The sequence below is a fragment of the Microcystis sp. M049S2 genome, assembly GCF_020245625.1.
In the GTDB taxonomy this organism is placed as follows: domain Bacteria; phylum Cyanobacteriota; class Cyanobacteriia; order Cyanobacteriales; family Microcystaceae; genus Microcystis; species Microcystis ichthyoblabe_A.
Window position 1 is genome coordinate 1 of sequence record NZ_JADBUN010000020.1, and the last position, 53,121, is coordinate 53,121.

A 53,121-nucleotide genomic window follows, 5' to 3' on the forward strand; every position below is an offset into this window, starting at 1 on the left:
AAGGGCGAACGCAATTCGCCCCTACAATGGCATTTTTTTCGGTTCCGTCGGGGTGCATTGCACGCACCCAAGACATTACATGGTGATATTTTGTTCATTAATATTAATGTCCCTTTGAGAAAAATTAACAATTTTTTCAATGGTTTTGATATGGGTTTTTTGTCCAGAGGATTGAGATTGCAAACCCTTAGCAATATTGTTAAGAATATCCTTTAAATTAGGTAAAGGTTCGGATTCTACAATGTCAACCAACTCGGTTATAATTTGGCTTAATTCGGGACGGGTTTTAGCAACAGATTCCACCTCTAGAATTGCCTGTCCATAATCTAAAGGTTGTTCGGGTGCTTTTTCAATTGCGGTGACAGTATCTGGAGAAACTTGTTTCAGGGAAGTGAGAAATTTTTCTGTTTGTTGCCAAACTTTCTCTCCCACTTTTTCACCAGTTTTCTCTAACGCTTTAGTGGCAATAATCGAACCAACTGCGATCGCTGCTCCTGTAAGGGGGTCCATAGATAAAATCGGGGTGATGAGGGTTGAGTTTATTATATTATTGGGTTTTGATTTTTTGCCACAATATAGGGATTTTAGAGATTGCTTCAGTGGTAAATTCCTGTACTGCTAAAGTAAACTTGTGGTTAAGGTATCATTCATGATTCAGTCCTCATTTTAGCTTTCATAATTTTATTCTCCCTTATTTTTCTCGATCAGTCACAGTCCATGACACAATCACAGCAATCACAGTCAAGACGGCATGGGAGAGGAAAGATCCGTGTTATCGTAAAAATGGGGATAGATGGGGGGGTTGGTCTTGCAAAATCGGCAAATAGGGATAAAATCAAAACAAGTTAATTTTTTCCTTACCATATCATGTTAACCCCATCGGATAGTAAATTATCTAAGCAGCAGCAGATTCTCTCGGCTGTTTCCGAAGAGGAACAGCTTAAACAGCAACGGATTCAGGAAGTGCTATTGTTAATAGATAGTTTATTCCAAAGAGAGGAAACGACTTTTAGAATTATCATCGACTGTCTTTACGATGTGGGTTCGTTAAATTTAATTAATAAAAAGTTTCATCGTCGTTACTTAAATTTTATTATGAAAGCGATCGCTCGTTTTTCTAAGCCTATATTCAGAATTTATGCTCTCTATTGGGTGAAAAAAAATAGCCCCAAATTAATTACTAATTGGTTGGCTAGTAAGGTTAAATTCTAGATCGATCCCCCCTTAATCCCCCCTTGATAAGGGGGGGAACTGACGAGTTAACACCTAACCACTTATAAACCCCAGAGACAGTAAACAGTGGTCAGTAAACAGTAAACAGTGACCAATCAATAACCACTGATAACTGATATAGCGTTTCTCATTAAGATGAAGTATAGGCTAATCTGATCCTGTCTCCTGACTCCCCAAAACGAAGACTTCGTCCCTCACTATTAAGATATAGGGACTAAATTTGCACCTGTCTGAGATGACGACGGGGATCGGTGGTACGCTGAGATTTAATTTTCTCGTATAATTCCCGTTCGATCGCGGTTAATTCTTTGGGAGTATCGATGACAATTTTGACTAATTGATCGCCGCGTTGTCCTTTATTATCTATCCAACCTTTGCCGCGTAAGCGCAGGGATTGACCGGAACGAATACCGGCGGGAACTTTTACCGTCACCAGGCCATCGGGGGTAGGAACTTCGATCGCTGTGCCTAAAACTGCTTCATCGGGAGTAATCGGCACTTCACAGGTTAAATTATCGCCTTCAAAAGTAAAGAAAGGATGGGGTTCTAATTCCACATCGAGAAATAGATCTCCCCGTTGTTTACTCAAGGGATCGATTAGTCCTTTACCCCGTACCCGGAGACGATTACCGGTTTTGGTTCCTGGGGGGATTTTGATATCGATCATTTCTCCGGCTAAATTAACCCGTTTTTGTACTCCTCGTAAAGCTTCCCCAAAACTCAGACGCAGTTTAGCGGTGGAGACACCAGAAGTGACGGATTGCGGTGGAGTACGAGCGCCGGCAAAGTCGTTAAAATTGCTAAAATCGCCAAATCCTCCCCTCGGAGTACCGTAGGAATGGGAACCGGGGCGAGTACCGCCGGAGCGCCCCATGCGACCGAGTAGTTCGTTGATAAAATCATCAAAGGTACTGTACTGGCTAAAGTCAAAACCGTCCGAACCAAAGTCAACCCCCGGATTACCACCCGGCCAATTTGATCGCCCGGCCTGTTGCCAATATTGTCCAAATTGATCGTATTTTTGGCGTTTTTCGCTATCGGAGAGGACTTCGTAAGCTTCGCTAATTTCTTTAAAACGTTCTTCCGCGCTTTTATTGTTAGGATTGCGATCGGGGTGATATTTGACGGCTAATTTGCGAAAAGCTTTTTTAATTTCTTCGGCGCTGGCAGTTTTACCTACTCCCAGAACGGCATAATAATCTTTATAATCTGCGGCAGGCATCGATACGCTATCTCCTTAGCAATGGGGATTCAGTCGGGATACTCCTAATCTAACTTAATTTTATCGTTGTCAGGCTTGAATCAGTGATCAGTGATCGGTGAACAGTAACCAGTAACCGGTGATCAGTGAAAATAAAGTGCCAAAGTTTTCACTTAACACTATCTACTTAAAACTCCAATCTGATAACTGATAACTGATAACTGATCACTGAAAGGGAAATTGCCGACGACGACGATACCAAGTTCCCACACCTACTAACAGAGCAATGAGGGTAAAAGCCACCATTAGGGGCAATATATCGCCTTTTCCTAAAGATTTTAAACCCGCACCCATCATGACAAAGGGTAAAATTCCGGGGACAGTGCCTAATAAAGTGCCGATGAGATAATCGCGAAAACGGATGGAAGTTAATCCCGCAACAAAGTTAACGATACCGTAGGGAATAATCGGTAATAGACGGATAGCAAACATATAAAATAGCCCGTCTTGCTGCATTTCTGCATCGATCGCTTGCCATTTTCCCTGAAATTTTTTGGCGGTATATTCCCGGCCGATAGTACGGGTAAAAGCAAAGGCAACTATAGCGGCCACCAAAGCGGCGATCGTTGTCCAAACTGTTCCCATAACTACCCCAAAGATCGCCCCACCACTGAGGTTTAAGGGGGTAGAAGGCAGGATTAAAATTGTCCCAATCGTATAGAGAATAATATACAAAATGGGGGCTATAATTCCCATTTGTTTTAACCAGATCTGTAATTGTTGGGAGTCGATACCACCGAGCAGATAAACTCCGATCGCCGTGGCGATAATACAAATTATGGTTAGGATAATAACACTACTTTTAGTTTTAGACATTTAACGGTAATTTTGGGCTAAGTGCGGGTTATAAAACATAAGATGCAGCCGGGGTCAATATTTCCCTATTGCCAAAAATATAGCAGAAATCGGCTAAGAATCGCTCTCGATCTCAATATTAGCGGGCTGCCCTATCTGTCCCCAAATTACCCCCGATATCGCTGTGGGTAGTTCAGTTAATCTCCTCGCAAACCACGATCGAAAAACCATTGACTTTATAGTTATCGGCAATTACTGTCCCTTGATCCACAGACCAACAATTATAATCGGTTTCTGCCCAAGCTGCCGTGTCAATAATTCTTAGCCAACGATAATTATTCGATGACGGGGGAAGACGAAAATCCACTGGCAGATAATACATATTAATTAACACCAAAAAATCGTGATCGCCGACGGCACTACCATCAATTAAAAACCAAATACAGCGATCATCGGCAGTTAAATCGCTAACCCCATCGGTTTTTTTAAATAAATAGGTGACATCATTGCCTGCATCGAGAACCATATCGCCATAGCGGCGCTGTTTTAGTGCTATATGATTGTTTCTTAAGTGAGCAATATAAGCGACAAAAATAAATAAAGGATTGCGTTCTTCTTGATTAGTTCCCGTGCCAAAATTATTGTGATAAGCTTCCCGATAACCCGTGGGCAGTAGATGGGGTGAACGGGTGGCAATCATATCATAATTATTCCAAGTGGCCACACTATCAATATTGTAGGGATTATTATTACCATTTTGGCTGCGGCCAAATTCATCGCCCCAGACAGTCATGGGAACACCGCGAGACAAAAATTGAATCGTCCAAAAGTTGCGTAATCTTTGGCGACGTAGGGCATGATCACCCCCAGAATCCCAAGAATCGTTATTATTATTGCCGCCATCGGAAGGACCAAAGGGCCAGGGAGTGAGGTTATTTTTATGGTTATAACTGACCAAATCCATCAGGGTAAAACCATCGTGGGCAACAATAAAATCGATCGATTTTTGTGGTCCGCCTTGGTCGTTAAAATTGCAATAATCTCCGTTCACCTGTTCGATGAATTTAAAAGTATTACCATCTCCCTTTAAAAAACGCCGAATTGCATCGCGATAACGACCATTCCACTCGCCCCAACCCGATGGAAAATTACCCACTTCGTAACCCCAGATATCCCAAGCTTCGGCGATCATTTCCGCATCGTATTTCTTGCCTAATTTCTCGATCTTTTCTAACAAAGTATGTTTAGGGAAGAATTGTTTTTGTTTGCCCCGATCTTCTCGTTGATGACTAGAAGGAGTTCGGCCGAGGACGGGGGCCAGATCAAAACGAAAACCATCAACTCCCATGGTTTCTAACCAATAGGTGAGGGAATCAAGAACCAGATTACAGGTGACAATATGGGAAAAGTTTAATTGATTTCCGCAGCCTGTCGCCCCATCGACTAGATAATGTTCATCGGTGAGTTGATAGTATTCCACCACATCAAAACCACCAAAACTAACAAATCCGGTGACATCGTTGCTGCCCCAATTGCCCCCTTCTCCGGTGTGATTATAGACCACATCGAGATAAACTTCCATACCTTGGTCGTGGAAAGCTTTGACCATGGCCTTAAATTCTCTGGTCGGTCCCCCGGGGGAGCGATCATAAGCATAACGGCGATCGGGGGCGAAATAACCAAAGGTCATGTAACCCCAATAGTTACCGCTGGGGCGATCGTCGGGGTTATTATCGTTAGCGGTTTCTTGGACTGGTAAGAGTTCGATCGTGGTAAATCCTAGCGCTTTCAGGTATTTGGCCATATAGCCGGCTCCTGCATAAGTTCCTCTGTACTGGTCGGGAACGTTGGCCACTTCCTCAAAACCCCTAATTCCCTTGAGAATATCTTCTAAACGACTAGCAGAGGGGTGATTGCTTAAACCGCGCACATGGGCCTCATAAATGATCGCTTTTTCGGCACCCAGACGGGGACGAATCCCGGTGGAAGTTCCATCCGGTGCGATCACAATACCTTTGGGCGACCATTTACCCGTATCGTATTGCCGCTGGATCACTCCTTTGTAGTTCCCCCCTCCCGTGGCATACATTCCCGCATTTTCTCCGGCCGCGATCATGGCCGGGGTTTCCAAGTCGTGGGAAAGTTCTCGCGCGTAGGGATCGAAGAGGACTTTATTGGGGTTAAAACGATGGCCAAAATCGTCCACATCTGCCCGAAAACCAGCGTTACTGTGGCCTCTTTGCCATTTTTGATCAAATTGCCAATTGGGACCCCAACAGCGAAAAGCGTAGTAACTGCCGTGGGGAATACTGGCGATTTTTGCCCGCCACGTATCATCATTTGGGTTTTTTGTCAACCAGTAATCATACTTAGCGTTTTCTCCCGTCGGGCGATCGTAGATTTCCAGAAGAATCTGACTGGCATTTTTAGAATAGACGGCAAAGGTGACACTATCGCTCCGATAATGCGCCCCGAGGGGATAGGTGGCATCGGCCCAGAGATGGCTATCTAGGGGGGCATAATTACCAGATTGGGGATGATTTTGACCGAGCGCTGGTAACATAAACTGCGGGATAATATCGCCTTTGATGATAGACATTTTTCGCTCAAAGAAACAAGAAAAAAATCTAAAGCTTGCTCCCCCCAAAAAACCAGCTATGCAATTTCTACTAACTACTTACATGATTTTCCTCTCTAAAGCCAGAATTGACAATCATCTTCTAATAAACTAGGATAAATTCCTTGTAAGCGTCGATAAGCAATAATGTCCGCTCCATACAAAGGGATAGGTAAACGGGGGTCTTTGAGAGAACCATAGTGAAGTAAAGTTAATTTTAACGTAGTGTCAACTAACTGTTTTAAATGTACTTGCTCTCCTAATTCATGAACTTTTAAACGCAAGGGACGAGGAACACCAATTTGTTCAGAAACTTGGGACGTTATCAGGATAACTTCCCGATTTGATAAAGCTAAAGCTAATCCTTTGGAGGGAGCATTTATCTGTTTTTGCTGAAGATTATAAAGTCTAGGAATGCCAGTCTTATAACATTCTACGAGAATAAATTTAGCATTAATTGCTCTCGCTCTTGCCAGTAAATTGTCAACCTCCTTTCCTTGAAATTTACCATCTCTATAAATGAGAACTGTCTGATTTTTTAGTTCAGCTTGCGGTAAAAAATTTTCCAGCATACGTTGAGGAATTTCTTCTCCCTCGGTTAAACTATCTTCTACCCGACAGCGAACAAATTCTCCCTGTTTTCCATATAGTCGCACACTTGCACAAATATTGAGACTCCCCGGAAGATTTTTTTTAGGCATCCTTCCCACATCTAAACCAATAAAATAATCGGCAATTTCTAGAGGTTCAGCAAGGACATAGGGTAAATTTCCTAATTTGGCTAGGATCCCTGGGACAACTTGATTGAGAATATTATTATAGTTGCTCTTATTATTTAAAGTTTTCTCATAAATCATTTGAGTCATAACTCCACGATCCAAGAACTTTTTTTTAATCCACGAATATAAACTTCCTTCTTCAGTATTATCAGCATTGCGATCCTCTTGAGGAAGAAATACTAAAGCAATATCTACAGGAATTTCTCCTCGAATTAATTGATCAACTGCTTCTTCCAGTCTGGCTCTTTTTTCAAATCCTACACCTTCAACAGAGAAATTTATTTGATTCTCTGGTGGCAAAATAGTTTCAAATTTATAAAGTTTTAATCGCTTTTCTAATTGTTCTCTAAAATCTCCCACTTTCAAATTAGCTGGTTTCAGAATAGCTAAACGAATTTTACGAGCAGTATCCTGATAGTCTTGATGACGTTTATATACACCACCCTTCGATAATCCTTTGAGAGTTTCTCTTTTTTCTCCCCTTTCTCCCTTACCAAATAAGATAGGAGTTTGCTCAAGAGAAATAGAAGGAGTCCAAAAGACTTCGGGGTATTCTTGGCTGTTAATACTTCTTTCTCTTAACTGAAATCCAAAGTTATTTAAAGTCTTTTGTGCTTCCTGTTTATATAACTTTAATAGTTCTTGTCGTTTAGCATAGGAAATTTTTGTTTCCTTTAATAACTCTCCGTAATTGACTTGAAATAAACTCTCATCTTTATCTGTCATACAGGGTTTTAAAGCTGCCAATGGATAAATATACTCCTGGGGATTTTTGCCAAATTGTACCGCCACCACTGGTTGCGCCAGATGAGCTTCTTCTAATTTTCTTCGACTAATTGAACCCGTAGCTTTTGTTAATAGTTCCTCTCTTTTTTCCCCAATTGTACCCGCTATTTTAATAATTTTAGCTGTCCCATTAGTTTCTATAGTTTTAACCTTTAAACCTACTAATAATTTAGCGGCATCTTGTCTATAGGGATGATTTTCATAAAACTGTTCTAAATCTCCACTATAGACAATACTACTTTCAACAGTTAAACAAATAGCTGGATCGGTGTCATTGATGATTTCTGCCCAAAAGTTAACTTCTCTCCTTACCTGTACTTGGTTTTCACTTATCTGACTATCTTTGGGAAAAACTATTGGATAGGAAAATTTACCAAATATTTTCAGAATTCTAACTGCTAATTGTGCTGTAACTAAAGCTGTTATCTGCCAGTCTTTTAGCCAATGAATAGAATAATAGTGATCGCCAATATCTTCTCGTAAAACCTCTTGAATATCTGATAAAGCTTCTTTCCACTGTTGTGGAGAGGGAAGAGATTTTTCATCTTTAGCTAATAACCAAAAACAATTATCTTCAAAAATAACCACCACATCGGGAAACTTCCGACTGAATTGCCAACTAAAACGATGCCCTATTTTTCTAGTAACTTGATGATTAAGCTTAAAACAATTTAAACAATTATTCTTGAGAGTTAAGGAACTAATTTCACTCAAAAATGTTGGGGAATTGGCTGTGTTAGCTGCTGTGTAATTCATAATCTAAACCTCCTTATTTGCATAATCACAAATCGATGTAAAAGGACAATAACTACAGGCATAGCCACTTTGGGGCGGGAAAATATGATAAAAATCTTCGGGATGATCTTTATATTTTTGTAGTTGTTGCTGATGTTTTCTGGACAGGAAAGCTAGTTCGATTTTAACTGCTTCCATTGCCTCGGAAGACAGGGAGATGTTTTCTGAGCTTGTTTGGGTTTCTAAATTGTAAAAAGAAGCGACAATTTTTTTATGAGGATAACGGTAACTAGCCGCCAGTAAATAAATATGAGCCTGACGACGATCAAAATTAGATTGACCAGTTTTCAAATCTAAAATATGTATAGTGTCATCAGCTTCTCTGAAAATACAATCAAAGGCAGCGGACAAATTAAACCGATAGTTACCTTGCTCGATAACAATAGGTTCTGGATAACCTTCATCGCCTCTAGATAAATTAATAATCTCTTTATTCAATAAAATTGGTTGTTGATAGTAATTGTTTAAAATTACTAAAACCCTGGCTTTAATTTCTGGAGATTCTTGATTTAATTGCAGGATTTCTGCCACTTGTTCCACCCCATCAGAACTGGATAATCTCACCGGCTCTTGATGAAACTCAAAAACTCCTCGTTGTGCCAACTTACCAATTTTTTGCGGTTGATTATCTTCTGATAATAATCTTTGGACTTCTGGTTCTTTGTTTCGCGCTTTTTCAAACCCCCGTTTTGTCTGACAATGCCAATTCTCATAGCCAATCGCTGGTTTTAGCGATCGCCAAAGACTATAGCTCATCGGAGGATACCAAGGCTTTTTGGGAAACTGACAGGACACAATTTTTCCCCTCGGTCAGGATAATGCTAGGATGATACGGCAGTGTTTGCTCTGGTGTTGACTAAAATAATCAACGCCAATGAACTAACTTTAGCCTATGTTGACTGAAATAGTCAACCCTTGATATAATTTTTTTGAGCGATTGAGAGAAAAGCAGTGTCAGAAACATTTGGACAGGTTATCCGCAAAGCTCGTCGAGAGGAGGAATATAGTCAGAGAGAACTAGCTAAGTTGATTGGGGTGGACTATACCTATCTATCGAAGCTAGAAAATGATCATGCGGGTTATCCTCCTAGTCAGCAGGTTATTGAGTCCTTAGCGACTCATTTAAAATTAAATGCTCAAACATTAGGGGAATTGGCAGGACGAATTAGTTCAGATGATCAAAAAGTCTTCAAAGAGTTAGTTCAAAAATACCAACAAATGCCAATTTTATTGCGTCGCATGAAAGACAATCCTAATTTTGCCAAAAAAATTATTTCTGAGGCGACAGAATTAGAACCAGAGGAGTAAATATCTTGGATATTATTAAACCCTATAGTTTTATTCCCAAAACAGAGATTGAAGCTCAGGCAGACAATATTCTGAAGAAAGTAAAAGCTCATCGTCGTCGTCCCTTAAAAAATTGCGATATTGCGGAAGCAGCGGCTGATTATTTTGATTTAGCTATTGAATGGACGGATATAAAGCCAGATCAAGAGGGAGAAATCGCCGCAATGATTATTCCCACAGAAAAGAAAATTATTCTTAATGAAGATGTAAAATTCTTAAAAGATTCTCAAAATTCATCCCTGGCAAAAGAAGGTTTTAAAAATTCGAGTTTAGCTCATGAAATTGGTCATTTTGTCCTTCATATTAATCAAACAGCCGTCTCTAACTTTTTGGATCGAATCAATCAGGGAGATTCCCTAGAGACAATTCAACCTTTTCTATGTCGGACAGTTGATTCTAGCCAAAGAATTGAATGGCAAGCCCAATATTTTGCCAGTTGTTTACTAATGGCGATGAGTGAGTTAGAGAAAGCCATCAAGGGCCGTGACTTGACAAAATGGGGACATCTGTATGCGATCGCCGACGAGTTGGGAGTAACTATTACTAATCTTAGAAGTCGTTTAGAAAGTCTCCATTGGATTAAAGTCGATAAAAAAGTAATTTACCCCAGCAGTAATTTTCCCAAGAAATAGCTTCAATGTTCCGGGGGAGATTTTGCCTATCTCGATGGACTTATTTACTAATAATTTCCGTGGTTTGTGAGTTAGGAATCGGTTCAAAGTTGTGGTCGTCAGCCAGATATTCGGGATAGGTGGAGAATTGGGGTAGTATTTCTAGGGTAAAAGCTTCGGCAGCTTTCGAGCGATAACGATTCGGGTTAATAATTACCGATAAAGTGCGCCTCACTTCCACATCTTTAATTCTGGTCGCGTGGATAACTCCCATTTGTAGTTCTTTTTCGATCGCTGTCACCGAGACAAAGGCCGCCCCTAAACCGGATTGGACGGCATTTTTAATCGCCTCGATCGAGTTAAGTTCCATCTCCACTTTTAAGCGTTTGGTATCGATATCGCAACGAGTTAAAACCTTGTCAATGACTTTGCGAATCGTCGATTGGGAATCGAGGGTGATAAATTTTAGTCGATATAAATCCTCTTTTTGAATCATTTCTACCTTAGACAGAGGATGAAAAATCGGCAGGACTAAAGCCAGTTCATCTTCTGCGTAGGGGATAATCCGCAGGGTTTCTTGTAATTCGGCGGGAACTTCTCCCCCGATAATGGCTAAATCCACTTGACCGTTAGCAACGCTCCAAGAGGTGCGACGGGTGGAATGAACTTGTAGCTGTACGGATACTTCTGGGTATTTTTGGCGAAAAATCCCGATCATGCGCGGAAGAAGATAGGTTCCCGTGGTTTGGGAAGCACCGATGATTAGGGTTCCACCTTGCAGATTTTGTAGATCTTCGATCGCCCGACAGGTTTCTTGACAGAGAGTGATAATTTTTTCGCCGTAGCTTAAGAGTAGGTGTCCCGCTTCCGTTAATTGGGCTTTCCGACCGCCTCGGTCAAATAAAGGCACATTTAGCTGTTTTTCGAGGTTTTGTACCTGAAGACTGACCGCCGGTTGGGATACATACAGGGTATCTGCCGCCCGTTTAAAGCTTCCCTCAGCAGCGATCGCCTTGAGAATTCTCAGTTGGTCTAGGGTGAAAGGAATGTCGGTCATAGAAAGCCTCAAAAACAGCGACAGGAGAAGGGGATGACAACAGCGACAAATCTTAAGCCAGTGCGGATAAATAAATACACTGAATTGACAGTACCACACCACGGGGATCAATACTTCAGGTAGTTCGATTATCGGTTATTTTAGTCTTCAGTCGTCGATCGTCGGTCGTTAACAGTCAGGAAATTGCTTTTATTTATTCTCGCCACTCGCCACTCCCCTCTCCCCACACCCCACACCCCACACCCTGCCTCCACGAACAAACTTTTTGCCGCAAACCCTATCTATCGTTGCTAATTCAATTTCACTGAAAAAATATGAGGCAATTAAAATCATTTTTATTGTACTTGTCCGCGCAGAGCATAACGATCTTTTTCTAAACCGAAAGCGAAGAGAAAAGAATGGCGTATAGTGGGGTTAGAGAGAGTAAAAAAGAGAAAGAGAGCAATAACAGCCAATCCTGAGGATAAACTAAACATAGTTTCGTAGGAAATGGCTAAAACCCCCAGAATTGGACCGGCTAAGGCTGTTCCCACATCAAAACCGCCGATACAGATAGAATAGGCCCGGCCGCGTTCTTGGGGCCCAGAGCGATCGGAGATTAAAGCCAGTAACATAGGGAATAAAATCCCCCCTCCCGTACCTTCGAGGATAGCGGCTAAAATTAAAGCCGAAGGAGATCGGGCAGAAGATAGAACCAACATGGATAAACCATAGCAAAAAACGCTAATAGTGACGAATAAACCCCGTCCATAGCGATCGCTGGCTCCTCCCGACAAAATCCGTCCGATTACGCCCGATACTGCCGCATAACTGTAGAATACACCAGCACTGAAAGGTATCTGATTTTCGAGGAGAAACAGGGGTAAAAAAGCGACTAAACCGCCGAATAAAGTACCAACCAGCAGAAAAACTAAGGTAGGAACTAAAAAAGCTCGCTCTTGACATAATGCCCAGAAACTGCGCTCAATTGTCGGATTTTCTGCCTTCATTTCCGCTAATTTTTTCTTGAAGTCGGGTTCTTGAATGGAGAAACCCAAGAGAAAGGCGATCGCTCCTGAAGTGGCGGAAACTAGAAATAAACCGTCATAACCGATCGATTCGTAGAGATAACTGCCTAAAGCCGGACCGATTCCCATGCCTATAGGTGCAGTTAAACTCATATAACCAATTATCTCCCCCCGTTGACGAACGGGGGAAAAATCCACCACTAGGGTGCTGTAACCGGTGGTAAAAGCAGCGATACTGAGTCCATGGTAGGCGCGGACGGCGAATAAAGAGGAAAGATCGCGAAAAAATAGATAACCGAGGGGTGCGGTAGCGGCGACAATAGTTCCAAATAAAACCACTAATTTGCGACTGCGGCGATCAACTAGATTGCCTAACCAACTGCGCGATACAATTAAACCGATGGCAAAGGCCCCCATGACAAAACCGATATCCTGTTTGCTACCGCCTAGGGATTTAATATAGGTGGGGAGAGTGGGGACAAGAGTGGTGATACTTATCCAGAAAAACAGCGCCGTGACGAAGAGGATCAGTAGTTGACGACGAGTTTCGCCAGTAAGCGATCGAAAAGTTTTGAAAGCGTTCACAACAGCGACCGTCACAGGCAACAAAAAGACCCGGAGATCACGCCAGTCACAAGCATCCCGTATTGCTGCTACCTTCCGGTCCTGACAAGGTTAAGGCGTTGCGATCGCATGAGTCCGAGTCTTTTCTATCATAACATCTTTTTCGGGGATACCGGTATTTTTTTTCTGGAGAATTTCCTCTCAATCTAGACTGGGAAAAGAAATTTTCTCAACGAGGGGGTTTTTGCAATTGTTGTTGTAGAGAAGTTTCTGGTTCGATCGCCAATCCGCTAAACTGTCGGATTAAGACGGAAGGACTCTCCCTAGAATCGGCAGCTAGGAAAAATAACCAACGGCTGCCGGGGGTGAGTTGTTCAATGGAATTGAAGTTACTTGTCAACCAAATTAGCGGTAAATTAGGCAGATTAGCCTTTTTTTGACTAGCTTTTGCATCTATACTGGCTAAAGTTTCTAAAATGACCCTTTCCCCCTGAATTAAACCCGTTTCACCGGTCCAGAGTTTTACATTTAATTGCCGACGATGGGCATAAAAATAGAGGGAAGCAGCGGCAATAATCGCCCGTTCAAAACTGTCTTCTTGCCAATCACAGAGGGTATCGAGACAGATAATCACTTCCTGTCCCCCCGTTAACACTTCTAATTCCCGAATTTGCAATTCTCCCAAACGGGCGCTAGTTTTCCAGTGAATTAAACGGCTAGAATCACCCTGGCGATATTGTCTCAGGTTACGGGTAAGTCCTTGACTAGCCCTTTGATAATAGCGATTATTTTCTAATTTTTGTTCCATTTCTTGACCGAGGGAATCGATCAGGGGACATTGTTGCAAGGGTAAAACTTGCGGATAAACTAAGGCTTTAGCCGCTGCTTGCTGACAACGACGACACCAAAATAAACCGAGAGGGGCTGCTGTTCTTAATTGTACTTCTTGCCAGTGATAAATACCCCGTTTACTGGTGGGTAAATAATAGGTCCAACGATGGCAACTTTTGGGGGCAATCGTTTCTATTGGGGTTATTTTTGGCTGATCGAGAACTATAGGCAGCAGATCTGTCACTTCTAACAGATTTATCGGCTGATTGCTCGTATTTTCTATCTCTAGGCTAATACTAAGATCGTCTCCTGCACTCACGGGTACAATGGCAAGACGACGCACTTTCAGAGGAAGAAGGGAACGACGGGGTAAAATTATCGATAAAATTAAAACAGCGATCGTCGTGCCACAGATAGCATACAACCATCCCGCCATGGTATTAGTCGCCGCTCCGAAAAAACAGAGGGTAATGCCAATGATTACCCCACCACCGTAAGCGGGTAAAATACCGCGATCTTCTAACCAAGTTTTCATACTAAATCCGTTGAGTATAGGCTACATATCAGGACGGGCAAAAGGCAAGAGGCAAAAGGGGTAATAAATAATCAGTTTTTAATAACCAGATTTAGTATCATAGGGTTTAGTGGTTTTGTCATCTTTGCTAGAAAGCTAAAATTCAGGCCTACATCTCTATAATTCCCCCAAAAGCCCTCTGATCAGCGAAGGGAGTCTTATCCCTTGCCACTATTGTTATTTTTCTTAACAAAACTTAACAATTGATGGCAAAATTTTGCTTGCTTTTGTGGGCAGATTTTGGGATAATATTTTTAAAAGAGTTTATTCATAATTGGAATTTAAGCAGTCAAAGATAAACACAAACATCCCATTATGCAACAATCATAACCCAAGCCGCCGCTAAAGTCAAGCACTTACTCTAATTATTTTTCGCCTGAAACTTCTAATTCCGTGGTCGGTGGGGGGTTGGGGGTATGAATTAAAATAACAAAGGTTGAAACCCGTGTTTGCGGGAAGCTGCACCGATTTGTTCCATTTTAGGGACGGTAATTTGATTGCGTCCCCAGGAAAAATTAGTTTGCCAACCCTCCAACTCCAATAAAATCGCCTCAGCAAAACAGGCAAACATTTGACGAGAGGGAATATCCATATTAACGATTTTCATAATTTTCCAGTCAATATCGAGGGAATGCTCGACAATGCCGCCCTTAATCACCGAAATATCGGGGGCATTTAACACCGTGCCTAAATTTTTCGGATAACCACCATCAATAATAATGCAGGGGCGCTTGAGTTTATCTGGATCAATTTCCACCCCTTTAGGCATACTAGCCACCCAAACAATGATATCAGCCAGGGGTAAAGCCTCCTCTAGGGGGAGAATTTTACCGCGTCCTAACTCCTCTTGGAGAGATTGTAAACGCTCTTGATTGCGTGCCACATAGATTAGTTCTTTTGTATCGGTTTTTTCATTTAACCAACGACAAACGGCGCTGCCGATATCTCCGGTGGCCCCACAAACCACGACGGTAGATTGAGCTAAATCGATGCCCATTTTGTCAGCGAGGGTTTGCACCTGAGTGCAGATGACGTAAGCGGTGTGGGTGTTACCGGTGGTAAAACGGCCAAAATCTAGCTCGATATTGCGCACCTGTCGATTATCTTTGAGATTAAACTCCTCGAAAATAATTGAAGAAAAACCGCCGAGTGCGGTGATATTGATATCACTTTTTTGAGCGAGTGCCATGGCATTTAGCACCTTACGAATAGCAGACTTTACCCAACGATTCGACAACATCTCTGGTAAAAAACAGGATTCGATATATTTTCCTCTGATGGTTTGCCCCGTGATGCTGGTGACATGAAAATCATCGACAATTTGCGGGGGGGCAGCGCACCAAAAATCTAATCCTTGGTTAGCATATTCAGGATAACCTAGATCGTCGGCGACCGATTGGGCGTGTTCTAAACTGGTAAGATGACCTATAAGACCAAACATTGATTGTTCTTTCGTTAGACTAGATGGCACTAGATAAAAATTAGGATATTGCTAAGAAATCGTTAAGACTCTTAAATATAATACACAAAAGAGCCGCTCTGTGTTGAGCGGCAGCAGGGGAAAAAAAGAAATCTCGATGCTCAAGCTTTAGACAGCAGTTAATCCGTAGGCAGACATCCGCATAATATCACGGGTGCTGAAACCAATATTGCTTAACGCTTCCCCGTAGCTAATCATGAAGTCTTCCACGAGGGCCTCTTTTTCCATAGCGAGGACGCGAGCATCATCCTCGACTTGATTGAGCATTTTCCAGACAATGGGTAGATTAGCGCGATTTGCCGCTTCTAATTCCTCTTTAGCGGTTTCAAAGTTCGCTTTTAGCCATTCTTCGCCAAAATTGAGGTGTAAATATTCGTCTTTAACTACGCCTTCAGTAATTTTACGCGCAAAAGGATCAGCAACGGGAATATAAATATTATAGGCAGCGATCGCGAAAGCTTCGATAATCAAAGATTGGATTAATAAACAGGTGACAACTTTACCTTCTGCGTAGGCAATTTGGAAGTTATCGTGCAGAGAGGAAAAGAATTCTCTGGCATAATCCATATCAGGAGTGATTTTCAAATTTTGGCCGCAAGCTTGAAAACCTTTCATGTGACGGTTTTCCATTTTTGCCAGACGGTGTAATTCTTCTTTGTTATCGGTGAGGATGTCTGCTAATTGAATATAATTGCTATTGGCCTCGTATTCGCCTTCAATAACGATGGCATTAATGCGACTATAGGCTGATTTATAGGTTTCGCTGGTGAAATCAAGCTCTAATGGTACAGCAAGCTCTGGCATAAACTCGATTGACTCCTATTTCTGACGAGATTTTTCCGATGTTCTTTCCAGTCTAGGGTAAGCCTTCTAGATGGAGTGATCTTTTTACGAGTCTAGCTCGATCGGTCTTTTTTGTATAGCTTGGCCTGAGGGGCTGACTTGCCAAGTTAACTATAGCGGTTATCTTTTGCGAGTGAAAACAAATCTAGAGGCAATCCCTTCTTAAGGGAGGAGATTGCCTACTGTTTGCTCAAACCGTGGCTAAAGATTTCCGGCGCTCGGCCTGTTGTAGGATGGCCTTGGCTGCCTGTTTACCGGATAAAGTGGCTCCTTCCATGCTATCAATGTAATCCTGTTGGGTATAACTACCGGCAAGGAAAAAGTTAGCAATAGGAGTCGCTTGCGAGGGACGATAGACATCCATCCCCGGTGCTTCCCGATAAAGACTCTGGGCCAATTTCACCACACTAAACCAAGTCATCTTTAACTCCCGCGAGGAGGGAAATAACTTATGGACTTGCGCTAAAACGTGCTGGGCAATATCTTCATTTTTAGCTTTAATAAAAGGATCCCCAGGGGTTAAAACTAACTGTAATAAAGAACCTTCTCCGGGGCGATAATAATCCCTAGGACTGGTGAGAGCAAGATCTGCAAAACAGGAAAAATCCGCTTGGTGGGTGTACAAAAGATTGTCAATTCCCACCGCTTTTTGCAGTTGTCGCCGTTTTTCGGCATCATTTAACTCCGTCACCCAACCGTCAAAACGCAATTGTACCGTAGCGACGGGGACGGCTTCTAGTCGGAAAATATTGTCAAAAATCGGCATTTTTCGCCAATCTTGGGGAATAAGACGCTGAATACCGGGGACATCACCAGCGCAAACGTAGGCATCTGCGGTGATAGTTTCTGTGGTTTCTCCGTTAGCGACGATCAGGCCATTAACTTGCAGATTTTCGCCCTCTCCAGAATAGAGAATTTCCCGCACCTGACGACGGGTAGAGATTTTGGCACCCCGGGCCTCTAGATAGTTAATAATCGGTTTATGCAGGTATTCGTGGGGGGAACCTTCCAACATCCGCAGGACGGAAGCTTCGGTTTTAGCGGCAAAAAATTGGAAAATCGTCAGCATACAACGGGCCGAGATATTTTCCGTATCGATAAATCCTAAGGCATAGGCGATCGGATTCCACATTTTTTTTAAACTGCCGTCATTACCGCCATGGCTACGAAACCAATCGGCAAAACTAATCGAGTCCAGATCCCGAATCGTTTTCATCGCTCCTTGGAAGTCTATCAGACCGCGGACGATGGGACTGGTACCTAAGGCCAGAGAATTAAAGATTTTATCGGCTGCCGAGAGTTGGGAGGAGGTAAAAAAGGCTTTTAAACCGTTAAAAGGCGCACCTGCGGCGAAACGGAAGTCTAATTCGCCGATTTTTCCCCCTTCGTTGATAAAAGTGTGGGTGTGTTCTTTGAGCAGTAGGGATTGAAAAGCGCCCACTTTTTTCATTAACTCAAAAAGATTATAGTAACAGCCAAAAAAGACGTGCAAGCCCATCTCGATGTGATTACCGTCCGCATCTACCCAACTACCGACTTTTCCACCGACAAAGGGACGAGATTCTAAGATTTCTACTGTACAGCCCGCATCGACCAGATCGATAGCTGTTGCCATTCCCGCTAACCCTGCACCAACGATCACCACTCGCATTTGTCAAGTTCCTGTTACAATTTTTCACTAAATCTTTATTTTACCCCGATCGGTCTGGTGTTTCTTGCTGGCGATTTTTTCAGGGGCGCTTGAGCGCGTGGCAAAATAATTGAGAGTTGCACTGGGGAGAAGTCATTTTGAAGCGACCGCTAGATGGGAGACAGGGATTAATTATTGTCAGTATTATATGGATATTGGGGATATTAGTCGATAGATTCTGGTTTAGTCTCGATCATACCATTCCTGCTTGGGATCAGGCCGATTATCTCAACGGTGGGATTATCTATACCCAAGCTTTCCAAAATCCTCGCTGGTTTGACGGGGATTGGTGGCGCAGTTTATGGCTAATGTCGCCGAAAATTCCCCCTTTAACCTATCTTTTAACGATTCCCTTCTTTAATCTCTTTGGTATTAGCCTTGATGCGGGTATGTGGGTAATGGCTATCTATAGCGCCCTACTGCTCTTTTCTGTGTACGGATTGGGAATTATCCTCTTTAATGGGACTGTGGCTTTATGGGCGGTCTTAATCTGTCAATTTCTACCCGGTTTATACTATTATCGCCTCGAATATCTCTTAGATTTTCCCTTAGCGGCAATTGTAACGTTTTCTTACTTATGCTTGACATGGTGGCGATTTAGTGGACAAGGCTGGCCAAAAGCGATCGCTTTCGGTATTTCTTTCGGTTTAGGGATGTTAGTCAAACAAACCACCCTATTTTTCCTCTTTTTACCGATTTTGTGGGTATTGGGCGAAAATCTCCGGCGAAAACGTTGGGGCAATCTAGCGCAATTAATGCTGAGTTTTTTGACGGCAGCATTGTTAATGTTTCCCTGGTATCGGACGAATTGGTTATTAATGTTAACCGCGGGCAAACGTGCCACGGTAGATTCGGCGATTTTGGAGGGAGATCCGCCTCTTACCAGTCCTGATGCCTGGACATTTTACGCCCAAGTTTTACCCTATTTTCTTTCTTGGGTATTGTTATTAGTTCCCCTGGTGGGATTATTAATCTCCTTACGTCATAGAAAAACCGAAGATAAGGTTAATCGTCCTGTGTGGATTTGGTTAGGAGTTTTTCTGCTGGGGGGATACCTATTATCATCCCTAAATATCAATAAAGATGCTCGTTATATTTTGCCGCTTTTACCGACTTTATCCTTAATTTTATCCGTTGGTTTATTATCTTGGCGTGGTCGTTTTGCCCCTGGTATCCGTTGGGGAACGATAACTATTGCCGCTATCCTCACCAGCTTAAATTTATTCCCCTTGGGGGGAGAGCTAATTACTAACGTTTTCAGTCCCGAATTACAACACCATCCCTATTTAAAAACCGGCTGGCAGCACGAAGAAGTAGTTAAAGAGATTCTAGCCGATTCTCCCTATCTTCGCAGCACCCTAGGGGTTTTACCTTCCACCCCCGAATTAAATCAACATACTCTCTCTTTCTACGGTGGTAAACATAATTCCCAGGTTGCCGGCAGACAGGTGGGAGTTCGGGAAGAAGATATCGAAAAGGATGTCAATTCTTTAGATTGGTTTTTAACTAAAACTGGTGAACAGGGTTCCGTCCCCGATGTCCAGAAAAAAATTGTTAATCGAGTCGCCACCGGTCCAGATTTCCAAGTGGAGAAAACTTGGCAGCTACCGGATGATAGTACCCTATCCCTACACCGTAAAATAGACCCCTCCGTCACGGTTAAACCCCTTGAAACTGCGCCAAAACGGGTGGAATTAAGAGAGATTGCTATTGCCGAAAAAGCTTCTCCTAATCAACCCATTCCCGTGGTTTATAAATGGGCTGGAGACTGGCAACAATTAAAGTCAGGAATAGTAATTTTAACTTGGCAAGAAGTGGACGGTAAGGATTATTGGATGCACGATCACGGTATTGCTATGGGGGGATTAATGGCAAAAAAATTAACTCCAGAAGAGCAACAAAAGGGTTTTGAAGTCACTGAAAAAACTGCCATGCAGTCGGCAGCAACCCCCGGAGTTTATCGCTTATCTGCTGTCTATCTCAATCGGGAAACTGGCGAAACCTATCCGATTAAAACTAACGCTGAAATTACCATCGATCCTCAAGTTGCCAAGTTAGCAACCCCCCAATTAGATTTAGTGACCCAATTGCGCTTAAAGTCTGCTAATATTGGTCAAGGATTAACGGGGATTGAGCCAATTTTTGAGTTAACTAATCGTATCAATCAATACGATTCGATTCAGGATTATGTGCTGCAAGCAGACAAGGCTTTTTCCTATCGTTTACAGCAACAAAACCCCCCCGATAAATTATCTTTAGCCTACGGATTAGCAATTTCTAAGGTACTACAACAGGATGTGGCAGGGGCAATAAAAGCCACCGAGGAAATGATTAAAATTGACCCCCATAATCCCTATCATTATGCTTATCAAGGTTTTATTTATCTCTACGATTGGCAACCGCAAGCAGCCCAAAAAGTCTTAGATAAAGCTAGACAATTAAATCCCGATAGTGAGGAAATTAAGACTTTAAATGCAGTGGCTGCCCTGATGGGGGGAAATCTCGTTAAAGCTTGGCAATTATGGCAGTCAAATTAAAATAGAGTGGGAAGTGGGGTGTGGGGTGTGGGGTGTAGGGTGTGGGGTGTGGGGTGTGGGGTGTAGGGTGTGGGGTGTGGGAAGTGGGAGGTGGGGGAGTGGGGTGTGGGGAGTTTTCTCAGTGAACTGATAACTGATAACTGATAACTGATAACTGATAACTGATAACTGACTTCTAACCCAATGTTGGACAAAGATAAGTAAAAATTATTTATTGACTGCAAAAACTTAAGAATATTTAAATTAACATTCCGCAATATTTATAAATTCTTAAGAATTAATTGAGAAAGATTTTTATTTAACAACGATGTTATGATAGTTACAGCGATTTGATAGAATTTCATAATGGGTTATTCTGTGCTTTTTTGGGCAGCAATGGTTGAAACCCTTACCACACCTAGAAGGTGATCCTAATTAAAACGGGTAAATTAGTCAATTTCACCCACAACGATCATCTTTTTTTTGTGTAGTTTTATTGCAAAAAAAAAGTTTTTTTGACAAAAAGCACAAAGTATGATAGGAACCTAATGTATTTCTGGTTGCGAGTAATTATTGTAGAGAAGGGAGAGGGAAGTGGAGAAGTGGGGAAGCTGTCTCATCACCCTATCACCCCAAAACCCTATCACCCCAAAACCCTATCACCCTATCTCCTGCCTCCTGAATACCGACTCCTATCTCACCATTGAGATAACTACTGTAACAACTCCCTGGGATCGGTGACTTCCCCTTTAATCGCTGCCGCTACAACCATCGCCGGACTCATCAACAAAGTACGCCCGGAAGCGGAACCTTGACGACCTTTAAAATTACGATTGGAGGAGGAGGCGCTGATCTGATCTCCCTGCAATTTATCAGGATTCATGGCTAAACACATGGAACAGCCAGCCTCGCGCCATTCAAAGCCCGATGCTAGGAAAATTTGGTCTAATCCTTCCGCTTCCGCCTGTTTTTTGACTCTTTCGGAACCGGGGACGATAAAAGCTTTCACATGGGGGGCCACACGATGACCTTGGGCAAATTTGGCCGCTTCGCGCAGATCACTGATCCGGCCGTTAGTACAGCTACCGACGAAGCAGACATCGATTTTTGTGCCTTTAATCGGGGTGCCGGGGGTGAGTTTCATGTATTGATAGGCTTCCTCTGCGATCGCTCTTTCACTTTCTGGTAAACTTTCGGGAGTGGGAATGACTTCGTTAACCCCGATTCCTTGTCCCGGGGTGATACCCCAAGTAACGGTGGGTTCGATTTCGCCGGCATCGAAGACCACCACATCGTCATAAACCGCATCGGCATCGCTTTTAATGCTTTCCCACCAATTAACCGCACTTTCCCAGTCTTTGGGTGCAAAATCACGACCTTTGAGGTAATCGTAGGTGATTTGATCGGGGTTGATATAACCACATCGGGCTCCACCTTCGATCGCCATGTTACAAATCGTCATCCTTTCTTCCATGGACATCCGTTCAATTGTACTACCAGCATACTCGTAGGCATAACCAACACCGCCTTTAACGCCCAATTGACGGATAATATGGAGAATTACATCTTTAGCATAGACCCCGGGGTTTAAATCGCCGTTTACCTCCACTCGACGCACTTTTAATTTCGATAGGGATAGGGTTTGGGTAGCAAGAACATCGCGTACTTGGGAAGTGCCGATGCCAAAAGCGATCGCCCCAAAAGCGCCGTGGGTGGAGGTGTGGGAGTCACCGCAGGCGATCGTCATACCGGGTTGGGTTAGTCCCTGTTCGGGAGCGATCACATGAACTATGCCCTGATTGCCGGAACCTATGCCGTAGAAAGGAATATGATTGGTTTGAACATTAGTTTCGATCGCTCGGATCATTTCCTCGGCCAAATCGTCAAGGAAAGGACGTGCTTGATTTTCGGTGGGGACGATGTGATCGACGGTAGCAATAGTCCGTCTGGGAAATAATACTTTTAAACCCCTTTCTCTTAGCATCGAAAAAGCTTGCGGACTGGTGACTTCATGCACTAGATGCAGTCCGATAAATAATTGTGTCTGTCCACTGGGAAGAATCTTAACCGTGTGTGCGTCCCAGACTTTATCGAATAATGTTCTTGCGCTCATTGACTTTGGAATGATAGTCATCTCCCTGATCATATCAGCTAACCCCGGCCGATAAATATTAATTTTTTCTTTTCTCTTGGTTAGGAGGGATAATAGGTAAATAGCTCTGTTTTTGCTAGATTAAAACCATCAGTTCTTGAGTGAAAGAAACGACTTTCTTCAATAACTATTTGAGTAATTACTGATGCTCTTTACCCCCTGATCCCTATAATTTTTAATAGGATTTAGTCTAACATTCTCTAGGTTTGAATAACCCCTCAGTCCATAGCAAAAAAAATTATTCTTTTCTTGTCACTGATAAATTATGCTCGCTAACTCTCTTGTTCAGATAAATTTCTCCGAGAACAATTAATCCTAGAATCAGAGGTAAACTCAGCCATGCTACTAGGTTTCCTAAGGAGTTAATACTAATAGCAATCAGGAGAGTTACCCCCATATAAATAATCGCTACTTGTGAATGAGACAAGCCAGATTTTTGTAATCTTTGATAAAGGTGACTGCGGTGGGCTTGGAAGATATTTTCCTTTCTAAATAATCGACAAATAAGGGTATAAATAGCATCACCAATCAGAGGAAAAGTGATAGTTAAAGCTGACCAAGCTTGACTTTGATTGCCATGGTTATTAAGTAAAACCATAGCGACAATTGACCCCAGACTGGTGCTACCCACATCGCCCATAAAAATTTTCGCTGGCGACCAATTCCAGAGGAGAAAACCGCCTAAAGCTGCCACCAAAAGCCATAAAATTGGTTGCTGAAAATAGAGAGCGAGAAATCCTAATTGTACCGCAGTACAGCCAGCCACCAAACCATCAAGACCATCCATAAAATTATAAAAATTAATGATCGCGGTCAGGCCGATAATTGTGAGAATAATAGCCAAAATTTTGCCGCCAAAACCCAAATCTAATAGCCACGATTGGGGAAAAGCGCCGAAAAAAGTGACCGCAACACTAGCGGAGGATAACTGCACTAAATAGCGAATACTAGAGGGAATACCGCGACGATCATCGAGAAGGCCGATAATAATTAAAGGAGTCAGGGATAACCACAGGGGAATAAGAGGTAGGGAAGGGGGAAGGAGAAAATAACTGAGGCAGCCAGTCAGAGCAAAAGCAACGACAAAACTGAGTCCACCTCCTCTAGGTGTGGGTTGACTATGGCTGCTACGCTCATTGGGAATATCTAACAATTGTTGACTAAAACGTTGTTTAATCAGGGCAACCACCAGAAAACTGATCAGAAAACTGATGACTGAGAGTAGGGATAATAACATAGGGATTTTTGCGCTCAGATTAATTATCGATCCTACGTTGTTCGGTGACAAAAAGTGCAGATATTGCCCTCGTGGTTTTAGTCAGTGTCAGCATCGCACTTCAAAAGCTAAGGCGCTCCGGGGTTTGGGGAATATGATCAGCAATTTTAGGTTTAACCTACTCTCGATCGCTTTTTACCTGACTGATGCGACGAACGTTTAAAATATCGCTCATCAGCTTAATTTGAGTAACACAGCGTTCAAATTGTTGCAGGTCTTTTACTTCAATTTTCAGGGAAATTAAAGCGGGTTTGCCGAAATTAGTCTTAACTCCGGCATTGCGAACGTTAATATTTTGGTCACTTAAACGAGAGAGAATATCTTTTAAAACCCCGACGCGATCAATCACTTCAATCTGAATATTTACCGGATAAGTTGGATAACGTCCCTGGTCATCTATAGGATTCCAACTAACAGGAATTAAGCGTTCAGCTTCGGCTTTTTCCACATTCGAGCAGCCCTGACGGTGAATAACAATACCTTCCCCCGCATGGGCAACTATACCAGTAATATTTTCTCCGGGTAAAGGACAACAACAACCAGCCAAACGATAGACTAATCCCTCCACACCGGCGATCGGTGATTTACTGACGGGTAAAGCCCTTTGAACGGGAGAAGGTGGTAGAATCAATTGGGAATCAGTTAGGACATCGGGCGGATTTTTGACCGTTAAAATTTCCTGTTGATTTTTAACTGTTTCTTGCAGACGATTAACCACATTTTTTAGGGTAACTTCGCCGTAACCCAAAGCCGCCAATAAATCATCTACTGCCACATAATTGCACTGTTTAGCCACCGATTGCATTCGTTCTGATTTCAGCAGGGCATCGAAGCCAGTTTTACCTAATTCTTTCTCTAATAAATCACGACCTCGGCTAATATTTTCTTCTCGGCGCGATTTTTTGTACCATTGCCGGATGCGATTTCTGGCGCTAGGAGTAACGACAAAATTTAACCAATCTAAACTAGGGTGACTATTTTTGCTGGTGAGAATTTCCACCAGATCACCATTTTGCAAGGGAGCATCAAGAACTGACCATTTACCATTAATCCTTGCCCCTTTCATCTGATTACCTACTTCGCTATGAATATGATAGGCAAAATCTACCGGTGTCGCGCCTTGGGCTAGGGCCACCACATCACCTTTGGGGGTGAAAACATAGATATCTTCTTCAAAGAAATTATTTTTTAGGCCATCCATGTATTCTTGGCCATCTTTAAGGTCTTTTTGCCAGTCGAGCAGATTACGCAGCCAAGCAAATTTTTCATCCGCAGCGGTTAAAGTTGTCTGACTAGAACCGGTTTCTTTATACTTCCAATGGGCTGCAATACCGTATTCAGCAACATGGTGCATTTCTAGGGTGCGAATCTGCACTTCTAGGGGGCGGGCATTTAAACCAACAACGGTGGTATGGAGGGATTGATAACGGTTAGCTTTTGGTAAACCGATATAGTCTTTAAAACGGTTGGGAATCGGGGTAAATTGGTCGTGAACTACGGCTAAACAACGATAACATTCCTCTTTAGTTTCAACGATAATGCGGACGGCGGCGATATCATAAATCTGCTCGAATTCTTTGCCCTGATTGTGCATTTTATGATAGATGCCGTAGAGATGTTTGGGGCGACCCTGTAAATCAAGAACTTTTATGCCAATTTCTTGCAATTTTTCCCGCAATGTGTTAGTGACGGTTTCGATGCGGGCCTCTCGATCGATACGTTTTTCCGATACCAATAACTGTACTGTGCGATAAGCATCGGGTTCGAGGTATTTAAAGCATAAATCCTCTAATTCCCATTTAAATCGCCCAATCCCTAAACGGTTAGCCAGAGGAGCAAAAATTTCTCTAGTTTCGAGGGCGATGCGTTGCTGCTGTTGCGGGTTAAGGTGTTCGAGGGTTTGCATATTGTGCAGGCGATCAGCTAATTTGACCACGATGACGCGGATATCTTGAGCCATCGCCAGGAACATTCGGCGAAAATTCTCCGCTTGCCGTTCAGTTTTGCTAGAAAAGTTGAATTTGGAGAGTTTTGTCACCGCTTCCACCAAATTACGCACCTCGACACCGAATCTATCCTCGATTTCCTCGGGGGTGACTTCCGTATCTTCCACCACATCGTGAAGGAATCCCGCCGCGATCATTGCCCCATCACCCCCCAGATCTCGCAGTAATCCCGCCACGGCTATGGGATGGGCGATATAGGGTTCCCCGGATTTGCGATACTGCCCCTCGTGGAGTTTGTGAGCGAAATTAAAGGCCCGACAGATTAAACCGCTATCGGGATTCTGGGGGTCGTTTTCGTGGGTAATTAGGCATTCTTGCAGCCAATCGGGTAAAACTAACGCTTTTTTCGGTTCCGTGGCCCGGGGAAGGGCGGTGAGGGTTTCCGGTTGGGTGGCAGTGATGGCGTTCATGGTTAGATGGGGGAGATGGATAATAGGGGTGGTGGAGACGGATAACTAGAAAATTATTAGGCCGAAGGGATGCCAGATTGCTTAACTCTCTAACACTGGAATCGGATCGATCGGCGAAAAGGGCGGGATTCTTTTAAGTTTTTGTCTCTGGTTGGGAGGAGAGAGGACTTGCAACCGTGACGGCAAATCGTTAATCTTATGTAACAAATTCTAACGCGCTTTGTATTGGATGCTACCGACAAATTACCATCAAGCCTACAAATCTTTGTTAAGAAAACTGGAGGATTTCAGTCTTGCCCTTCTGGATGGGGATGCTTCCACGGGGTTACAATCTTTTCAAGCTTTACAAACCTGTCTAGAAGGGGAGATATTGTCACTAAATGATGACAATTTCAGCCCAGAGGTGGCTAATCGTTGGCGCACGGTCCAGACGGAACTATATCGATCGTGGCGATTGCTGGAGACGGACTGGTTATTTTTGGCCTCAGCGCGGCAAGGACGGGAGAAGCGTTTACGGATAATTAGCGAGCGAGTGGAGACTTTAAAGGGGTATTGTCGGGTTTTGTTAGGGGCAGTTGTCGATTAGTGATTAAATGCTCGATCGCCCTTTGTGTGGCATACTTGACCCTAAGTAGGTAGGCGTTAAAAATTATCAGATGCCCCCCCTTATCAAGCTATCCCTTATAGGGATCTTTCTTAACAATTTTTGCAGTAAGCACTCCAACCCTTATCCTGACTTGATTTCAGTTTTTTCTTTGTCAGTAAGGGTGTCAACAAGGAATATTAAAAATTGTTAACCGAGTCTTGAAAGCCTTGTGCTACAAAGGTTTGAAATGTTAAGAAAGATGTGACTAAAGGACAGCCTTATCAAGGGGGGCAGGGGGATCGGCACCCCCCTTATCAAGGGGGGACTAAGGGGGGATCAGACGCAAAATCTATCTTCGATTTAATTATAACTACTTACTTAAGTCCTAACTTTTATCGTTACTGATCGCGTTATGTTGGAAATCAAAGACCTAAAAATTGCCTACCCGACCGAATTAAGTTCTCCCTCTTGGGCGATCGATGGGGTATCTTTGAGTATAGGCAAAGGGGAAACTCTGGGATTAGTAGGTGAATCCGGTTGTGGAAAATCGACCATCGGTAAGGCTATTTTAAGGTTATTACCTAATCGCACTCACGTGGAAGGTGAGATTACCTTTGAAGGGCGATCGCTTTTATCTTTATCCAGCAAACAGTTAGAAAAGTTTCGTGGGGAAGCGGTGGGATTAGTGTTTCAAGATCCGATGACGCGACTGGATCCGCTGATGACTATTGGCGATCATTGTGTGGAAACTTTGCAAGCTCATCGAGGAAATTTAACCTATCGTCAAGCTAAAAATCAAGCTTGTACTGTCCTAGAAAAAGTGAAAATTCCCGCTAATCGTTGGTCCCAATATCCTCACGAATTTAGCGGGGGAATGCGGCAAAGAGTGGCCATTGCTTTAGCTTTATTATTAAACCCTAAATTAATTATTGCCGATGAACCTACCACCAGTTTAGATGTGACGGTTTCGGCGGAAATTCTACGGGAATTAAAGCGTTTATGTAGCGAGGAAGAGATGGGATTATTGTTAATTTCCCATGATTTAGCGATGGTGGGAGAATATTGCGATCAATTAGCGGTGATGAAGGGGGGCAAAATTGTCGAATCGGGAGCGGTAAAAACAGTTTTTAATACACCTCAACATCCCTACACTCGCTCTCTTTTGTCCGCCGCTTTACACCTACAGCTGCGGGAGGAAAAATTAACAGCAATTCCAGGCAAAGAAACGGTGTTAAAGGTGGATAATTTAAAACAGTATTATACCCTAGAAGGTAACTTTTTAGATAGTTTTTTCAAAAAAGAAAAGAAATTTATTAAAGCGGTGGATGAAGTGAATTTTGAACTGTATCGAGGGGAAATCTTCGGTTTAGTTGGGGAGTCGGGGTGTGGGAAAAGTACCCTATCGCGAACCCTATTACAGTTAATTAAACCCACCGGGGGAAAAGTGGAATTTTTAGGAGAAGATTTAACCCCTTTGTCGGGGGAAAAAATGCGTCCAAAACGGCGCTTAATGCAGATGATTTTTCAGGATCCCCTCGCTTGTCTCAATCCTCTAATGACGGTGGGGGAAAGTATCGCTGATCCGCTTTTGATCCATCAAAAAGTTAGTCTAGAAACGGCAAAAAAACAGGTTTTAGAAATGTTAGATCGAGTCGGTTTGACACCGGTAGAGGAATTTTATCGACGCTATCCTAGGGAGTTATCGGGGGGACAACAGCAAAGGGTAGCCATTGCTCGCGCTTTAATTACTCGTCCGGAATTAGTTATTTGTGATGAACCAGTTAGTATGCTCGATGCTAGTGTACAGACACAGGTTTTAGAGTTAATGTTAGAGTTACAAAAGTTATTTAATCTCACTTATTTATTTATAACTCATGATCTTTGGTTAGCCAGATTCCTCTGCGATCGAATTGCGGTGATGACTGCGGGTAAAATTGTTGAAATGGGTGACACTGAACAAATTTTTAGCCATCCCCAACACCCCTACACCCAAAAATTAATCGCCGCCGCCCCGAGAATTTATCCTGACAGCAACTAAAATCGCTCTAGGGGCTTATAATTGTTATTGTCTAGATATAGTTAGGAAAGAGAAAATGGCCAGACAACTTCAGATAACTCTCCCTGAAGATACCATGCAACTTCTTGATCGATGGTTGGCGAGTAGTGATTATCCTGAAAAAGAATATAATAATTTAATTAATGAAGCGATTAAATTATAAGTAGGGAGGCACAATTATTTGTAGGATGGGTTAGCGGTAGCGTAACCCATGCGGGCGTTGGGTTTCATGCTTCAACCCAACCTACGTTCATCTTATATTTAATTCCACCCATCTACTTATATTATGGAACCACAGAGAAACTACCTCAAGCAACAATTAAAGGAAGGAGCTATTGTTAGAGCAGAAAGAGATTTAAATTTAGCACAATATTGTTTTTCTCTAGAGGAAGAATTATGGTAATAATGATTATTTTTAAAGTTAAAAAACTGCTCAAAAAATTTGTCTTTAGTCTCCAGGAGGAAGGATGGAAACCAGCACTCAAAAAGACGAAACGAAAAATTATCAAAATTCTCACAGGAAAGAGTTCCTCTGAATTTGAAGAACAGGTGATCGAAAGTGCTAAATTAGCTGAACCCAGACCCCTAGAAATTGCCAGTAGTGACAATCCTTTAGTCTCGATTATTATTCCTGCTTATAACCAATTTGCCTACACCTTTAACTGTTTGGAATCCTTGTATGTTAACCTAAGTCCTGATTTAGCTTATGAAGTAATTATCGTTAATGATGCTTCTACTGATGACACCTTAGAACAATTAGCCACTTTAATTAAAGGAATTAAAGTATTAACTAATGCAGAAAACTCTGGTTTTATTCGTTCCTGTAATTATGGAGCTAGTCAAGCAAAAGGTCAATACCTATATTTTCTCAATAACGACACTCGTATTCTGGAAAATTGTCTAGAAAGTTTATTGAAATTAATCGTCAATAATCCCCAAGTTGGTGCGGTGGGTTCTAAGTTAATTTATGCTAATGGTAAACAACAAGAAGCGGGGGGAATTATCTGGAATTCTGCCGATGGTTGGAATTATGGACGCTTAGATAGTCCCGAGGAACCGGAATATAATTATGTGCGTCCCGTGGACTATTGTTCGGGGGCCAGTTTATTAGTTCCCACGGATTTATTTAAGCAATTAGGTGGTTTTTCTCAAGACTTTATCCCCGCATATTACGAAGATACAGACTTATGTTTTGCCCTCCGAGAATTGGGTTATCAAGTCCTCTATCAACCCCAATCTAACGTCATTCACTACGAAGGAATCACCTCGGGAACAGACCTTTCCAGTGGGATCAAACAATATCAAGTGATTAATCAAACTAAGTTTCGAGAAAAATGGTCAAAGGTATTAACTAAACACCTAGATAACGATCCTAATAATGTACCCAAAGCTGCTCGACGTTTACAAGGAAAACCGACAATTTTAGTCATTGATTCCTACGTGCCACTATACGATCGAGAATCCGGCTGTGTGCGTTTATTAAATATTCTTAAGCTACTGCTCAATTTAGGCTATTCAGTGATTTTCTTTCCCGATAATGGCTATCCTGAACAACCCTATACTTCCGTCCTGCAGCAGCTAGGAATTGAGGTTATTTATGGCACACCGCAAAGATATAATCTAGAAGAAAAATTAATCAAATATTTACCTCTGATAGATGGAGTTTGGTTGTGTCGTCCCGAATTGTGCGATAAGTATATGGATTTAATTCGCTTAAAAACAAAAGCACCAATTATTTATGATACAATTGACCTGCATTTTCTACGTTTAAAACGGCAAAAAGACTATCTCGATCCCAGTTATCAAAATACTAGCTGGAGTTGGGAAACCTATCAGAAATTAGAGTTAAACTATGCTAACCAAGCGGAAGCAACCGTGGTAGTAACGGAAGACGAAAAGCAGGTATTATCCTCTTTAGGAGTGAAAAATGTTTGGGTAATCCCCAATATTCATGAAGAAATTTCCCTGTCAGAAAAAGTTGCTTTTGACCAGCGATCGGGTTTAGTATTTATTGGTAGCTACAATCACCCTCCTAATATTGATGCAGTTAAGTGGTTATGTTTAGAGATTATGCCCTTAGTTTGGGCATCCCGTCCCGATATTACCGTTAATTTATTGGGAAGTAACCTCAAGGATGAAGTGAAGGAATTGGCCAGTGATAAAGTAGTTGTCACCGGTTATGTTCCCGAAGTAGAACCCTATTTCCAAAAGAGTCGTGTTTTTGTCGCTCCCCTGCGATTTGGTGCGGGAATGAAGGGTAAAATAGGTCAAAGTCTTTCCCTAGGATTACCGACTATTACCACAAAAATTGGTGCCGAAGGTATGGGATTAATTGACCACCAGGATGTTTTAATTGCCGATACTGCCGAGGAATTTGCCCAAGCAGTGATCGAACTCTATGATCATCGGGAATTGTGGCAAAAACTCGCTGATAATTCCCTAGAAACTATTAAGAGATATCAACCCGCTACCGTGCAAACTAACCTACAAGCTTTGTTATCAAATTTAGGAATTATTGCTAAGGATAGTTAATAAGAATACAGCAGTTATCTTAATGGTGAAGTACAAAGTTTTCGTTTTCGGGAGTCAGGATACAGTCTTCGGTCGTCGATACCAAATTAGGTCATACTTCATCTTTATTTGTGCTTCTTTTACTGTAGTAATTTTTAGACTTCTGCTAATTTTAATAACCTCTATAAAGCGTTCCCCGGTTTTACCTGGGAACGCTTTGTGCGAGATATTTCTCCTAACTCTTTCAATAATAATTAAGCAAAGAAACTACTTACTGGTGTAATATTTCCGAAACCGGGTAAAGTACCGCTAAATCCAGTGATATTAACTAATAAATCATTGGTCGATGACAATGCGGCAGTGCTATCATTGACCAATAGGTAAGTCCCAGCGATTGCGCCAGCGGTTACTTGCACTAATGCAGCACTATTGGCTCCTAAAGCTTGATTACCGGCCAATAATCCGTTTGCGTCAGTAAATACCTGAGTCGCTAAAGCCGTTCTGGTAGCAGCAATGCTATTAGCAGCGCGAGTAAAACTAAGTGGCGCACCCGTGGCGGCTCCATTGGAGAGTAATAAGTCGATTCTATCAGTACCGATGGCAAAATCGGTGATCTGATCGGGAAGAGTCAAATCAGATATGGTAGATTGTCCAAATTGAAAGACGAAGGTATCTGCATCTCCATTACCAGTTAAGGTGTCAACGCCCGAACCGCCATTCAAGGTATCATTACCGAGTCCGCCGCTGAGGCTGTCGTTATTTAAACCCCCATTAATACTGTCATTGCCACCGTTACCCGAAAGGATGTTAGCTTGGCCATCACCAGTAATCACGTCACTTTGATTAGTGCCAATAACATCATCAAAATTGGTTGCTGTAAAAGTTAATACGGGACCCCCCAATACCTGCAAATTGTTAGTCGCTGCGCCTAAATTGACATTAATAAACCCGGGAGATGCTGCACCGGAAGCATCAATTGTATTGTTGCTAAATCCGGCGTTGGCAATAATAGTTTCAACTTGGAACAGTTGGTCTGTGGCTCCACCGCCTTTGAGAATAGCTCCAGTCGGTAGCAGGGTAATGCTGCTGCCAAAACTGCTGTAATTGGCCACATCAGTCCCCGCACCACCATTAAAAAAATCACTGCCTAAACTGCCCACAAGGGTGTCGTTGCCAATTTCCCCTGAAATATAGTCATCGCCAATACCGCCGTCGAGGGAGTCATTACCATCACCACCATTGAGGACATCGTTACCGCCTAGTCCAAAGAGCCTGTCGTCGCCAGCGCCTCCCTCAATGATGTCTGCGAGAGCGTTACCTGTGAGCGTGTCATTGCCAGCCAAGCCCAGAATTTGCCAGTTATCCACAGTTGCTGCCGTGAAAGAGTTGAAGGCGAAGAAGTCGAAGTAGATTGAAGTCATATTACAAAAATTAATGTTGAAAACTGTTGACATGAAAATTGTAATACTTTTGTTAACATTTGTTAATTCTGTAACAAAACTTAACATTTAGCGATAGAAACACCCTATCTCGACGACTGGTGCATCTCACATTCATTGGCAAAAATACCGGCTCTTCTGGTTTCTGTGTGGAAACGAGGTCTATACTGATAGTTTCTTCCGCCGCTCGACGGCTCGACTGAGCGTTCCTGTTAGTGAGTGGATCGAGGGAGCCTCGCCGAACGTCAAAATAGTCAAAATAGTCAAAATAGTCAAAATAGTCCTAAAAGTCTTGCTCAGTAAGCATTTTACGATTCCATAAGCAAAAATTATCACACAAAGTCGAGAAAAGCCAAATACCGACAATCAGCAATTAATCAGTAACCTTTGTTCAATACATAAATACTAATAACACCAAATCCGTTTTTAATAGTGTGATTAACTCCCAAGTTATGAATTGTTTCTCCCCGCACCCCACTTCCCCCCGCAACGGCTCGACTGAGCTTCGCCGAACGTCCGAACGTCGCGCACGCAGTGACCACCCCACTATCCTATACTTTTTAAACAGGACTTAGTATAATATCATTTTTCAAAAGTAATGACAGACTTAGTTGATCATTTCAAAGCGCAATTGCTCTCGGAGAAGGGAATTGCGCTCTCAGATGTTAGTCACAATTATTGAAAATTGGTATAATTTAGGAGAAAATTTTGACTTTCTTATTCTATTAATATGCCAACTTATCCTGATATCTCCAGTCAAGCTTTTAAACATCCTCTAGATCAACAGGCTGAACAGGCATTAAGATCAGTTCCGGGGTTTGACTTATTAGCGAAAAGTTTTTCCGAATATCTCTATGAACGTCCCCAGCAAATTTTATTAATGGGCAATGATCTAAAAGTCGGCCCGCGTCAATACGCCACTTTATACGGCATCTATCGCCAATGTCTGCGGGATTTAGATATGTCCCCAGAACCGAATCTTTATGTCAGTCAAAACCCTTTAGCCAATGCCTATTCTTTGGGTTCAGAACATCCCTATATTGTCTTTAATACTGCCCTTTTAGACCTCTTAGATGAAGAAGAAATTCGAGTAATTCTTGCCCACGAATTAGGTCATTTAAAATGCGATCATAGTATTTTAATTCAAATGTCTTTTTGGGTGATGGGGGCGGCTAATTTACTTGGGGACATCACTTTAGGACTAGGAAAAGCCATTACTACCGGTCTAGTTTATGCCTTTTATGAATGGCGCAGAAAAGCCGAATTATCAGCAGACAGAGCCGCTTTATTAGTCACTGATGATTTAAATTTAGTCCTGAGAACTTTAATGAAATGTGCGGGAGGAAGCCAAAAATATCTGCATGAATGCAACTTAGAAGAATTTATTCGTCAAGGGGAAGCCTACCGACAATTAGACCAAGATAACTTAAACCAGATTTATAAATTTCTCATTTATAATGGCGGTAATGGTTCCTTTTTAACCCATCCTTTTTCCGTGGAAAGAGTCCAGTATCTACAGCAATGGTTTAACTCGGAATCCTATCGTCAAATTCGCCGGGGAAACTATGCCAAAACAGGGATAAAAAGCTCAATTAATGTTGATGCTAATGATAGCGAAAGCGAAAGATTGCAGCGACAAATAGCAGAACTACAAGCAGAAATTGAACGGGCAAAAAGACAAAGAAACCATGAATAATCTATACGAAGGCAAAAGGCAAAAGGCAAAAGGCAAAAGGCAAAAGGCAAAAGGCAAAAGGCAAAAGGCAGCTTTGTTCTCCCCACACCCCACACCCCACACCCTTTACTGATCACTGAAAATTCTCTTGTCTGTGTTTTGCCGATTTGGTGGGTACAATAGAGATAGGGGAAACCAAGAATAGCAATTCTCCCTAGGATTATCTATACAAACTTACCCCCACTCTCTCTTTTTTGTTCTACTGCCCATGCTCCAAGATACCCAATCCATTCGTTACTATCAAAGACTGACCGATGACATGGTGGATCTTTGGCACCGTGGCTCACGTTTTGATGAGATCCGGCTATATGTAGAAGGCTATTTAGCCTGTTTACGCCATTCTAATTCCATAGAACCCTATCTAATTCATCGTCTCGAAGAAGAAATATTTCGTTTTCTGCGAGATCCTTCTAATTTTGAATATCTCTCCCCCCAAACCCAAACCCAAACTGAGGCAGATTATGGCTATTATTAACCTTTACTCTTGCCTCATCTCCACAAGCAATTTAAATGCGCGGACAGCTGATCAGGACAATTGGGGATTTTTACGAGAGATTTACTGAGCTTGACAGGAACGAGATTCGGTCATCTGTAGAACAATAGTATCGATCGCTTTCACCAGGGCCTGTCCGGAAACCCGTTGATTATTAACGATAATGCTAAATAACATCGGTTCTTGGTTGGGGTTTTCTAGATAACCCGATAGGGCCCGCACACCGGTAAGAGTGCCGGTTTTAGCGTAAACTGTGCCAGTAGCGGCCGTCTGACGCATTCGGTTTCTCAGGGTGCCACTAATTCCCGCTACCGGTAAGGAAGCATAGAAAGTGTCTCGATTAGGAGAATAATACATCACCCGCAAAATTTCCACGATCGAGCGGGGAGTAGCGGTATTACGGCGGGATAATCCCGAACCATCGGCTAAACGAAAACCACTGGGATTGATGCCCAATTGTGCCAAGATGGCAGTAACATTTTTAGAACCGCCGATAAAGCGAAAAAGAGTGTCAGCGTAGAAATTATTACTTCTCTGATTAGTGATATTAACCCAATCGCGCAGGGATTTCTTCTGAATCGTCGTTTCCGGGTTCATCACTTGTAAAGCGGCAGCCGTGGTAAATAACTTTGTATTAGAAGCAGGGATAAAATAGCGATCGGCGTTATGACTATAAATAACTGTTTGGCGATCTATAGATTCGATTAATATACCCCACTGATTGGGAGCTTGACTGATAATTTTATCGATATTTGCCCCAATCAATTGAGTGCAGGTATTATCGATGTTATTGTTTTCCGGCGGGGGAACGTATAATTCGATGGATTCGTTCGACGAGGAAGGAGCGGGATAAACGGAGAGATTAACTTGAGCGATGCCAGGGTAGGCCAAGGCGATAGTGGCTACACTGGCCACTGTCAGGGAATTAAGGCAATTGAGGAGTTGTTTCATGCTGTGTTTGTGTAAGAGTCTGGTTTCCATAAGCGTTCGCCCTATTGTACCAGTTGCCGCTCAAGTGTCAAAGTTACCTGTCTAACAGATTTTAGCCGCTAATTCACACCAATGCCAGAGAAGAAAGCTGGCAATAGCCCGGAACTGCACTGATACCGCTTCTCAAGACCGGTGGGAATTTTTCTGGGTTCCAAAACCGGGCTATTTTGATACTGTTGACATTGCTGCTGACAATTGGGGAATAATAAAAGCAAAGTCTAGGAGAGATGATTCCAAAACAATGACGAATACCAGCCGTCAAACGGTGCTAGAGACGTTAAACTTACAAAAAACTTATCGGACGGGATTCTGGTTAAATAAGAAAATCGAATCCTTGAAAAACTGTACTTTAATTGTCCATGAGGGCGAAACCTTTGGATTATTAGGCCCGAACGGGGCCGGCAAAACCACGCTCTTAAAAACCCTTTTGGGGATTGTCCGACCCACTTCCGGACGGGCCTTGATTCTCGGTCAACCAATTGGCGATCGCTCGGTCAGACAACGCATCGGCTATCTTCCCGAAAATGCCTACTACTACGACTATCTTACCGGCTGGGAATTCCTACAATTAATCGGCGGCATTTTTAAGATCCCCTCTTTTCTGCAGAAAAAACGCATTCCTGAATTATTGGATTTAGTGGGATTAGACCGCAAAACTGCCCAGAAAAAACAATTGCGTCAGTATTCTAAGGGGATGATGCAACGGATCGGTATAGCTCAAGCATTAATCAATGATCCAGAATTAGTCTTTCTCGATGAACCGATGTCGGGACTGGACCCTATCGGTCGCTATCAGGTGCGAGAAATTATTCAATCCCTCAAACAAAGGGGGAAAACCATCTTTTTTAACTCTCATATTCTCTCCGATGTGGAACAAATTTGCGATCGCATTGCCCTGTTAGCTCGGGGAGAATTACTTTGTGTCGGTTCCCTCGACCAAATTCTCGGTCGTGCTGATGTCTATCAGGTGATTGTTCAAGGTGGTAGGGAGGAGCAACTACAGCAATGGCTCCTCGGTTTGCATTGGCGCGATAATTGTTGGCACGGACAATTACAGGGAGAACCCGATGCTTTTCTGGCTGCCCTGTCTAGTATAGATGCTCGCTTGATCAGTCTTAATTTAGCTCGTGCTTCCCTAGAAGAATTTTTTATCGACCAATTACGTCAGCGCGGTATTGCCTCTAGTCAATAGGCACTCTCAGAGCAAATCCGTTTTTAATAGTAGCCAAGAAACATCCTCTCAGATTTGGTCGGGATTAATGCCCAATTCCCGCAGTTTATTGGCTAATCTTTCCGCTCGTTGTTTTTCCTCGTTATAGCTGGTGAAAGCTTGTCCATCGGGATAAAAAAGCAACATTTCTGGTTCCCCCAACTGAAAACGAATACCTAAACGGGGACTAACCCAATTATCGAGAGTTTCCAGAATTTCTAGCTGATTTTCCCCTCTTATCCAACCACTGGCATCATTTTTATGGGGATCATAAAGATAATACTCCTCGACCCCATAACGGTCATAAAATAGCTGTTTTTTGGCCATTTCCGTGAGAGTGTTACCCGGAGAGAGGATTTCAAAAACCACCTGGGGACTAACGTTATTTTCTAGCCATTGTCGATAGGAACCTCTTTCCCCTTTTGGTCTTCCAAAAACCACCATGATATCCGGCGCTTGACGCAGTTTATTATCATTTTCCACGGGATACCAAAGTAAATCCCCCGCAACAAAGACATCAGACTGCTCGCGAAATAGCCAGTCTAAATTAGTTTTAATTGTTGTGATCCAACGAAATTGCAAGGTATTATCGGCCATAGGTTGACTATCGCTATCGGGGTAGATAATTTCAGTGACGTTAGTTTTATCTAGTTGTGAAACCATAAGACTAAGTTAAAAGTGAAAAATATAATTCTATAATAGCGGGCATTTGTATTATATAGCAATTCGTCGGCTGGGTTAGCAATGCGTAACCAACCGCCAGGATCCTAGACAGTGCCAAATTGCTGTGTTAGAGTGATAAATACTAGGAATAATCAGTCAATCTTCCTATACTAGCCCCTATGCAAGCATCGGTAGTTACTCTTCAAGAAATTATTCAAGGCAACACACAATATATAATTCCACTATTTCAGCGCACTTATAGTTGGAAAAAGAAAGATTGGGAAGATTTATGGGATGACATAAGCTATTTGTACGGTCAAGAAAACCCTCGTCCCCATTTTATGGGTTCGATAGTTAAAACTCAAGTTTCGCCTAACTCCGGCGTGGTCAATAAATATCTGCTAATTGATGGACAGCAACGTTTAACGACTATTTTTCTGCTCTTTGCTGCTTTGCGAGACGTAGCGAAAGACCAACAAGAACAGGATTTAAGCGCAGAAATTGACAAAACATTTCTTGTTAATCCCTTTAAAAAAGGTTCTGATTACTTTAAAATTCAACCTACTCAGTTAGACCTAGAATATTTTCAGTCTGTAATCCGTGGCAAAATCATCGACAAAGAAAATACCATATCCCAGTGTTATTTCTTTTTTAAAAGAAAGATTAATGAACAATCATATTCGTTAGCTAAACTAACAGAAGTTATCTGTAATCACTTATCTTTGGTCAATATAACTCTTGGTAATGACGACGATCCCTACCTAGTATTTGAAAGTTTGAACGCCACGGGGCAGCCTTTAACTGAGGCCGATTTAATTCGTAATCATTTATTTATGAACGTTCGTCAAGAGGAGCAACAGACACTATATGATAGATACTGGCTGCCGATGCAGGAAAAATTAGGAGATAATTTAACAGAATTTATCCGTCACTATTTGTCAAAAAGTGGGGCAGAAATTAGAAATAACGAAATTTATTCTGCCTTTAAAAATAAACTAGCTGATAATAATCCCGCTCTCTATATAGAGGACTTATATACATTTTCCATGTATTATGCCAAACTAATCACTCCCAAGCTGGAAAATAATTCTAGTATTCGTAAATATCTCGATTCTTTCCAAGGTCTAGAGGTCTCTACTATCTATCCATTTCTTTTAAATTGTTATGATGACTGGGGAAATAGCAAATTATCTGAAAAGGACTTTATAGAGGTTTTAAAAACCCTTGAAAACTTTCTTGTCCGTCGTTTTGTTTGTGGTATTCAGACCCGCGGACTTAATAAAACTTTTGCTTTACTATATTCCCAAGTTCAGAAAGATGCTGCTTTAAACTCTGAACCTTTTATTAAAAGATTAAAAATCTCTCTTCAAAAGAAAGACTACCCAAAAGATAATGATTTTAAAGAAAAGTTAATCACCATCAAACTATACGGAGGAAATCGCAGCGAAAAAGCGAAAATTATTCTCGGTGCGATCGAAGAATCTTTTGGTCATCGAGAAACTGTAGATTTAAGTGATTCTCGCCTGACTATTGAACATATTATGCCGCAAAAATTAAATGATAAGTGGAGGGATTATTTAGGAACAGATGCAGATATTACCCATCAACTTCTTGTGCATACTTTAGGTAATTTAACCCTGACGGCTTATAATGGAGAACTGGCGGATAAAGATTTTTCTCACAAGAAAGAAGAACTCCATAAAAGCCATCTCGAAATCAATAAATACTTTGATAGTATTAACTCATGGCAAAAAGAAGATATCGAACAACGTGCTGAATATTTGGCCGACCGTGTTATAAAAATTTGGAGTTATTTTGGCGATGATTCGCTGCCGGTCAATGAAACTGCATCTGTCAAGGATACAAAACCCAAAAAACTAATTATTCGTGGTAAACAACAAACAGTTAAAACTTGGAAAGATGTACTAATTTGTACTCTGAATACTCTCTACAATCTAGACCCTGAAAAGTTTCAAGAGATTGTGCTAGAGTTTCCTCGCTTTTTATCGAAAGATGATACAAAATTTCGCCGACCTCAAAAACTTGAAAATAATGTTTTTATAGTAGAAACTAATTTCTCGGCCAAAGATATCTACTATTTTTGTGTAAAAGTAGTAGAAACTATGGGATTATCCTCAGAGGATTGGTCAGTCGAGAGAGAACCTAAATAATCACTCCACCATCTCTTGACAAATAGGATAAATTGTGCATTACTATATCTCCCTCCATCCTGATATTTTTCTGAAGCTAGAAGGGTATAGTAAGAAAGATTCCGATCACCGCTTATTGAGATAAATCTATTATGCTGATTTACTTTATTCATGGAGTGGCCACAAGAGACGCTAGTTATGCCAATAAATTAATTAAACTAATTGAAGAAGAATGTAAACGCAAAAATCTGGCGATTCCCTACTGTTATGCAGGATTTTGGGGAAATGTTCTCAAAGGAACCGAAAAATTATGGCGAGATATAGACCAAGAATTACAGACACAAAAACAGAAAAATAGTAATTTTAACCCCGAGCAATCCTTTCGCTATCAAAACTTTAGAAAAGAGTATTTATCTTATTTTATCGGTGACGCATTTACCTATTTAGGAAGCGATCGAGGAAAACAAATTCGCCGCATTATTGCCGATCAATTAATCGATCTTATTCAAGCTTATCCCCGGGAAACCGAATTACATATAGTCGCCCATTCTTTGGGTACTGTAATCCTTTGGGATCTGTTATTTTCTGAGCGTTTTGACCCGAAGGATCCCGCTCATGAAATTCGTAATCTTATCGGTAAAGAACGGGGCAAACTTTCCCTATCTAGTGTAACAACAATGGGTTCACCGATCCCATTTTTAAATCTAACTCTAGGCATTGATGCTAATCAAATTGAAAAATTTATTACCCAGCATCAAGGCCAGCGTTTGCTCTGGAATAATCTGATCAATTCCTCCGATATTATCGCTTATCCAATTCGTCCTCTTTTTGATTCTATAACCGATGTATCCAAGATTTTAATGAGCGATTATTATCTAGAAGCGACTGGCAATATTTTTGATTCCGTAGAAATTGCTGCTGTTGTCTTAAATTCCCTTAATGCTCATACCTATTACCTAGCATCAGATAAAGTGGCTAAAAATATCGTAGAGACAATTTATTTTAATCAGCAGGATTATAATCATGGTCATAGTTACAGTAATAACACTTGTGTTGATCTTGCCATAGAAAGAATAGCTAAAATATCTGGGGTGACTAAAGATGTGGTAAAAATGAAACCTTTAAAAGAAAAAATATTACTAGAAGGTAAATTTAAAGATGCCAGTGGTTATATTTATTTAAGCTCAGATTTATATCGTGTGCATCATGTTTATATACAGGACAATCATCAAAATATTGTATATGCTGTATATGTAGGCTGGATTCATGTAGAGGGACTGAAAAATTCTGTCACCGAAATCATCAGACAGCTATGTTATATCAACGATGAAGCAAAGAATAGCTAATAGCTGCGCTATACTGCCATTATTGAGATTAAACCAGCATTTATGAATCAATTCCCCCGTATTCTAGCACTCGATTTTGATGGTGTTCTTTGTGATGGCATGATCGAGTATTTTCAGATTAGCAAACGCACCTATGAAACCCTTTGGCCGGAAACAATTCCCGAGGATTTTTTCCCGAGGTTTTCGCAACTTCGTCCAGTTATCGAAACCGGTTGGGAAATGCCTTTACTGTTGAGATCGCTCGTTCTCGATATTCCCGACGAGGAAGCTTTAAATAATTGGCCGTCAATTCGGCAAAATCTGCTAGAAAGGGAGAAAATAGCGAAAAAAGTTCTCTCAAATGCTCTCGATGGTCTTAGGGATCAATGGATTGAGTCGGATCTAGAGTCTTGGTTAGCCTTACATCAATTTTATCAACCCGCGATTGATCGCCTCGCCTCTCTTTTAGACTCGGATTTTTTAGTTTATATCATCACTACAAAAGAAAGTCGTTTTGTCAAGCAATTGTTACAAAAAGTAGCAATTAATTTTCCCGCAGCGAGATTAATTGGCAAGGAAATTAAACAGCCGAAATACCTGACTATTCAGCAAATACTGGCTGATTTACTGGAATCTCCCGCTAATTTGTGGTTTGTCGAGGATCGTCTCGATGCGTTGGAATTAGTGCAGCAACAAGCAGATTTAAACGATGTGGGCTTATATTTAGCCGATTGGGGATATAATACCGCCCAAATGCGCCAAAAAGTCGCTCAAGATACCCGTATTAAACTGTTATCCCTATCTCAATTTGCGGCAGACTTCACCCACTGGTAGAGTCAGTAACGACAAATATTAAAACTTCGTCCATTACCCGATGAGCATTGTTAAGCTTTCTTTATACACTTGTACTAATTGTCAATTTCTTCTACAATGGTCATAGGTCGATATTCCAAAAATTTTGTGGAGCTATGATTGACTGCCTGACTGTGGCTCGCTACTTTATTATCAGAGCTTACGAGGATGGTATAGACGCTGAAATGACTAATATGAAAGTCCAAAAGCTTTTATATTATGCACAGAGCTTGCATTTGGCCCTATACGATGAACCATTGTTTAAGGAGGAAATTCAAGCATGGCGTTACGGTCCGGTTTGTCCTGCTGCTTATAAGTTCTACAGTGATTTTGAGGCTAAACAATTACCAATTCCTCGCCAAGAATCCTTGTCTGGGCTGCCATCGGAGAAAAAAGAACTTTTAGAAGAAATTTGGCAATATTTCGGTAACTACCACGCCTATAGGTTGAGTGATATGACTCACGCAGAATTTCCCTGGAAAAAGGCTCGTAAAGGTCTGCTACCAGAAGAAAGTTCCACAGAGCCAATTCTCCTTGATGATATGAAAGCATTAGGTTATCAAAAGCTTGATTTGATAGAACAGGAACATCCGGCCTACAAAGCAGCCATGTCTGAAGTTTTGAAGGAGGCATTGGCGACGGAATCTTCTCATCGTATTGGGAAAGGAGAAGTGCATGACTGGCTCAATTCCTTTCTCGATTGAATCTTCTGACAACTTCGAGCGCTCTTTCAAAAAACTGGCAAAAGTTCACAAAAATAGCTTTGTTGAACTTATTACCAAAACTTTAGAGGATTTAATCGATGACCAATATCCCCATAACTCCCGCCAGGAACCTCTACCGGGGAAAATTCAGTTGCCGGAAGGCTGGACTTTTCACAAGCTCGATATCCGGGTTTCAAAAGGTGCTGCGGGGCAAATTAGATTAATGTATTTGGTGAGCGCGACTACCTACACAATTAAACTGGTTTGGATTTACAGCCATGAGCAGTTTGTCAAACGTCCTGCTGATGCCGATTTAAAAGCTATTATCCGAGATATTCTGGATTTTTAGGCAGAAATCTACTTCTTGCTGGGTTAGGACGCATATGACACAGATAACCAGTAACTGATTCTGTTATAATAAAAAGCGTAGTCGTTATGAGTTGCATTTACGGTTATGACTGTCGAGAATTTAGTCGTTATTGGTTCGGGACCGGCGGGATATACGGCGGCGATTTATGCGGCGCGTGCGAACTTAAAACCCTTGATGTTTGAGGGTTTCCAAGCGGGAGGCATTCCGGGGGGACAATTGATGACCACCACAGAAGTAGAAAATTTCCCCGGTTTTCCCGAAGGAATCACCGGTCCGAAGCTGATGGAAAGAATGAAGGAACAGGCCGAAAGATGGGGGACCCAATGCTATACCGAAGATGTTATCTCGGTGGATTTAAGTCAGCGTCCTTTTACCATTCGTTCCACGGACCGGGAAGTTAAGGCCAATAGTATTATTATCGCCACGGGAGCCACTGCCAAACGCTTAGGATTACCCAGCGAGGCCCAATTCTGGAGTAACGGCATTTCCGCTTGTGCTATCTGTGACGGTGCTACACCGATATTTAGAGAGGAAAACCTCGCTGTGATTGGTGGCGGTGACTCCGCAGCCGAAGAAGCCGTATATTTGACTAAATACGGCTCTCACGTCCATTTATTGATACGCGGGGAAGCGATGCGTGCCTCGAAAGCAATGCAGGACCGGGTGTTAAATAATCCGAAAGTTACCGTTCATTTTCACACCCAGGCGGTGGATGTGTTCGGTACAGACAGTAAAATGGCAGGACTACGCATTAAAAACTCGCAAACGGGAGAAATCAGGGAATTAGCCGTTAGAGGTTTATTTTATGCCGTCGGTCACACTCCCAATACTTCCCTATTCCAAGGACAACTAGAATTAGACGAGGTGGGTTATGTGAAAGTCAAACCGGGGACTGTTGCTACCAGCGTCGAGGGGGTTTTTGCCGCAGGAGACGTACAGGACCACGAATACCGTCAGGCAATTACTGCCGCAGGTACGGGGTGTATGGCGGCGTTATTGGCAGAAAGATGGTTATCGGAGCATAATTTAATCCAAGAATACCGTCAATCAGCCACTTCTGAACATTACGAGACGAAAACCGTTAGCGAAACCCCGGCCGATACGGAGGAGACTTTTGATATTCACAAAACCCGTCACGTTGGGGGTTATGCTTTGCGGAAATTATTCCACGACGGCGATCGCTTGTTAATGGTAAAATATGTTTCTCCCACCTGTGGCCCCTGTAAAACCCTGAAACCGATTTTAGATAAAGTGGTCGATGAGTACGATGGCAAAATTTATTTTGTGGAAATTGACATCGAAGCTGACCCGGAAATTGCCAAAATGGGTCAAGTAACTGGGACTCCCACGGTACAATTCTTTAAGGACCGGGAATTAGTCAAGGAAATGCGCGGAGTCAAACAAAAAAGCGATTTTCGTCAAGTAATTGAGAGTTATCAATAATCAGTTATCAGTTATCAGTTATCAGTTATCAGTTATCAGATGTGAGTTTTGAGTTTACTGTTTACTGAAAAAGCTCCCCACACCCCACACCCCATACCCCACACCCCACACCCCACAACCCACTTCCCCACTTCCCCACTCCCCAACACCCCACACCCCACACCCCATACCCCACACCCCATGCTAGAGGCTTTACAATTTGATTTTATGCGCCATGCGATTGCCGCAGGAATATTAGTTAGTATTGCCTGTGGGATTGTGGGTACTTTGGTAGTAGTTAATCGCGTGGTTTTTATCAGTGGGGGAATCGCTCACGCTGCCTATGGAGGGATAGGAATCGGTTATTTTTTTGGGATTAATCCCCTCGTGGGAGCGATATTTTTTACCTTTTTTTCGGCTTTAGGCATGGGATTTTTACAGCGTCGCATCCGGGAGAGAGCCGATACTTTAATCGGGGTGATGTGGGCGATTGGTATGGCGATTGGGGTAATTTTTATTGATTTAACCCCCGGTTATAAAGCTGATTTAATGAGTTATCTTTTTGGTAGTATTTTAACTGTACCGAGGGATGATTTATGGATAATGGCGGCCATAGATATATTAATTATAGCCTTAGTTAGTATCTTTTATAAGGAGTTGTTAGCCATATCTTTTGATGAAACCTTCGCGATTATTCGTAATATTCCCGTGGAGATAATTTATTTGGGTTTAATGGGAATAACCGCTTTAACTATTGTGGCAGTAATGCAGGTAGTAGGATTAATTATGGTAATTGCTTTGTTAACTATTCCTGCGGCTATCAGTGGACAATTTGTTAAAAATATGAAGGGAATGATGATCCTAGCGATTATTTTAGGAGTTGTCTTTACTTTAGTTGGTTTATGGTTATCCTATAGTTTAAATCTCACCTCGGGGGCGACAATTATTTTAGTGGCAGGATTGGGTTATTTAATCAGTCTTGCTTGGAAACCTTTCATCCTCACTATCACCAGAAAAATAGCTAATCTTTAAAGCTCTCCCCTAGTTGTGGTGATATAGCATTTATCTTAATAGTGAGGTATGAGGTTTTTATTTTGGGGAGACAGGAGCCGGTCGTTAATACCAAGTTAGGTTATACTTCATATTTATGATAAACGCCGTAATTTAAAGAAAAAATACCAAATCCGTGTTAATCGCAATGATGATGAAATCGCGAAAGATATACTGTGACTAGATTTATCGATAATTTTGCTCGGCGGATTTGGTAAAATCATGTGATTAATCGAGTTCATCAAACAAAAGTTCCTCTAGAATCGGTCCCATACCGTCATCATCGGGGGAAACTAATTCAACCTTCCCTTCCCCATCACCGACGCCTAAGAATAACAAAGGAGCAAGGGGACTGTAAATCGAGTATTTTTGGTCTTCGGAAAAGAAACTGGCGAGAAATTGCAATTCTTCCGGCTCTGATGACGAGGAGGGTTCATCGCTATCGATTTCCAAACTGAGAACATTATCTTCTTCTAGGGGCGGTAATTCACCACTAACAGTCAAGGTGTGGGCAGTGGGTTTGAGCAATAGGTCTAATTCTGCTAAAACTGCCTTAGCATCGGCAAAAACCCGCTCGATTTCCTCGCTATCTTCGATTAAGAAGGCATCAGATTCTTCTTCCTCCGATTCCTCATCCCAAGCTAGAATCATCACCGGGGTATCCACGGGGACAAGAAGCATATAGGTAAGGTCATCGGTTTCATAGGCATTCTCAATATAACAGTCTAGCGATCGACCTTGCTCATCCCAGAGGGTTATGACATCCGCTTCTTCGAGTTCGTTTTCTTGAAAATTAAATTGAGGGGACATAGGCTCTCAAACGCTAATGATTGAATCAGAATATCATGAGATGCTCCTCAATCAAGCCAAGAATTCCGGTGCAAATGTTGAAAACCCTGTACATCAGTTAAATTGTATTGTAGGGGCGTGATGGTGATAAAATTCTCGCCAATAGCGCGCACATCCGTAGGCACTTCCGGGGGTAAATGGCTGTAGTCCGGTTGTTCGATATCTTCCACCACTTCCCCAATTAACCAATAATAACTTTTACCCCTGGGGTCGAGTCTTTTCTCGAAGGTTTCCTCGTAGCGTCGCAATCCCTGCCTAGTGATTTTCACTCCCTTGATTTCGGCACTACTAACCGGAGGGACGTTGACATTGAGTAAAGTGGGAACAGGAAAAGGGTTAAGGGTAACTTTCCTGACTAAGGTGAGGGCAAAATCGGCAGCCGGTTGGAAATCACAAGCTTTAAAACTAGCCAGACTAACAGCAATACTGGGAATACCTTCGATTAATCCCTCCATGGCTGCGGAAACCGTGCCAGAATAGAGGATATCAGTACCGAGATTAGACCCGTGGTTAATGCCAGCTAAAACTAAATCGGGAGGCTCTTTGAGGACGGCACTAAGGGCAAATTTTACCGAATCGGCGGGAGTTCCCGAGCAGGACCAGGCAATCACATCGGGATGAAAAATTCCCTCCACCTGTTCGGCCCGGATGGGATGGTGTAAGGTTAAGCCATGACCAGTAGCAGAGCGCTCGCCGTCGGGACAAACTACGGTGACTTGATAACCCGCAGTAGCGAGGGTGTTGGCAAGGGTGCGGACTCCTAGCGCAGAAATGCCGTCATCGTTACTGATAAGTAGTTTTAAAGAGCGATCGCTAGTCATGGGAAATTTCTGCTCTACTGCGCCGGCTAGTGGTATAATGTAATAGTATTTTATCGTGGGTACGTAGCTCAGAGGATAGAGCACCAGGTTCCGGTCCTGGGTGTCGGGGGTTCGACTCCCTCCGTACTCGTTCAGTGATCAGTGATCAGATGTGATGCTAAATCCGCTGAGTATAGGCTGCTTATGAGGAGAGGCACTAATCCAAAAGGGGGAATAAATAATCAGTTTTTAATAACCAGATTTAGTATGATTACTGTCTCCTAATCCCGATCGCCAAATTGGTGTGAGCAGCGGGACAACCGGAGAACTAAACTAGAGATATAGCCCTCGATAGGAGACAATTGGGATATGGGTATCGCTTCAGTTAACCCTGCCACAGGAGAAATTCTCAAGACTTTTACCCCTCTAACCTCGGAGGAATTGGCGGCGAAATTGGCCCTAGCTGAGGCAACTTTTCAGCAGTATCGCCGCACCGCCATCAGTCAACGGGGACAGTGGTTACGGCAAGCGGCGGATATTTTGGAACGGGATCAAGTGGTATTGGCTAAAACCATGACTTTAGAAATGGGAAAACCAATCAAATCAGCGATCGCAGAAGTCCTCAAATGTGCCTTGGTTTGTCGTTTTTATGCCGATAATGCCGCCGGTTATCTGGAAGATGTGCCGATTACCACCGATGCTAGTCGCAGTTTTGTCCGTTATCAACCTTTAGGGGTCATTTTAGCGGTTATGCCCTGGAATTTCCCCCTATGGCAAGTATTTCGCTTTGCTGCCCCCGCTTTAATGGCGGGAAATGTCGGCCTACTCAAACACGCTTCTAATGTCCCCCAATCAGCTTTAGCGGTGGAAAGAATTTTATTAGAAGCTGGTTTTCCTGATGGCACTTTTCAAACTCTTTTGATCGGGGCCGATCGCGTTAGTGATTTAATTAACGATGAACGGGTAAAAGCCGCCACTTTAACCGGTAGTGAACCGGCGGGGATGAGTTTAGCAGCCGCCGCAGGAAAACAGATCAAAAAGGTGGTTTTGGAGTTGGGAGGTAGTGATCCTTTTATCGTTTTAGATAGTGCCGATATCGAGGCGGCAGCGGCTACGGCAGTGACGGCAAGATTGTTAAATAATGGTCAGACTTGTATCGCCGCTAAACGGTTTATTGTTATGGAAACTGTCGCCGATCAATTTGAACAGTTATTAGTGGCTAAATTTCAAGGTTTAAAAGTTGGTGATCCCCTCGATGAAACTGTTGATATTGGTCCTTTGGCCACGGTATCGATCGTCTCGGAAATTGCCGCTCAAGTGGAAAAAACCGTCGCTATGGGTGGTAAAGTCCTTGTGGGGGGTCAACGTTTAGAAGGGAAAGGTAACTTCTATCTACCGACGATTTTAACCGATATTCCCGCCGGTTCTCCGGGGGAAAAAGAGGAATTTTTTGGACCGGTGGCTTTACTATTTCGAGTCAAAAATATCGAGGAAGCGATCGCTTTAGCTAATGATAGTCCCTTTGGTTTGGGTTCTAGTGCTTGGACGAATAACCCCGCAGAAATTGAGCGTTTAATTACCGAAATTGAGGCCGGTTGTGTGTTTATTAACGGTATGGTTAAATCCGATCCTCGTTTACCCTTTGGGGGGATTAAACGTTCCGGTTTTGGTCGCGAATTAAGTGTGGAAGGTATTCGCGAATTTGTCAACGTTAAAACGGTTTGGATTAAGTAAATCAGTAGGGTGGGTTAGCAACGCGTAACCCACCACCATAACCAAAATCACTCACCATAATTATCGCTAGTTTACACTATCGAAGATCGCACCCTACGGATTAAAAATATGCCGCGTATTATTGATAATATTGAGTCCCATTTATTGCCAATTTTACGCGAAAGTTTATTAGTGGCCCAACGCGCTGATTTTTGCGTGGGTTATTTTAATTTGCGCGGTTGGCAGTCCATTGATACCTATATTGATCACTTTCTCGGGGGTGATTTGTCCTGTTGTCGTCTGCTGATTGGTATGCAGCAAGCACCCCAGGAATTACTACAGCAATCCCTGTCTTTATTGAAGCGCTCAAATGATATAGATAAGGCTACTTGCGCTCGTTTAAGAAAACAAATTGTTCAGGATTTTTGCCAACAATTAACTTGGGGGAATCCTAGCAATCGAGATCAGGCAGCTTTGCAACGTTTGGGAAAACAAATTCAATCGGGTAAGTTAGTAATTCGCTTATTTTTGGGCTATCATCTCCATGCTAAATTATACCTTATTCATCGACAGGATGTCAATAACCCAACGGTGGGATTTTTGGGTAGTAGTAATCTAACTTTTGCGGGATTACAACAGCAGGGAGAATTAAATATTGATGTCCTTGACCACGATGCTTGTGCCAAATTACAAAAGTGGTTTAATGATCGTTGGTTCGATGCTTGGTGTTGGGATATATCCGAGGATATTGTCAAGGTGATTAACGAAAGTTGGGCCAGGGAAAGTCTTATTCCCCCCTATCATATCTATTTAAAAATAGCCTACCATCTTTCCTTTGAAGCGAGAGCCGGTTTAGCAGAATACAAAATTCCCCGACAGTTTAACCAAGACTTGCTAGATTTTCAGAAATCGGCCATTAAAATTGCCGCTCGTTATGTGCAAAGACGCGGTGGGGTACTAATTGGCGACGTGGTGGGGTTAGGAAAAACGCGCATCGCTTCCATTCTAGCATATATTTTGCAGGAAGACTACGATTTAGAAATCTTAATTATTTGTCCGAAAAATCTCCTAACCATGTGGGAGGATTACAGCTATAAATACAAATTAAGAGCGAAAATTATCCCCTTAAGTCAGGTTATGCAGGAATTACCCAATCTGCGGCGCTATCGGGTAGTAATTATCGATGAAAGTCATAACCTGCGTAATCGGGAGGGTAAACGTTATCGGGTGATACAGGAGTACATTAACACCAATGAAAGTCGCTGTATTCTCTTGACTGCGACTCCCTACAATAAAAACTATCTTGACCTGTCCAATCAACTGCGTTTATTCATTCAAGAGGATACTAATCTCGGAATTCGTCCCGAAAGACTACTAGAATCTCTGGGAGGAGAAATCGAATTTAATCGCAGATACCAATCTGCGGTTAAGTCCCTAGCAGCCTTTGAAAAAAGTGACTCTCCTGACGACTGGAGAGACTTAATGCGTCTCTATATGATTAGACGGACTCGCGGTTTTATTAAAAATAATTATGCTACAGAAGACGAACAGGGTCGTCGGTATCTAAAATTTGCTGATGGGTCGAGGGTTTATCTTCCCCAACGACAACTAAAGACAATCAAGTTTGACCTACAAGACTCGGTTTATGCGCGTTTATATTCGGAAGCAGTGGTGATAACTCTCAACGGATTGAAGTTACCCCGTTACGGATTGGGAAATTATCTAATTAAAGGATGCAAAGGGACAGGAGAGGAAGAAACCATCTTAAAAAGTCTATCCCGTGCGGGTAAAAGATTAATGGGTTTTTGTCGGACGAATTTATTTAAACGTTTGGAGAGTGGAGGGTATGCTTTCCTGCAATCCCTTGACCGTCATATTCTCCGTAACTATATTTTCCTTCATGCCATGGCCAATAATTTCCCCCTTCCCATCGGGAGTCAGGATCCAGCTTTGTTAGACACTCGTTATCTGGATGAGGATTTAGTCACTCAGGGAGAAGATGAAAGTATAGAAACCGAGGAGACTGGGGGGATAACCGGGTTAGAAAAAGAGTATCAAAAAAGAGCCGAACAAGTGTATCAAAAGTATAGCGGTGATTATCGCAAGCGCTTTCAGTGGATTAACCCCGAGGTGTTTAAACCCGCATTGAAAAAAGACCTAAAATCCGATGCCTTGGCTTTAATAGCATTGTTGCAAACCTGTGGGACTTGGCAGCCGGAGACCGACGAAAAGCTAGAGAAGTTATGGCAGCTGTTAGAGGAGAATCATCCCAGAGAAAAGGTGTTAATTTTTAGCCAATTTGCCGATACAGTCAGTTATTTAGTCACTCAGTTGCAAAATCGGGGAGTGGATAAGATTGCGGGAGTGACGGGAAACTCTGCTAATCCTGCGGAAATGGTCCATCGTTTTAGTCCCCGCAGTAATTCTCAGCAAGTGGGGGAAGAAATACGAGTCCTAGTCGCGACGGATATCCTTAGCGAAGGGTTAAATTTACAGGATTGTGCCATTATCGTTAATTATGACCTACCCTGGGCAATTATTCGCCTGATTCAACGGGCCGGAAGGGTAGATAGAATCGGTCAAAAAGCAAGTCAGATTCTCTGTTATTCCTTTTTACCTGCGGAGGGAGTGGAGAGAATTATTAAACTGCGGACGAGACTATCTCAAAGACTGCGAGAGAATGCGGACGTGGTGGGGACCGATGAGGTATTTTTTGAGGAGGAGATGGATAACCAGACTTTATTGGATCTGTATCATGAAAAATCTGAGGTTATCGATGAGGAGGAGGATCAAGAAGTGGATTTAACCTCGGAAGCGTATCAAATTTGGAAAAATGCGATCGAAGTTGACCCTAGTTTAAAACATACCATAGAGGATCTGCCGCCGGTGGTTTATTCTACCCGTTGCCATAGTGGGACAGCAACCCATCCAGAGGGAGTCATGGTTTATCTAAAAACTGCTGGGGGGAATGATGCTTTAGCATGGATTGATAAGCAGGGAAATAGTGTGACTCAATCCCAATTAACTATTTTACGGTCCGCTGCCTGTCATCCCCAAACCCCGGCCATTCCCCCCCATCCCCAACACCATCAGTTAGTACAAAAAGGTACAGAATTAATCGCGGAGGAGGAAAACAACTCCGGATCTAAATTGGGACGATTGACGGGAGCAAAATTTAAGACCTACGAGCGCTTAAAAAGGTATTCTCAAGATAGTAAGGATGATCTATTTGCTCATGAGGATTTATGCAAGGCTCTCGACCAATTCTATCATTATCCCCTTAGACAGTCGGCTCTCGATCGCTTAAATCGTTGTTTAAGAACCGGCATCAGTGACCAACAATTGGCAGATTTACTGGTATCTTTATATCAAGATGACCGTCTCTGTATTGTTCACCCACAAGAATCCACCCAAGAACCTCAGATTATTTGTTCCCTGGGTCTATTTCAACCTTCTTAAGTCCCCCTTATCAAGGGGGATTTAGGGGTATCTAACCAATTCAAGTCCCCCTTATCAAGGGGGATTTAGGGGTATCTAACCAATTCAAGTCCCCCTTATCAAGGGGGATTTAGG

General features: G+C 42.4%; 40 protein-coding genes, 1 tRNA gene, 1 other RNA gene and 1 pseudogene. 21 read left to right on the top strand and 22 right to left on the bottom strand.

What is annotated here, in order from left to right:
* Positions 1–75: 75 nt before the first annotated feature.
* Positions 76–510 (bottom strand): hypothetical protein, encoded by a 435-nt coding sequence (locus tag IM496_RS01600; protein ID WP_002775978.1) that lies wholly within the window; start codon positions 508–510, stop codon positions 76–78.
* Between the two features lie 357 nt (positions 511–867).
* Between IM496_RS01600 and IM496_RS01605 the strand changes: the two genes are divergently transcribed.
* A complete protein-coding gene (locus IM496_RS01605) occupies positions 868–1,212 on the top strand; it encodes a hypothetical protein (protein ID WP_002781516.1) in 345 nt (114 codons plus the stop codon).
* Positions 1,213–1,447: 235 nt separating this feature from the next.
* On the opposite strand, the gene IM496_RS01610 is transcribed toward IM496_RS01605, so the two are convergent.
* The 5 genes from IM496_RS01610 to IM496_RS01630 all read right to left on the bottom strand — a co-directional run bounded on the left by IM496_RS01610 (position 1,448) and on the right by IM496_RS01630 (position 9,022).
* A complete protein-coding gene (locus IM496_RS01610; protein WP_287661035.1) occupies positions 1,448–2,455 on the bottom strand; it encodes a DnaJ C-terminal domain-containing protein in 1,008 nt (335 codons plus the stop codon).
* A gap of 204 nt (positions 2,456–2,659) precedes the next feature.
* Positions 2,660–3,310 carry a TVP38/TMEM64 family protein gene (locus tag IM496_RS01615; protein ID WP_287661036.1) on the bottom strand — a complete coding sequence of 217 codons (651 nt, stop codon included), beginning with the start codon at positions 3,308–3,310 and terminating at the stop codon, positions 2,660–2,662.
* 172 nt (positions 3,311–3,482) lie between these two features.
* Complete coding sequence (locus IM496_RS01620; protein WP_353737616.1) at positions 3,483–5,852, bottom strand: glycogen debranching protein; 2,370 nt, start codon at positions 5,850–5,852, stop codon at positions 3,483–3,485.
* A 131-nt stretch (positions 5,853–5,983) separates the two neighbouring features.
* Positions 5,984–8,227, bottom strand: coding sequence for a Piwi domain-containing protein (locus tag IM496_RS01625; RefSeq protein ID WP_287661038.1), 2,244 nt, complete (start codon positions 8,225–8,227; stop codon positions 5,984–5,986).
* 3 nt (positions 8,228–8,230) lie between these two features.
* The gene (locus IM496_RS01630) at positions 8,231–9,022 is read right to left on the bottom strand and encodes a PD-(D/E)XK nuclease family protein (RefSeq protein WP_353737617.1); all 792 of its coding nucleotides are present in this window, start codon (positions 9,020–9,022) and stop codon (positions 8,231–8,233) included.
* A 195-nt stretch (positions 9,023–9,217) separates the two neighbouring features.
* Here IM496_RS01630 and IM496_RS01635 point away from each other — a divergent pair, with 195 nt between their 5' ends.
* Together IM496_RS01635 and IM496_RS01640 are read left to right on the top strand one after the other, a co-directional pair.
* Positions 9,218–9,574, top strand: coding sequence for a helix-turn-helix domain-containing protein (locus tag IM496_RS01635; protein WP_104395327.1), 357 nt, complete (start codon positions 9,218–9,220; stop codon positions 9,572–9,574).
* Between the two features lie 5 nt (positions 9,575–9,579).
* Positions 9,580–10,245, top strand: a complete 666-nt coding sequence (locus IM496_RS01640) for an ImmA/IrrE family metallo-endopeptidase (RefSeq protein WP_194016573.1) — start codon at positions 9,580–9,582, stop codon at positions 10,243–10,245.
* 40 nt (positions 10,246–10,285) lie between these two features.
* Here the strand turns inward: IM496_RS01640 and IM496_RS01645 are convergent, their stop codons facing one another.
* The 7 genes from IM496_RS01645 to zds all read right to left on the bottom strand — a co-directional run bounded on the left by IM496_RS01645 (position 10,286) and on the right by zds (position 18,231).
* The gene (locus IM496_RS01645) at positions 10,286–11,281 is read right to left on the bottom strand and encodes a LysR family transcriptional regulator (protein ID WP_104395326.1); all 996 of its coding nucleotides are present in this window, start codon (positions 11,279–11,281) and stop codon (positions 10,286–10,288) included.
* Positions 11,282–11,616: 335 nt separating this feature from the next.
* A complete protein-coding gene (locus IM496_RS01650; protein ID WP_104395633.1) occupies positions 11,617–12,888 on the bottom strand; it encodes an MFS transporter in 1,272 nt (423 codons plus the stop codon).
* Positions 12,889–12,897: 9 nt separating this feature from the next.
* Positions 12,898–12,994, bottom strand: an RNA gene (gene ffs / locus IM496_RS01655) — signal recognition particle sRNA small type.
* A gap of 87 nt (positions 12,995–13,081) precedes the next feature.
* Complete coding sequence (locus tag IM496_RS01660; RefSeq protein ID WP_287661042.1) at positions 13,082–14,218, bottom strand: DUF58 domain-containing protein; 1,137 nt, start codon at positions 14,216–14,218, stop codon at positions 13,082–13,084.
* 460 nt (positions 14,219–14,678) lie between these two features.
* Positions 14,679–15,698 carry a long-chain acyl-[acyl-carrier-protein] reductase gene (locus IM496_RS01665; protein WP_194017058.1) on the bottom strand — a complete coding sequence of 340 codons (1,020 nt, stop codon included), beginning with the start codon at positions 15,696–15,698 and terminating at the stop codon, positions 14,679–14,681.
* 147 nt (positions 15,699–15,845) lie between these two features.
* Positions 15,846–16,541: an aldehyde oxygenase (deformylating) gene (locus IM496_RS01670; RefSeq protein ID WP_194017056.1), complete on the bottom strand. Its 696-nt coding sequence runs from the start codon at positions 16,539–16,541 to the stop codon at positions 15,846–15,848.
* Positions 16,542–16,770: 229 nt separating this feature from the next.
* Positions 16,771–18,231 (bottom strand): 9,9'-di-cis-zeta-carotene desaturase, encoded by a 1,461-nt coding sequence (gene zds / locus IM496_RS01675; RefSeq protein WP_110579121.1) that lies wholly within the window; start codon positions 18,229–18,231, stop codon positions 16,771–16,773.
* A 137-nt stretch (positions 18,232–18,368) separates the two neighbouring features.
* On the opposite strand from zds, the gene IM496_RS01680 reads away from it, so the two are divergent.
* Positions 18,369–20,807 carry a glycosyltransferase family 39 protein gene (locus IM496_RS01680; protein WP_287661043.1) on the top strand — a complete coding sequence of 813 codons (2,439 nt, stop codon included), beginning with the start codon at positions 18,369–18,371 and terminating at the stop codon, positions 20,805–20,807.
* A 691-nt stretch (positions 20,808–21,498) separates the two neighbouring features.
* Here the strand turns inward: IM496_RS01680 and leuC are convergent.
* The 3 genes from leuC to IM496_RS01695 form a co-directional block, all read right to left on the bottom strand.
* The gene (gene leuC, locus IM496_RS01685; RefSeq protein ID WP_194016825.1) at positions 21,499–22,899 is read right to left on the bottom strand and encodes a 3-isopropylmalate dehydratase large subunit; all 1,401 of its coding nucleotides are present in this window, start codon (positions 22,897–22,899) and stop codon (positions 21,499–21,501) included.
* 277 nt (positions 22,900–23,176) lie between these two features.
* Complete coding sequence (locus IM496_RS01690) at positions 23,177–24,175, bottom strand: MraY family glycosyltransferase (RefSeq protein WP_194016823.1); 999 nt, start codon at positions 24,173–24,175, stop codon at positions 23,177–23,179.
* Positions 24,176–24,332: 157 nt separating this feature from the next.
* Positions 24,333–26,630, bottom strand: coding sequence for a RelA/SpoT family protein (locus IM496_RS01695; protein ID WP_194016821.1), 2,298 nt, complete (start codon positions 26,628–26,630; stop codon positions 24,333–24,335).
* A 229-nt stretch (positions 26,631–26,859) separates the two neighbouring features.
* Between IM496_RS01695 and patD the strand changes: the two genes are divergently transcribed.
* The 4 genes from patD (at position 26,860) to IM496_RS01715 (ending at position 31,804) form a co-directional block, all read left to right on the top strand.
* On the top strand, positions 26,860–27,216 hold the full coding sequence (gene patD, locus IM496_RS01700) for a heterocyst frequency control protein PatD (protein ID WP_194016819.1): 357 nt from the start codon (positions 26,860–26,862) through the stop codon (positions 27,214–27,216).
* 412 nt (positions 27,217–27,628) lie between these two features.
* Entirely contained in the window at positions 27,629–29,254 is a 1,626-nt protein-coding gene (locus IM496_RS01705) for a dipeptide ABC transporter ATP-binding protein (protein ID WP_287661045.1), read from the top strand.
* Positions 29,255–29,309: 55 nt separating this feature from the next.
* Entirely contained in the window at positions 29,310–29,435 is a 126-nt protein-coding gene (locus IM496_RS01710) for a hypothetical protein (RefSeq protein ID WP_002759643.1), read from the top strand.
* 233 nt (positions 29,436–29,668) lie between these two features.
* On the top strand, positions 29,669–31,804 hold the full coding sequence (locus tag IM496_RS01715) for a glycosyltransferase (RefSeq protein ID WP_287661046.1): 2,136 nt from the start codon (positions 29,669–29,671) through the stop codon (positions 31,802–31,804).
* 233 nt (positions 31,805–32,037) lie between these two features.
* Here the strand turns inward: IM496_RS01715 and IM496_RS01720 are convergent, their stop codons facing one another.
* On the bottom strand, positions 32,038–33,204 hold the full coding sequence (locus tag IM496_RS01720; RefSeq protein WP_353737615.1) for a bluetail domain-containing putative surface protein: 1,167 nt from the start codon (positions 33,202–33,204) through the stop codon (positions 32,038–32,040).
* 52 nt (positions 33,205–33,256) lie between these two features.
* Positions 33,257–33,529: pseudogene (locus IM496_RS22590) on the bottom strand (hypothetical protein).
* Positions 33,530–33,952: 423 nt separating this feature from the next.
* Here IM496_RS22590 and IM496_RS01730 point away from each other — a divergent pair.
* Both IM496_RS01730 and IM496_RS01735 read left to right on the top strand, forming a co-directional pair.
* Entirely contained in the window at positions 33,953–34,918 is a 966-nt protein-coding gene (locus tag IM496_RS01730; protein WP_287661048.1) for a M48 family metallopeptidase, read from the top strand.
* A 247-nt stretch (positions 34,919–35,165) separates the two neighbouring features.
* Entirely contained in the window at positions 35,166–35,432 is a 267-nt protein-coding gene (locus tag IM496_RS01735) for a DUF6761 family protein (RefSeq protein WP_002780719.1), read from the top strand.
* 81 nt (positions 35,433–35,513) lie between these two features.
* Here IM496_RS01735 and dacB read toward each other — a convergent pair whose 3' ends face one another.
* A complete protein-coding gene (gene dacB / locus IM496_RS01740; protein WP_287661059.1) occupies positions 35,514–36,401 on the bottom strand; it encodes a D-alanyl-D-alanine carboxypeptidase/D-alanyl-D-alanine endopeptidase in 888 nt (295 codons plus the stop codon).
* A 280-nt stretch (positions 36,402–36,681) separates the two neighbouring features.
* Here dacB and IM496_RS01745 point away from each other — a divergent pair, with 280 nt between their 5' ends.
* Positions 36,682–37,632, top strand: a complete 951-nt coding sequence (locus IM496_RS01745) for an ABC transporter ATP-binding protein (protein ID WP_194015602.1) — start codon at positions 36,682–36,684, stop codon at positions 37,630–37,632.
* 48 nt (positions 37,633–37,680) lie between these two features.
* Here the strand turns inward: IM496_RS01745 and IM496_RS01750 are convergent, their stop codons facing one another.
* Entirely contained in the window at positions 37,681–38,313 is a 633-nt protein-coding gene (locus tag IM496_RS01750) for a Uma2 family endonuclease (protein ID WP_103111737.1), read from the bottom strand.
* Positions 38,314–38,492: 179 nt separating this feature from the next.
* Between IM496_RS01750 and IM496_RS01755 the strand changes: the two genes are divergently transcribed.
* From IM496_RS01755 to IM496_RS01785, 7 genes are all read left to right on the top strand, one after another.
* Positions 38,493–40,484: a DUF262 domain-containing protein gene (locus IM496_RS01755; RefSeq protein ID WP_103111738.1), complete on the top strand. Its 1,992-nt coding sequence runs from the start codon at positions 38,493–38,495 to the stop codon at positions 40,482–40,484.
* A gap of 131 nt (positions 40,485–40,615) precedes the next feature.
* A complete protein-coding gene (locus IM496_RS01760) occupies positions 40,616–41,809 on the top strand; it encodes a lipase family protein (RefSeq protein WP_287661052.1) in 1,194 nt (397 codons plus the stop codon).
* Positions 41,810–41,851: 42 nt separating this feature from the next.
* Entirely contained in the window at positions 41,852–42,622 is a 771-nt protein-coding gene (locus tag IM496_RS01765; RefSeq protein WP_194015594.1) for an HAD family hydrolase, read from the top strand.
* A 134-nt stretch (positions 42,623–42,756) separates the two neighbouring features.
* Entirely contained in the window at positions 42,757–43,344 is a 588-nt protein-coding gene (locus tag IM496_RS01770) for a Panacea domain-containing protein (RefSeq protein ID WP_194015592.1), read from the top strand.
* Complete coding sequence (locus IM496_RS01775) at positions 43,316–43,693, top strand: hypothetical protein (RefSeq protein ID WP_002759689.1); 378 nt, start codon at positions 43,316–43,318, stop codon at positions 43,691–43,693. The genes IM496_RS01770 and IM496_RS01775 overlap by 29 nt, the downstream gene beginning before the upstream one ends.
* Before the next feature lie 105 nt (positions 43,694–43,798).
* Positions 43,799–45,157 carry a thioredoxin-disulfide reductase gene (trxB, locus tag IM496_RS01780; RefSeq protein WP_194015590.1) on the top strand — a complete coding sequence of 453 codons (1,359 nt, stop codon included), beginning with the start codon at positions 43,799–43,801 and terminating at the stop codon, positions 45,155–45,157.
* Between the two features lie 180 nt (positions 45,158–45,337).
* Positions 45,338–46,168, top strand: coding sequence for a metal ABC transporter permease (locus IM496_RS01785; RefSeq protein ID WP_194014500.1), 831 nt, complete (start codon positions 45,338–45,340; stop codon positions 46,166–46,168).
* 246 nt (positions 46,169–46,414) lie between these two features.
* Here IM496_RS01785 and IM496_RS01790 read toward each other — a convergent pair whose 3' ends face one another.
* Positions 46,415–46,996, bottom strand: coding sequence for a DUF3727 domain-containing protein (locus IM496_RS01790; protein ID WP_104395295.1), 582 nt, complete (start codon positions 46,994–46,996; stop codon positions 46,415–46,417).
* A 47-nt stretch (positions 46,997–47,043) separates the two neighbouring features.
* On the bottom strand, positions 47,044–47,856 hold the full coding sequence (gene surE, locus IM496_RS01795) for a 5'/3'-nucleotidase SurE (protein WP_104395294.1): 813 nt from the start codon (positions 47,854–47,856) through the stop codon (positions 47,044–47,046).
* Positions 47,857–47,913: 57 nt separating this feature from the next.
* On the opposite strand from surE, the gene IM496_RS01800 reads away from it, so the two are divergent.
* The 3 genes from IM496_RS01800 (at position 47,914) to IM496_RS01810 (ending at position 53,007) form a co-directional block, all read left to right on the top strand.
* A tRNA-Arg gene (locus tag IM496_RS01800) sits at positions 47,914–47,986 on the top strand.
* A 218-nt stretch (positions 47,987–48,204) separates the two neighbouring features.
* A complete protein-coding gene (locus tag IM496_RS01805) occupies positions 48,205–49,569 on the top strand; it encodes an NAD-dependent succinate-semialdehyde dehydrogenase (RefSeq protein WP_194014498.1) in 1,365 nt (454 codons plus the stop codon).
* A 108-nt stretch (positions 49,570–49,677) separates the two neighbouring features.
* Entirely contained in the window at positions 49,678–53,007 is a 3,330-nt protein-coding gene (locus IM496_RS01810) for a helicase-related protein (protein WP_287661056.1), read from the top strand.
* The last annotated feature ends 114 nt before the right edge of the window (positions 53,008–53,121 follow it).

Coding starts and splice junctions, on each gene's coding strand:
- IM496_RS01600 (WP_002775978.1), bottom strand. CDS start 510: ATGGACCCCCTTACAGGAGCAGCGATCGCAGTTGGTTCGATTATTGCC.
- IM496_RS01605 (WP_002781516.1), top strand. CDS start 868: ATGTTAACCCCATCGGATAGTAAATTATCTAAGCAGCAGCAGATTCTC.
- IM496_RS01610 (WP_287661035.1), bottom strand. CDS start 2,455: ATGCCTGCCGCAGATTATAAAGATTATTATGCCGTTCTGGGAGTAGGT.
- IM496_RS01615 (WP_287661036.1), bottom strand. CDS start 3,310: ATGTCTAAAACTAAAAGTAGTGTTATTATCCTAACCATAATTTGTATT.
- IM496_RS01620 (WP_353737616.1), bottom strand. CDS start 5,852: ATGTTACCAGCGCTCGGTCAAAATCATCCCCAATCTGGTAATTATGCC.
- IM496_RS01625 (WP_287661038.1), bottom strand. CDS start 8,227: ATGAATTACACAGCAGCTAACACAGCCAATTCCCCAACATTTTTGAGT.
- IM496_RS01630 (WP_353737617.1), bottom strand. CDS start 9,022: ATGAGCTATAGTCTTTGGCGATCGCTAAAACCAGCGATTGGCTATGAG.
- IM496_RS01645 (WP_104395326.1), bottom strand. CDS start 11,281: ATGACCGACATTCCTTTCACCCTAGACCAACTGAGAATTCTCAAGGCG.
- IM496_RS01660 (WP_287661042.1), bottom strand. CDS start 14,218: ATGAAAACTTGGTTAGAAGATCGCGGTATTTTACCCGCTTACGGTGGT.
- IM496_RS01665 (WP_194017058.1), bottom strand. CDS start 15,698: ATGTTTGGTCTTATAGGTCATCTTACCAGTTTAGAACACGCCCAATCG.
- IM496_RS01670 (WP_194017056.1), bottom strand. CDS start 16,541: ATGCCAGAGCTTGCTGTACCATTAGAGCTTGATTTCACCAGCGAAACC.
- zds (WP_110579121.1), bottom strand. CDS start 18,231: ATGCGAGTGGTGATCGTTGGTGCAGGGTTAGCGGGAATGGCAACAGCT.
- leuC (WP_194016825.1), bottom strand. CDS start 22,899: ATGAGCGCAAGAACATTATTCGATAAAGTCTGGGACGCACACACGGTT.
- IM496_RS01690 (WP_194016823.1), bottom strand. CDS start 24,175: ATGTTATTATCCCTACTCTCAGTCATCAGTTTTCTGATCAGTTTTCTG.
- IM496_RS01695 (WP_194016821.1), bottom strand. CDS start 26,630: ATGAACGCCATCACTGCCACCCAACCGGAAACCCTCACCGCCCTTCCC.
- patD (WP_194016819.1), top strand. CDS start 26,860: ATGCTACCGACAAATTACCATCAAGCCTACAAATCTTTGTTAAGAAAA.
- IM496_RS01705 (WP_287661045.1), top strand. CDS start 27,629: ATGTTGGAAATCAAAGACCTAAAAATTGCCTACCCGACCGAATTAAGT.
- IM496_RS01710 (WP_002759643.1), top strand. CDS start 29,310: ATGGCCAGACAACTTCAGATAACTCTCCCTGAAGATACCATGCAACTT.
- IM496_RS01715 (WP_287661046.1), top strand. CDS start 29,669: ATGGTAATAATGATTATTTTTAAAGTTAAAAAACTGCTCAAAAAATTT.
- IM496_RS01720 (WP_353737615.1), bottom strand. CDS start 33,204: ATGACTTCAATCTACTTCGACTTCTTCGCCTTCAACTCTTTCACGGCA.
- IM496_RS01730 (WP_287661048.1), top strand. CDS start 33,953: ATGCCAACTTATCCTGATATCTCCAGTCAAGCTTTTAAACATCCTCTA.
- IM496_RS01735 (WP_002780719.1), top strand. CDS start 35,166: ATGCTCCAAGATACCCAATCCATTCGTTACTATCAAAGACTGACCGAT.
- dacB (WP_287661059.1), bottom strand. CDS start 36,401: ATGAAACAACTCCTCAATTGCCTTAATTCCCTGACAGTGGCCAGTGTA.
- IM496_RS01745 (WP_194015602.1), top strand. CDS start 36,682: ATGACGAATACCAGCCGTCAAACGGTGCTAGAGACGTTAAACTTACAA.
- IM496_RS01750 (WP_103111737.1), bottom strand. CDS start 38,313: ATGGTTTCACAACTAGATAAAACTAACGTCACTGAAATTATCTACCCC.
- IM496_RS01755 (WP_103111738.1), top strand. CDS start 38,493: ATGCAAGCATCGGTAGTTACTCTTCAAGAAATTATTCAAGGCAACACA.
- IM496_RS01760 (WP_287661052.1), top strand. CDS start 40,616: ATGCTGATTTACTTTATTCATGGAGTGGCCACAAGAGACGCTAGTTAT.
- IM496_RS01765 (WP_194015594.1), top strand. CDS start 41,852: ATGAATCAATTCCCCCGTATTCTAGCACTCGATTTTGATGGTGTTCTT.
- IM496_RS01770 (WP_194015592.1), top strand. CDS start 42,757: ATGATTGACTGCCTGACTGTGGCTCGCTACTTTATTATCAGAGCTTAC.
- IM496_RS01775 (WP_002759689.1), top strand. CDS start 43,316: ATGACTGGCTCAATTCCTTTCTCGATTGAATCTTCTGACAACTTCGAG.
- trxB (WP_194015590.1), top strand. CDS start 43,799: ATGACTGTCGAGAATTTAGTCGTTATTGGTTCGGGACCGGCGGGATAT.
- IM496_RS01785 (WP_194014500.1), top strand. CDS start 45,338: ATGCTAGAGGCTTTACAATTTGATTTTATGCGCCATGCGATTGCCGCA.
- IM496_RS01790 (WP_104395295.1), bottom strand. CDS start 46,996: ATGTCCCCTCAATTTAATTTTCAAGAAAACGAACTCGAAGAAGCGGAT.
- surE (WP_104395294.1), bottom strand. CDS start 47,856: ATGACTAGCGATCGCTCTTTAAAACTACTTATCAGTAACGATGACGGC.
- IM496_RS01805 (WP_194014498.1), top strand. CDS start 48,205: ATGGGTATCGCTTCAGTTAACCCTGCCACAGGAGAAATTCTCAAGACT.
- IM496_RS01810 (WP_287661056.1), top strand. CDS start 49,678: ATGCCGCGTATTATTGATAATATTGAGTCCCATTTATTGCCAATTTTA.